This window comes from Lactococcus sp. KTH0-1S (assembly GCF_052544945.1).
Genome location: NZ_CP195165.1, coordinates 346,029 through 403,699 on the forward strand (window position 1 = coordinate 346,029; position 57,671 = coordinate 403,699).

At 35.0% G+C, this 57,671-nt stretch carries 56 protein-coding genes (2 of these 56 cut by a window edge); 39 read left to right on the forward strand and 17 right to left on the reverse strand.

The features are described from left to right. The 6 genes from ACRYLU_RS01755 to recA all read left to right on the forward strand — a co-directional run. Positions 1-730 carry the final stretch of a peptide chain release factor 3 gene (locus tag ACRYLU_RS01755; RefSeq protein ID WP_015425810.1) on the forward strand. The gene continues 842 nt to the left of window position 1, outside the view, so the window shows 730 of its 1,572 coding nt (coding positions 843-1,572); its start codon lies beyond the left edge, outside the window; its stop codon occupies positions 728-730. 264 nt (positions 731-994) lie between these two features. Further along, positions 995-2,638 carry a DEAD/DEAH box helicase gene (locus ACRYLU_RS01760; RefSeq protein WP_038599099.1) on the forward strand — a complete coding sequence of 548 codons (1,644 nt, stop codon included), beginning with the start codon at positions 995-997 and terminating at the stop codon, positions 2,636-2,638. A gap of 363 nt (positions 2,639-3,001) precedes the next feature. After that, positions 3,002-3,913, forward strand: a complete 912-nt coding sequence (gene era / locus ACRYLU_RS01765) for a GTPase Era (protein ID WP_003131632.1) — start codon at positions 3,002-3,004, stop codon at positions 3,911-3,913. A 97-nt stretch (positions 3,914-4,010) separates the two neighbouring features. Continuing rightward, positions 4,011-5,603, forward strand: coding sequence for an asparagine synthase B (gene asnB, locus ACRYLU_RS01770; protein ID WP_195362609.1), 1,593 nt, complete (start codon positions 4,011-4,013; stop codon positions 5,601-5,603). A gap of 193 nt (positions 5,604-5,796) precedes the next feature. After that, positions 5,797-6,615, forward strand: a complete 819-nt coding sequence (gene mutM, locus ACRYLU_RS01775; RefSeq protein WP_445081113.1) for a DNA-formamidopyrimidine glycosylase — start codon at positions 5,797-5,799, stop codon at positions 6,613-6,615. A gap of 152 nt (positions 6,616-6,767) precedes the next feature. Beyond that, positions 6,768-7,931 (forward strand): recombinase RecA, encoded by a 1,164-nt coding sequence (gene recA / locus ACRYLU_RS01780; RefSeq protein ID WP_023189932.1) that lies wholly within the window; start codon positions 6,768-6,770, stop codon positions 7,929-7,931. A gap of 12 nt (positions 7,932-7,943) precedes the next feature. On the opposite strand, the gene ACRYLU_RS01785 is transcribed toward recA, so the two are convergent. Both ACRYLU_RS01785 and ACRYLU_RS01790 read right to left on the reverse strand, forming a co-directional pair. After that, positions 7,944-9,317, reverse strand: a complete 1,374-nt coding sequence (locus tag ACRYLU_RS01785) for an amino acid permease (protein WP_003131627.1) — start codon at positions 9,315-9,317, stop codon at positions 7,944-7,946. Between the two features lie 68 nt (positions 9,318-9,385). Next, positions 9,386-10,765 carry an amino acid permease gene (locus tag ACRYLU_RS01790; protein WP_038599112.1) on the reverse strand — a complete coding sequence of 460 codons (1,380 nt, stop codon included), beginning with the start codon at positions 10,763-10,765 and terminating at the stop codon, positions 9,386-9,388. Positions 10,766-10,911: 146 nt separating this feature from the next. Here ACRYLU_RS01790 and ACRYLU_RS01795 point away from each other — a divergent pair, with 146 nt between their 5' ends. The 3 genes from ACRYLU_RS01795 (at position 10,912) to ACRYLU_RS01805 (ending at position 12,342) form a co-directional block, all read left to right on the forward strand. Further along, positions 10,912-11,292 (forward strand): YlbF family regulator, encoded by a 381-nt coding sequence (locus tag ACRYLU_RS01795; protein WP_038599115.1) that lies wholly within the window; start codon positions 10,912-10,914, stop codon positions 11,290-11,292. Beyond that, the gene (locus tag ACRYLU_RS01800; protein ID WP_161935052.1) at positions 11,279-11,593 is read left to right on the forward strand and encodes a YlbG family protein; all 315 of its coding nucleotides are present in this window, start codon (positions 11,279-11,281) and stop codon (positions 11,591-11,593) included. Before ACRYLU_RS01795 ends, ACRYLU_RS01800 begins: the two co-directional genes overlap by 14 nt. A gap of 230 nt (positions 11,594-11,823) precedes the next feature. Beyond that, positions 11,824-12,342 carry a hypothetical protein gene (locus tag ACRYLU_RS01805; RefSeq protein WP_003131623.1) on the forward strand — a complete coding sequence of 173 codons (519 nt, stop codon included), beginning with the start codon at positions 11,824-11,826 and terminating at the stop codon, positions 12,340-12,342. Positions 12,343-12,406: 64 nt separating this feature from the next. Here ACRYLU_RS01805 and ACRYLU_RS01810 read toward each other — a convergent pair whose 3' ends face one another. Beyond that, entirely contained in the window at positions 12,407-13,000 is a 594-nt protein-coding gene (locus ACRYLU_RS01810) for a CYTH domain-containing protein (protein ID WP_010905301.1), read from the reverse strand. Positions 13,001-13,216: 216 nt separating this feature from the next. Here ACRYLU_RS01810 and ACRYLU_RS01815 point away from each other — a divergent pair, with 216 nt between their 5' ends. The 4 genes from ACRYLU_RS01815 to ACRYLU_RS01830 all read left to right on the forward strand — a co-directional run bounded on the left by ACRYLU_RS01815 (position 13,217) and on the right by ACRYLU_RS01830 (position 16,551). Beyond that, complete coding sequence (locus ACRYLU_RS01815) at positions 13,217-14,023, forward strand: DUF817 family protein (protein ID WP_445081114.1); 807 nt, start codon at positions 13,217-13,219, stop codon at positions 14,021-14,023. Positions 14,024-14,211: 188 nt separating this feature from the next. Next, positions 14,212-14,871: a GTP pyrophosphokinase gene (locus tag ACRYLU_RS01820; protein WP_015425820.1), complete on the forward strand. Its 660-nt coding sequence runs from the start codon at positions 14,212-14,214 to the stop codon at positions 14,869-14,871. Further along, entirely contained in the window at positions 14,858-15,670 is an 813-nt protein-coding gene (locus ACRYLU_RS01825; protein WP_003131619.1) for an NAD kinase, read from the forward strand. Before ACRYLU_RS01820 ends, ACRYLU_RS01825 begins: the two co-directional genes overlap by 14 nt. After that, the gene (locus tag ACRYLU_RS01830; protein WP_445081115.1) at positions 15,670-16,551 is read left to right on the forward strand and encodes an RluA family pseudouridine synthase; all 882 of its coding nucleotides are present in this window, start codon (positions 15,670-15,672) and stop codon (positions 16,549-16,551) included. The genes ACRYLU_RS01825 and ACRYLU_RS01830 overlap by 1 nt, the downstream gene beginning before the upstream one ends. Before the next feature lie 42 nt (positions 16,552-16,593). Here the strand turns inward: ACRYLU_RS01830 and ACRYLU_RS01835 are convergent, their stop codons facing one another. Beyond that, on the reverse strand, positions 16,594-17,424 hold the full coding sequence (locus ACRYLU_RS01835) for a peptidylprolyl isomerase (RefSeq protein WP_445081116.1): 831 nt from the start codon (positions 17,422-17,424) through the stop codon (positions 16,594-16,596). A 310-nt stretch (positions 17,425-17,734) separates the two neighbouring features. Here ACRYLU_RS01835 and ACRYLU_RS01840 point away from each other — a divergent pair, with 310 nt between their 5' ends. From ACRYLU_RS01840 to ACRYLU_RS01850, 3 genes are all read left to right on the forward strand, one after another. Further along, complete coding sequence (locus tag ACRYLU_RS01840; RefSeq protein ID WP_010905304.1) at positions 17,735-19,168, forward strand: amino acid permease; 1,434 nt, start codon at positions 17,735-17,737, stop codon at positions 19,166-19,168. A 114-nt stretch (positions 19,169-19,282) separates the two neighbouring features. After that, positions 19,283-20,095 (forward strand): NADPH-dependent FMN reductase, encoded by an 813-nt coding sequence (locus ACRYLU_RS01845; RefSeq protein ID WP_445081117.1) that lies wholly within the window; start codon positions 19,283-19,285, stop codon positions 20,093-20,095. Next, on the forward strand, positions 20,095-21,072 hold the full coding sequence (locus ACRYLU_RS01850; protein WP_038599137.1) for an FAD:protein FMN transferase: 978 nt from the start codon (positions 20,095-20,097) through the stop codon (positions 21,070-21,072). Before ACRYLU_RS01845 ends, ACRYLU_RS01850 begins: the two co-directional genes overlap by 1 nt. Positions 21,073-21,167: 95 nt before the next feature. On the opposite strand, the gene lysS is transcribed toward ACRYLU_RS01850, so the two are convergent. Further along, positions 21,168-22,652, reverse strand: coding sequence for a lysine--tRNA ligase (lysS, locus tag ACRYLU_RS01855; protein ID WP_010905307.1), 1,485 nt, complete (start codon positions 22,650-22,652; stop codon positions 21,168-21,170). Between the two features lie 198 nt (positions 22,653-22,850). After that, complete coding sequence (locus tag ACRYLU_RS01860) at positions 22,851-23,669, reverse strand: LysR substrate-binding domain-containing protein (RefSeq protein ID WP_445081118.1); 819 nt, start codon at positions 23,667-23,669, stop codon at positions 22,851-22,853. Between the two features lie 162 nt (positions 23,670-23,831). Between ACRYLU_RS01860 and ACRYLU_RS01865 the strand changes: the two genes are divergently transcribed. After that, on the forward strand, positions 23,832-24,827 hold the full coding sequence (locus ACRYLU_RS01865; RefSeq protein ID WP_445081364.1) for a YeiH family protein: 996 nt from the start codon (positions 23,832-23,834) through the stop codon (positions 24,825-24,827). 212 nt (positions 24,828-25,039) lie between these two features. On the opposite strand, the gene ACRYLU_RS01870 is transcribed toward ACRYLU_RS01865, so the two are convergent. Both ACRYLU_RS01870 and ACRYLU_RS01875 read right to left on the reverse strand, forming a co-directional pair. Continuing rightward, positions 25,040-25,984: an L-lactate dehydrogenase gene (locus tag ACRYLU_RS01870; RefSeq protein ID WP_003131609.1), complete on the reverse strand. Its 945-nt coding sequence runs from the start codon at positions 25,982-25,984 to the stop codon at positions 25,040-25,042. A gap of 293 nt (positions 25,985-26,277) precedes the next feature. Then, the gene (locus ACRYLU_RS01875; RefSeq protein ID WP_098393168.1) at positions 26,278-27,099 is read right to left on the reverse strand and encodes a LysR family transcriptional regulator; all 822 of its coding nucleotides are present in this window, start codon (positions 27,097-27,099) and stop codon (positions 26,278-26,280) included. 153 nt (positions 27,100-27,252) lie between these two features. On the opposite strand from ACRYLU_RS01875, the gene ACRYLU_RS01880 reads away from it, so the two are divergent. From ACRYLU_RS01880 to ACRYLU_RS01900, 5 genes are all read left to right on the forward strand, one after another. Then, entirely contained in the window at positions 27,253-28,227 is a 975-nt protein-coding gene (locus tag ACRYLU_RS01880) for a TDT family transporter (RefSeq protein ID WP_445081119.1), read from the forward strand. Between the two features lie 277 nt (positions 28,228-28,504). Next, positions 28,505-29,725, forward strand: coding sequence for a tRNA uracil 4-sulfurtransferase ThiI (gene thiI / locus ACRYLU_RS01885; RefSeq protein ID WP_445081120.1), 1,221 nt, complete (start codon positions 28,505-28,507; stop codon positions 29,723-29,725). Between the two features lie 213 nt (positions 29,726-29,938). Continuing rightward, positions 29,939-31,342 (forward strand): MFS transporter, encoded by a 1,404-nt coding sequence (locus ACRYLU_RS01890; protein ID WP_445081121.1) that lies wholly within the window; start codon positions 29,939-29,941, stop codon positions 31,340-31,342. 160 nt (positions 31,343-31,502) lie between these two features. Continuing rightward, a complete protein-coding gene (locus tag ACRYLU_RS01895; RefSeq protein WP_038599155.1) occupies positions 31,503-32,108 on the forward strand; it encodes an FMN-dependent NADH-azoreductase in 606 nt (201 codons plus the stop codon). 96 nt (positions 32,109-32,204) lie between these two features. Continuing rightward, positions 32,205-32,639: an OsmC family protein gene (locus ACRYLU_RS01900; protein WP_445081122.1), complete on the forward strand. Its 435-nt coding sequence runs from the start codon at positions 32,205-32,207 to the stop codon at positions 32,637-32,639. A 35-nt stretch (positions 32,640-32,674) separates the two neighbouring features. Here ACRYLU_RS01900 and ACRYLU_RS01905 read toward each other — a convergent pair whose 3' ends face one another. The 3 genes from ACRYLU_RS01905 to tyrS form a co-directional block, all read right to left on the reverse strand. Next, positions 32,675-34,717 (reverse strand): cation:proton antiporter, encoded by a 2,043-nt coding sequence (locus tag ACRYLU_RS01905; RefSeq protein ID WP_445081123.1) that lies wholly within the window; start codon positions 34,715-34,717, stop codon positions 32,675-32,677. A gap of 89 nt (positions 34,718-34,806) precedes the next feature. Beyond that, positions 34,807-35,277, reverse strand: coding sequence for a hypothetical protein (locus ACRYLU_RS01910; protein WP_038599165.1), 471 nt, complete (start codon positions 35,275-35,277; stop codon positions 34,807-34,809). A 123-nt stretch (positions 35,278-35,400) separates the two neighbouring features. Next, positions 35,401-36,660 carry a tyrosine--tRNA ligase gene (gene tyrS, locus ACRYLU_RS01915; protein ID WP_038599168.1) on the reverse strand — a complete coding sequence of 420 codons (1,260 nt, stop codon included), beginning with the start codon at positions 36,658-36,660 and terminating at the stop codon, positions 35,401-35,403. Positions 36,661-36,804: 144 nt separating this feature from the next. Between tyrS and ACRYLU_RS01920 the strand changes: the two genes are divergently transcribed. After that, positions 36,805-39,210 carry a transglycosylase domain-containing protein gene (locus ACRYLU_RS01920; protein WP_038599171.1) on the forward strand — a complete coding sequence of 802 codons (2,406 nt, stop codon included), beginning with the start codon at positions 36,805-36,807 and terminating at the stop codon, positions 39,208-39,210. A 54-nt stretch (positions 39,211-39,264) separates the two neighbouring features. Here the strand turns inward: ACRYLU_RS01920 and pepA are convergent, their stop codons facing one another. Then, entirely contained in the window at positions 39,265-40,332 is a 1,068-nt protein-coding gene (pepA, locus tag ACRYLU_RS01925) for a glutamyl aminopeptidase (protein WP_058205996.1), read from the reverse strand. Between the two features lie 102 nt (positions 40,333-40,434). On the opposite strand from pepA, the gene ACRYLU_RS01930 reads away from it, so the two are divergent. The 7 genes from ACRYLU_RS01930 to groL all read left to right on the forward strand — a co-directional run bounded on the left by ACRYLU_RS01930 (position 40,435) and on the right by groL (position 45,889). Further along, a complete protein-coding gene (locus tag ACRYLU_RS01930; protein WP_195362615.1) occupies positions 40,435-40,719 on the forward strand; it encodes a hypothetical protein in 285 nt (94 codons plus the stop codon). Between the two features lie 41 nt (positions 40,720-40,760). Then, the gene (locus ACRYLU_RS01935; RefSeq protein ID WP_038599179.1) at positions 40,761-41,078 is read left to right on the forward strand and encodes a thioredoxin family protein; all 318 of its coding nucleotides are present in this window, start codon (positions 40,761-40,763) and stop codon (positions 41,076-41,078) included. A gap of 85 nt (positions 41,079-41,163) precedes the next feature. Continuing rightward, positions 41,164-41,790: a YtpR family tRNA-binding protein gene (gene ytpR, locus ACRYLU_RS01940; RefSeq protein WP_146978394.1), complete on the forward strand. Its 627-nt coding sequence runs from the start codon at positions 41,164-41,166 to the stop codon at positions 41,788-41,790. Positions 41,791-41,951: 161 nt separating this feature from the next. Beyond that, on the forward strand, positions 41,952-43,292 hold the full coding sequence (gene nox / locus ACRYLU_RS01945; protein ID WP_038599184.1) for a H2O-forming NADH oxidase: 1,341 nt from the start codon (positions 41,952-41,954) through the stop codon (positions 43,290-43,292). 88 nt (positions 43,293-43,380) lie between these two features. Beyond that, a complete protein-coding gene (locus ACRYLU_RS01950; RefSeq protein WP_038599186.1) occupies positions 43,381-43,770 on the forward strand; it encodes a single-stranded DNA-binding protein in 390 nt (129 codons plus the stop codon). Between the two features lie 119 nt (positions 43,771-43,889). Further along, entirely contained in the window at positions 43,890-44,174 is a 285-nt protein-coding gene (gene groES / locus ACRYLU_RS01955; RefSeq protein ID WP_003131589.1) for a co-chaperone GroES, read from the forward strand. 86 nt (positions 44,175-44,260) lie between these two features. Then, a complete protein-coding gene (gene groL / locus ACRYLU_RS01960; protein WP_003131585.1) occupies positions 44,261-45,889 on the forward strand; it encodes a chaperonin GroEL in 1,629 nt (542 codons plus the stop codon). 43 nt (positions 45,890-45,932) lie between these two features. Here groL and ACRYLU_RS01965 read toward each other — a convergent pair whose 3' ends face one another. The 3 genes from ACRYLU_RS01965 to yycF form a co-directional block, all read right to left on the reverse strand. After that, positions 45,933-46,745 (reverse strand): MBL fold metallo-hydrolase, encoded by an 813-nt coding sequence (locus ACRYLU_RS01965; protein ID WP_038599190.1) that lies wholly within the window; start codon positions 46,743-46,745, stop codon positions 45,933-45,935. A 170-nt stretch (positions 46,746-46,915) separates the two neighbouring features. Further along, positions 46,916-48,358 (reverse strand): ATP-binding protein, encoded by a 1,443-nt coding sequence (locus ACRYLU_RS01970; RefSeq protein ID WP_445081124.1) that lies wholly within the window; start codon positions 48,356-48,358, stop codon positions 46,916-46,918. Beyond that, positions 48,351-49,052 (reverse strand): response regulator YycF, encoded by a 702-nt coding sequence (gene yycF / locus ACRYLU_RS01975; RefSeq protein ID WP_038599193.1) that lies wholly within the window; start codon positions 49,050-49,052, stop codon positions 48,351-48,353. Before yycF ends, ACRYLU_RS01970 begins: the two co-directional genes overlap by 8 nt. A 177-nt stretch (positions 49,053-49,229) precedes the next feature. Here yycF and tmk point away from each other — a divergent pair, with 177 nt between their 5' ends. From tmk to rsmI, 5 genes are all read left to right on the forward strand, one after another. Then, the gene (gene tmk / locus ACRYLU_RS01980) at positions 49,230-49,865 is read left to right on the forward strand and encodes a dTMP kinase (protein WP_058206001.1); all 636 of its coding nucleotides are present in this window, start codon (positions 49,230-49,232) and stop codon (positions 49,863-49,865) included. Between the two features lie 132 nt (positions 49,866-49,997). Beyond that, the gene (locus ACRYLU_RS01985) at positions 49,998-50,858 is read left to right on the forward strand and encodes a DNA polymerase III subunit delta' (protein WP_038599199.1); all 861 of its coding nucleotides are present in this window, start codon (positions 49,998-50,000) and stop codon (positions 50,856-50,858) included. Positions 50,859-50,909: 51 nt separating this feature from the next. Further along, entirely contained in the window at positions 50,910-51,692 is a 783-nt protein-coding gene (gene ricT, locus ACRYLU_RS01990) for a PSP1 domain-containing protein (protein WP_038599202.1), read from the forward strand. Then, complete coding sequence (yabA, locus tag ACRYLU_RS01995) at positions 51,685-52,011, forward strand: DNA replication initiation control protein YabA (RefSeq protein WP_003131570.1); 327 nt, start codon at positions 51,685-51,687, stop codon at positions 52,009-52,011. The genes ricT and yabA overlap by 8 nt, the downstream gene beginning before the upstream one ends. Continuing rightward, the gene (rsmI, locus tag ACRYLU_RS02000; RefSeq protein WP_038599205.1) at positions 52,011-52,886 is read left to right on the forward strand and encodes a 16S rRNA (cytidine(1402)-2'-O)-methyltransferase; all 876 of its coding nucleotides are present in this window, start codon (positions 52,011-52,013) and stop codon (positions 52,884-52,886) included. Before yabA ends, rsmI begins: the two co-directional genes overlap by 1 nt. A gap of 76 nt (positions 52,887-52,962) precedes the next feature. Here the strand turns inward: rsmI and ACRYLU_RS02005 are convergent, their stop codons facing one another. Together ACRYLU_RS02005 and mvk are read right to left on the reverse strand one after the other, a co-directional pair. Further along, positions 52,963-53,154, reverse strand: coding sequence for a hypothetical protein (locus ACRYLU_RS02005; protein ID WP_003131566.1), 192 nt, complete (start codon positions 53,152-53,154; stop codon positions 52,963-52,965). 62 nt (positions 53,155-53,216) lie between these two features. Beyond that, complete coding sequence (mvk, locus tag ACRYLU_RS02010) at positions 53,217-54,149, reverse strand: mevalonate kinase (RefSeq protein WP_038599208.1); 933 nt, start codon at positions 54,147-54,149, stop codon at positions 53,217-53,219. Between the two features lie 304 nt (positions 54,150-54,453). On the opposite strand from mvk, the gene mvaD reads away from it, so the two are divergent. From mvaD to ACRYLU_RS02030, 4 genes are all read left to right on the forward strand, one after another. Further along, positions 54,454-55,410: a diphosphomevalonate decarboxylase gene (gene mvaD / locus ACRYLU_RS02015; protein ID WP_153241695.1), complete on the forward strand. Its 957-nt coding sequence runs from the start codon at positions 54,454-54,456 to the stop codon at positions 55,408-55,410. Then, on the forward strand, positions 55,397-56,386 hold the full coding sequence (locus ACRYLU_RS02020; protein ID WP_445081125.1) for a mevalonate kinase family protein: 990 nt from the start codon (positions 55,397-55,399) through the stop codon (positions 56,384-56,386). Before mvaD ends, ACRYLU_RS02020 begins: the two co-directional genes overlap by 14 nt. A gap of 52 nt (positions 56,387-56,438) precedes the next feature. Next, positions 56,439-57,482, forward strand: coding sequence for a type 2 isopentenyl-diphosphate Delta-isomerase (gene fni / locus ACRYLU_RS02025; RefSeq protein ID WP_445081126.1), 1,044 nt, complete (start codon positions 56,439-56,441; stop codon positions 57,480-57,482). Positions 57,483-57,639: 157 nt separating this feature from the next. After that, on the forward strand, positions 57,640-57,671 hold the 5' end (the start) of the coding sequence (locus ACRYLU_RS02030) for a superoxide dismutase (RefSeq protein ID WP_003131560.1). The gene runs 589 nt beyond the window's last position; 32 of the gene's 621 nt are visible here — the first part of the coding sequence; the start codon lies at positions 57,640-57,642; its stop codon lies beyond the right edge, outside the window.

A 57,671-nucleotide genomic window follows, 5' to 3' on the forward strand; every position in this document is an offset into this window, starting at 1 on the left:
TGAAGAAGAAATTGAACCTTTAAATCCTGATTTTTCTGGTTTCATTTTCAAAATCCAAGCAAATATGGACCCACGTCACCGTGACCGAATTGCTTTTGTTCGGATTGTATCTGGTGAATTTGAACGAGGAATGGATGTTAATCTTGTTCGGACGGGTAAGAAAGTGAAACTCTCAAATGTCACACAATTTATGGCTGAATCGCGAGAAAATGTTGAGAATGCTGTAGCTGGTGATATTATTGGGGTTTATGATACTGGAACTTATCAGGTTGGGGATACATTAACCACAGGTAAATTGAAAAAATCTTTTGAACCATTGCCAACATTTACCCCTGAGCTCTTTATGCGTGTCCAAGCGAAAAATGTGATGAAACAAAAATCTTTCCAAAAAGGAATTGACCAATTGGTACAAGAAGGAGCTATTCAGCTCTACAAATCTTATACAACTGGTGATATTATGCTTGGTGCGGTTGGGCAACTTCAATTTGAAGTCTTTAAAGACCGGATGGAGCGTGAATATAATTCTGAAACAATCATGACACCCATGGGGACAAAAACGGTTCGTTGGATTAAAGAAGAAGATTTAGATGAAAAAATGTCTAGTTCACGTAATATTTTGGCACGAGATCGTTTTGACCATCCTTTATTCTTGTTTGAAAATGAATTTGCCATGCGTTGGTTTAAAGATAAATATCCAGATGTTGAATTAATGGAACAATTTTCAGTATAAAATTACTGACAGATATTTTATATAGTAGAAAAGCTTATATTCTTTAAAAAAATATCATAAAAATTTACTGACAGTTTTGTCAGTATATTTTTTATGAAAATATTTTAAAAAAAGTAAAGGGCGTAAGCATTTTCAGTCAAAAAATTATGCTATAATAGATAAGTTACGTCAGGCGAGTCACATAAATTTCGCCTGTAGCAAGGGTTTCGTACCCTGTAATAAAAAGTTTGGCGTGGGAACACGCAGTAGAAATATAGGTAAAAAATGAAATTTAGTGAACTCGGCCTGTCAGAAGGAATCGTAAATACACTTACAGAGATTGGTTATGAACAACCAACACCAATCCAAGAACAAACAATTAAACTTGCACTTGAAGGGCGTGACGTTCTAGGTCAAGCGCAAACAGGAACTGGTAAAACAGCAGCATTTGGTCTTCCAACAATTGAAAAAATTGATGCTTCTAATCCAGCTATTCAAGCACTCGTTATTGCTCCAACCCGCGAACTTGCGGTTCAAGGACAAGAAGAACTTTTCCGTTTTGGTAAATCAAAAGGACTTAAAGTTCGTACTGTTTTTGGTGGTTCAAGTATTGAAAAACAAATTAAAGGTCTTAAAGCTGGTGCACATATTGTTGTGGGAACACCAGGACGTTTGGTTGACTTGATTAAACGTAAAGCAATTAAATTGGATCAACTTGAAACTTTGATTCTTGATGAAGCTGATGAAATGTTGAACATGGGATTCTTGGAAGACATTCATTTCATCATTGAAAAAACACCAGAAGCTCGTCAAACATTGCTTTTCTCAGCAACAATGCCAAATGACATCAAAAAAATTGGTGTGAAATTCATGAAGAATCCTGAACACATCAAAATTGCAGCCAAAGAAATGACTGCTGACCGTATTGATCAATATTTTGTAAAAACAAAAGAATTTGAAAAATTTGATGTTTTGACTCGTTTGCTTGATGTTGAACGTCCAGAACTTGCAATTGTTTTCGGTCGTACAAAACGTCGTGTTGACGAATTGATTCGTGGTCTTAAATTGCGCGGTTACCGTGCTGAAGGAATGCACGGAGATTTGGACCAAAATAAACGTTTGGCTGTTTTGCGTGATTTCAAAGCAGGACATATTGACGTTTTGGTTGCAACTGATGTTGCTGCTCGTGGACTCGACGTGTCAGGAGTTACTCACGTTTATAACTACGACATTACTCAAGACCAAGAAAGCTATGTTCACCGTATCGGTCGTACCGGCCGTGCGGGTAAATCAGGACGTTCAGTAACATTTGTTTCATACAATGAAATGGGTTATCTTCGTGCCATTGAAAATATGACTAAAAAGCCAATGAAAGGCTTGAAACCACCTACAAAAGAAGAAGCTTACCAAGCATCACTCTCAGTAGCTATGGATGATGTGCTTCGTGATTTATCTGACGATTCAGCTAAAGTAAAATTGGCTAAATTTGACAAACAAGCAGCGAGCCTACTTGAAAAATTTGATGCTAAAGAATTGGTTGCTTTACTTCTTCAAGGTCGCGTAAAAGACCCTGATAATCAAGAAGAAGTTAAGATTACAGCTGAACGTCCATTGCCATATAATGGTGAAGGAAAAGGCTTCAAGAAAAAAGGTAAAGGTGGCGGCGGACGCTACAAAGGTCGTGGAAATGGCGACCGTGATGGAAATCGTGGTGGCTACCGTGGAAATCGTGATGGTAAAGATGGCGAACGCGGTGGAGACCGTAAACGCAACTGGAAAGACCGTGATGATAACCGCGGAGGTTACCGTGGAAAACGTGATGACCGTCGTTTTGACGATCGTAAACAAGGAGAAAAAACTCCTCGTAAACGTACCACAGGAACTGAAAAATCAGCTGGTTTCGTAATGCGTAGCCGTGGTGACAAATAAAAATAATCAAGATATTTCGGTAAATAGAGGAATCATCAGTTAGCTGATGATTTTTTCTTTTGTCAGCTGTCAGTAATTTTATTGTTTGAAAGTTAAACAATAAATCTGTCAGTAATTTTTGAATACAAGATTATTCTGTCAGTAAATTTGCACTGAACATAATTGGATTTAACAAGCTGACGGAGATGACAAATGATTTTTAAAGACTCTGTCGCTTTCCGTCAGTTTAAAGCGATTGCTGGATGAGTTTTAAATCGGCGAATAAAGAACTTGTCAGCTTTGCTGATTATTCTGTCAGTAATTTTCACAATCATTTTTTAGAATTTTACTTAAAAAGGGCTGATTTTATGCTATAATAGCGCTATGACAAATAACAAATTTAAATCAGGATTTGTGGCGATTTTAGGTCGTCCAAATGTTGGAAAATCAACATTTATGAACCACGTGATGGGACAAAAAATTGCCATCATGTCAGATAAACCTCAAACAACAAGAAATAAAATTCAAGGAATTTATACTACAGAAAATGAACAAATTGTTTTCATTGATACGCCAGGTATTCACAAACCACACAATGCTTTAGGCGATTTCATGGTTCAATCTGCTTATTCGACTTTACGTGAATGTGATGTCGTTTTGTTCATGGTTGCGGCGGATGAACCACGTTCAACCGGTGAAAATATGATTATTGAGCGCTTGAAAAAGGCAGAAGTTCCTGTCATTTTGGTCGTCAATAAAATTGATAAAATTCATCCTGACCGTCTTTTTGAAATTGTAGCCGATTATACTTCACAAATGGAGTTTTCTGAAGTGGTTCCAATCTCAGCTAAACAAGGGAATAATACAGAAAGATTAATTGATACGCTCTCTGAAAAATTGGACGAGGGTCCTCAATACTTCCCAGAAGATCAAATCACTGACCATCCTGAGCGTTTTCTTGTTTCAGAAATGATTCGTGAAAAAATCTTATTATTAACTCGGGAAGAAGTTCCGCATTCAATCGCGGTCACTACTGACCAAATGACTCGAGATGAAGAAACTGGTAAGATTCACATCATGGCAACAATTATTGTTGAACGCAAGAGCCAAAAGGGGATTATTCTTGGTAAAGGCGGCGATATGATTCGTAAAATCGGAAAAATGGCTCGTCGAGATATTGAAATTATGCTTGGGGATAAAGTTTATCTTGAAACTTGGGTCAAAATCAAAAATGACTGGCGCGACCGAAAAATGGATTTAGCTGACTTTGGCTATAATCGTGATGATTATATGTAATGAAAATAGCGAATTATCGCTATTTTTTATTTTATTATGAAATTTCCAGACAATTATGATATAATATTGAAAATTATAATTATTATTGGGGGAAATTATGTGCGGTTTTTTATTTATGGAAACATCTGGTTTAACGATAGAAGAGTTTAAAAGTAATTTGGAATTGATTGAGCATCGAGGTCCAGATGACCAACAGCATGTTCGTGATACTTTGGGAAATGATTTTGGTTTTTGCCGACTTTCAATCATGGATTTATCAGACTTGGGACGTCAACCCTTTGGTTTGAATGGCAAAAGAGTTATGTGTAATGGTGAAATCTATAACTTTTTAAGTCTCCGTAAGTTCTTGGAAACAAAAGGTTATCAATTTACTGGCGATTCTGACTGTGAGGTTCTTTTACCACTTTTTGAAACTACTGGAATCGAAACAATGGTAAAAATGCTTGATGCTGAATTTGCTTTTGTCTTGGTTGATGAAAACACTGCTGAAATTTTTGCCGCTCGTGATCCCTTTGGGATTCGTCCACTTTTTTATGGTTATAATAAATTAACTGGCAAAATTTGTTTTTCTTCTGAAGCCAAAGCACTGATTTCAACATGTAATGATGTGACACCATTTCCTCCTGGTTACTACTATGCCAATGGTGAATTTCATGTTTTTAATGACATTGCTGAGGTTTCAACAATTGTTGAAGAACCTTTGGCTGAAATTTCAGGACATATTCGTCGCAAATTGGAACGTGCAGTCAAAAAACGTCTTCATGCAGATGCTCCAATGGGCTATCTTTTGTCAGGGGGTTTAGATTCATCATTGGTTTGTGCGATTGCAGCTAAGGAATTAGAAATTCCAATCAAAACCTTTGCTATTGGAATGGAAACCGATCCGATTGATTTGAAATATGCTCGTGAAGTGGCGGATTTCTTACGAACTGACCATACCGAAATTCTGATGACAAAAGAAGATGTGCTTTCAGCAGTCCGTGAAGTGATTTGGCACTTAGAAACATGGGATATCACAACTATCCGGGCTTCTATTGGCATGTATTTAATCTGTAAATATATTCATGAGAATACAGAGCTAAAAGTTTTGATGACTGGTGAAGTTTCTGATGAAATGTTTGGTTATAAATATACTGACTTTGCTCCATCAGCGGGTGCCTTTCAAAAAGAAGCTCAAAAACGAGTGCATGAACTTTATATGTATGACGTCCTGCGGGCTGACCGCTGTTTAGCGGCTCATTCTCTTGAAGCGCGTGTTCCTTTTGCTGACTTGGATTTTGCGGCCTATGTCATGTCCATTAATCCCAGCAGAAAATTGAATACTTATGGCAAAGGGAAATATCTCTTGCGTCATGCTTTTGAAGGGACTGAACTATTGCCAGATGAGATTTTATTCAGAGAAAAAGCTGCTTTTTCTGACGCTGTTGGTCACTCAATGGTTGACTATTTAAAAGAATTTGCTGACGAAAAATATTCTGATGAAGACTTAGCAAAGGCCAGTGAAAAGTATCCAAAACATACACCATTTACCAAAGAATCATTGATGTATCGTGAGATTTTTGAAGAATTTTATCCAGGATATGAAGATTGGATTCTTGATTTTTGGATGCCAAATCGCGATTGGGTTGGGGCAGAAGTTACTGACCCATCCGCTCGCGTCTTATCAAATTATGGTGATTCTGGAAAATAAATTTTGAAATCTTTATCATAAAAAAATGAATGAGAAATGTTAAAATAGTCACTGATGAAACTTATCTAATGATAATTGTCAGTGATTTTTTTATATTTAAATTTAATTAAGAATACAAAAGAAAGTTGTCAGTAAAAAATGAATTAAAATTTATTGACAGACTTGTTAGTAATTTTTTTGATGTGAGGGAAAAATGCCAGAGTTACCAGAAGTTGAAACAGTGAGAAGAGAGCTTGAAAAAAGAATTGTTGGACAAAAAATTGTATCTATAGAAGCCACTTATCCAAGAATGGTTTTAACTGGTTTTGAGCAATTGAAAAAAGAATTGACAGGAAAAACCATTCATGGCATTTCACGTCGCGGAAAATATTTAATTTTTGAAATTGGCGAGAAAAATCGTTTGATTTCTCATCTGCGGATGGAAGGAAAATATCGACTTGCAAGCCTCAATGTTCCAATGGAAAAACATGACCATTTAGCCCTTAAATTTACTGACGAACAATTAATTTATGCTGACGTAAGAAAATTTGGAACTTGGGAATTGATTTCTACTGACCAAGTCCTTCCATATTTCTTGAAGAAAAAAATTGGTCCAGAGCCAACTTATGAAACTTTTGATGAACAGATTTTCCGAGAAAAATTGCAGAAATCGACAAAGAAAATTAAACCCTTTCTACTTGAACAAACATTAGTGGCTGGACTAGGAAATATTTATGTTGATGAAGTGCTCTGGCTAGCAAAGATTCATCCAGAAAAAGTGGCAAATCAACTGACAGAAAGTTCTATTCATCTTTTACATGATTCTATCATTGAAATTTTGCAAAAAGCAATTAAATTAGGCGGCTCAAGCATCAGAACTTATAGTGCCTTAGGTTCAACAGGAAAAATGCAGGACGAATTACGAGTGTATGGAAAAACAGGGGAAAAATGTGTGCGTTGTGGCAATGAAATTCAAAAAATAAAAGTGGCTGGTCGGGGGACCCACTTTTGCCCATTCTGTCAGCAAAAATAATGACTTGATTTTTACTGACAGCTTTTAAAGATTAGTTTAAAAACTCAGTGACAAAGTTAATAAAAAAACGTATAGATAGAATATAGGGGCTTATAAAAAATCCTGAAAAATGCTATAATTAAACAATAAATAAAGAATAACGGAGATAAAATTTGGCAACAAAGAAAAAAACAAATTTTGATGATATTACCAAAAAATATGGCGCTGAACGTGACAAAGCTTTGGCAGATGCACTTGCTCTGATTGAAAAAGACTTTGGGAAAGGTTCACTTATGCGTCTTGGTGAAGCAGCCAACCAAAAAGTGTCAGTAGTAAGTTCAGGCTCACTTGCACTTGATATTGCGCTTGGTGCAGGTGGTTATCCTAAAGGACGTATCGTTGAAATCTACGGACCAGAATCTTCTGGTAAAACAACAGTCGCTCTTCATGCCGTTGCAGCAGTTCAAAAAGAGGGCGGAATTGCAGCCTTTATTGATGCTGAAAATGCGCTTGACCCAGAATATGCAAAAGCGCTCGGTGTCAATATCGATGAACTTTTACTTTCACAACCAGACTATGGTGAACAAGGGCTTCAAATTGCTGAAAAATTGATTACATCTGGTGCAGTTGACTTAGTTGTTATTGACTCAGTTGCAGCTTTGGTACCTAAAGCCGAAATTGACGGTGAAATTGGTGACAGTTCAGTTGGACTTCAAGCTCGTATGATGTCACAAGCCATGCGTAAACTTGCAGGACATATTAATAAAACAAAAACAACAGCTATTTTCATCAACCAATTGCGTGAAAAAGTTGGGGTTATGTTTGGTTCGCCAGAAACAACACCTGGTGGTCGTGCATTGAAATTCTACGCTTCTGTACGTCTTGATGTCCGTGGTTCAACAAAAATCGAAGAAGGTTCTGGAGATAACAAGACCCAAATCGGTAAAATCACAAAAATCAAAGTCGTTAAAAATAAAGTGGCTCCACCATTCAAGGTTGCTCTCGTTGATATCATGTTTGGTGAAGGAATTTCAAGAACCGGTGAACTTTTAAACATTGCTGTTGATGAAGGAATCATCAAAAAATCAGGCGCTTGGTTTGCTTACAATGACGAAAAAATTGGTCAAGGAGCAGAAAAAGCGAAGAACTATCTCAAAGAACACCAAGAAATTTTTGATGAAATTGACCATAAAGTTCGTGCCGCACACGGTCTTCTTGATGAAGCAGAAGTAGCAGAAACTACAGAAGATACTTCAACAAAAGCTAAGGCAACTAAAGCTAAAAAAGAAGAAAAAGTAGTCGAAACTGAAGAAATTGAACTCGAACTCGAAGATTAAAAAAACAGCTGATTATTCAGCTGTTTTTATTTTTTTAAAGAAAGTAAATAGTCCAAAGATAAGAACCCAGATCACAGAACCAATAGCCGGAACAATTGTATCTTTAAAGCAGAATAGTGAAATAAAGATTAAAACAAATCCAGCAATGGCTAATGGAATAAAGATGTGGGCTGCAGGTAAAACAAACCCTTTAGGATCAAAATCGCTTGATTTCCGATATTTAAGATAAGTAATTAAGGTCATCAGATAAACCACTAGAAAAAGATTGGTTGCGACACTGGTAATAAAGACAAAAGAATTAGAAATCGCAGGAATCATCGAGATGAATGGAGTAAATAGAATTAATAACGAGGTGAAAAGTAAAGCATTTACTGGTACACCAGCTTTTGAAAATTTAGTAAATGGTTTAAGTATTTTATCATTATTGAGTTTTGATAAAGAATAAAGATTACGAGTGATTGAAAAGAGGGCAGAGTTTAAAGCTGAAGCAGCAGAAGTTAGTACGACAAAGTTCACTAAAGCCGCTGCCCACTTGATTCCAATGAGTTGGAAAATGGTAACAAATGGTGATTTATCTGCCGGAATATCGCGCCATTGGTAGATACTCATAATTGCCAGCAGTGCCCCAACATAAAAGAGGACAATTCGAATTGGAATTTGGTTAATCGCTTTTTTCAAAGTTGGTCTAGGATTATCTGTCTCTGCTGCAGTCATTCCGATGAACTCCATCGAAACAAAAGCAAACATGACCATCTGGAAGCTTTCAAAGAAATTAGAAAGCCCATTTGGGAAGAACTCGAAGCCTTTGGTGATATTAGTTACACTTACAGTATCAGTTCCTGTATGATAATGACTAAAAATAAGGATTATTGCCGTTAAAATCAAACCAATAATCGCCACAATTTTAATCATCCCAAACCAAAATTCGGTTTCTCCAAAAAATTTTGGATTTAAAGTATTCAATAAAGTTAGAAGAACTAATACAAAGACTTCTGTCATCCAAATTGGTAAATCCGGCAACCAAAAATTAATATAAGTTCCAATAGCAATTAGCTCAGCCATAGCTACAAAAACAACAACCAGTAAATAAGACCACTGAATAAAGTAACCAGGTTTTTCACCGAGATAACGTGAAACAAAATTTAAAAAGGAATGTTGATTGGGATCTTGGTAAAGCATCTCCCCGATAGCTCTTAGGAGAATATACATAAGCGCACCGATTATTAAATAAACAAAAATAATTGATGGGCCAGTGAGGTGAATCGATTTTCCGGCACCGAGGAATAATCCCGTACCAATTGTTCCAGCGATGGCAATAAGTTGAATATGCCTATTTTTTAAACCACGTTGCGAGGGCTTATTTTCTTCATTTTGATTTGTATTCATAATATTATATTATACGCTTTTTCATTTAGTTTTTCAGAAGTCACTCTGTCTAGGAAAAGATGACTCGCTTAGATTTTTTTATAGTGCGAGTAGAGTCCAAAGAAAATTGTCCAGACAATTGCTCCCAAGGCCGGATAAAAGGTATCAGCATTGAAAAACAAAGAAGCAAAGACAATTGCAAAGATAGCTACGATAAAGGGAACGGTAATTTGAGGTTTTGGTGTCAAGAAACCTTTCGGATTGTAATCTTCAGATTTGCGATATTGCCAATAAGTGTAGAGGGTGATAAAGTAAACCACTAAAAATAAATTAGTCGTACAAGAGGCTGCAAAATCGAAGGCATTTTTTATCTGAGGAATAAGAGTCAGGACAGGAGCCAAAAGCGAGAGAGCAGTTGCCATATAAAGGGCATTGATAGGAATTCCCGCCTTAGAAAGTTTTGTAAAAGGAGTTAATCTTCCTTTGTCATGCTGTTGAGCAAGTGAGTACATATTTCGTGTTGCTGAAAATAATGAACTATTAAGCGCTGAAGCGGCAGAAGTCAGGACAACAAAGTTAATGAGCGCCGCTGCCCATTTGATTCCAATAAGTTGAAAAACCATAACAAATGGGGATTTATCAGCCGGAATATAGTGCCAGTTGAAAATAGCCATAATAGCCAAAAGTGCTCCAACATAGAAAAGTAAAATACGTACTGGAATTTGATTAATTGCTTTTGGTAAACTCTTTTTAGGATTAACTGTTTCTGCCGCAGTCATTCCAATAAATTCCATAGAAGTAAAGGCAAACATGACCATTTGTAAGGCACCCACAAAGTTCCAAGCACCGTGTGGGAAGAGTTGAAAGCCATCAAAAATGTTGCTTAGTGAAGCAGAGTCATGAACGGTTTTTCCGCTTAAAACAGTGCTATAGTGAAAATTACCAGCTACTAAAATAATCGCAGTGACAATCATTCCAAGGATTGCTGCTACTTTAATCATCGCAAACCAAAATTCAGTTTCACCAAAAAAGCGAGAATTTAAAGTATTAAGTCCAAAAAGAAGAGCTAGCATGACAATTTCAATCAACCAAAGTGGAACCTGAGGAAGCCAAAATTGAATATAAGTTCCGATAGCTGTCAATTCAGAGATACAAACAAAAACAATAACTAACCAATAAGACCACTGAGTGAAGTAACCTGTCCTGACGCCTGAATATTTTGTGACAAAATTTAAAAATGAATGTTGACTAGGGTCGTTGTAAAGCATTTCTCCGATTGTTCTTAAGAAAAAGAACATCGCAATCCCAATAAGAATATAAGCAAAGATAACGCTTGGACCAGTCATTTGAATGGTTTTCCCAGCTCCTAGAAAAAGTCCGGTACCAATCGTTCCAGCAATAGCAATAAGTTGAATATGTCGGTTCTGTAAGCCCCGTTGAGCTTCATGTTTCTCTTGAAGATTTTCCAAAAGTTTTCCTCCCTTAAATTATCAGATAATTCCAATAATGTGTTAATTATTATACCAAATTAATAAATTTGTATCAAGAGTCATATTCTTTTTTGCTAAAAATAACAGTAAAGTGTATCATTTGATATTTATGATATAATAAAAATATGTTAATAATCGACCAAAATCTATTAGAAATAGATAATTTGTTAGAAAAGATAATGGACGAGTTTTTGAAATTTCCAGAAGTTGAAGCTTATCAGAAAGCTAAAGCTGATTTTATGGCAGATGAAAATTTACAAAGTCAGCTTAAAACTTTACAGGATAATTCTGAATATATCGCTTTTCGCCCAGAGCTAAGAGCACTTCAGCATGAAATAAATTTGAATGAGAAGGTTTATGCTTTTCGTTTGGCAGAAAATGACCTTCAACAAATTTTGACAACTTTGACTAAGAAAATTACAAATAGTATTTCGGAACAGATTTATGTTGATGAAAATTTACCGTTGAAAGGAGGGCAACATGGACGACATCATGGAAAGCATTGAGAAAAAAGAAATTCGCCCGCTTTTTATAAAGGAACGAATTGCAGTTTATGTTTATTGCTATTCATATAAAGGAACAAGACAATTAAGTAAATTTGGCGATGTGGTTTATATAAGCCAAAAATCAAATTATAGTTTACTCTATGTCAATAATGAAAATCTTTCAGATTTATTGAGTAAATTAAAAGATTTGAAATTTGTTAAAAAGGTACGTGTGGGTCATATTAAAGAACTTGACCAAAACTTTTCTGAAGCTTTTGCTCAAACTAATCTCGCCGTTAAAGAGGAAATTGAGCGCTTGTAAATAAGGGAATAAAAGAGAACTCACGTGTCAATAATGTAATTGGTATTGTGTATTATTTGAGTGAGCAGACTTTTTTTGTTAATATAGTAAAAAAAGAGAGGAGACTTGGTAGAGTAATACTGCTTCATTTTATGAAAGGTCAGAACCTGTGGAACAACTGTATTCTATAGATTCTATTTATAACTTCTTCTCAATTATGAAAATATACCTAAAACCAAGGAAGAAAAACTATGTTGGAGACTCATTATTACTTCACTCCCATTTTAGACCATTTAGAACCATTTGATCATAATGATTGGCATTTATATCCGATTGTCACTTTACCTGCGGCTAAGCAACTACGGGATGCAGAAGATTTGCCTAAAAATATTGTTTCGTTAAATGCTTGTTATGACCGTTTGCGAAAAGTATCACTTGATTATCTGACCGTAAATCTTTACGGACGAAAACAAGGAAGAGCTTTTCTCTTATTGTTGCAGGATGTTTTAGAAGAAACGACGATTTTAGATTATACAGTACAAGTTCGTCAGCAGATTTTGAAAGAAATCGGCGTGTCTACTCTGAATTTTATGGAGTATCGTTCTTTTGCTAAAAGACATCTCGCTTTAATGTTAAAAGATTTTAGAAAAAATGATTTTCAAGCCTCTCCAGCAAGTCTGATTATGACTAATGAGGAATGTTTGAAAATTGAAGATTGCCCTCATGCCCTCTTACAGCAATACTTAGAACAAATTGAAAAAACTGCCTGATGCTTGTCAGACATTTTTTTTATAAAAAAATACTGACAGGATTCTGTCAGTAAAATTTTAAAAATTATTTTCGTAAATGTCTTAAACAGTCCAAAAAACGAACAACTTTGGATTTTGAAAAACGATATTCAACTCGATTTTTATCTAAAAAGTCAAAAAAGTCTTTTTTCCCTTGTTTGCTGTCATCTACCTCAAGCTCAAGTTCATAATCAGTATGCCCTAGATAATCATTCTTGTCTAATGCAGCAAGCCCAATTGGAAGATGTTGTTCATAACGAATCGTCGTCAAACTTCCAATTAAAGTGATTTCTTCAAGATTAATATCACGTGCAGTCAGTAACTCACAGATTTCACTTAAATCAGTCTCTCCACAGACAATATTTCGTTCGCCAAGGAGTTGTTGAGCTTCTTCAAGACTGAGATCAATATTATATTCAATATTTCCAACTTCTTGAGGAACTTTTAAAGTCATTTCTGCGGACTTATCAAAAGTTCTAATACGCAACGCCAATTTTTTCTTGCGTAATTTAAAATCTTTTGAATCTAAGTAGTGGTTAGTTTGCCTAACAGGGGTTACGTGAGTAAAGAGTTTTTTGAGCTGGTCATACTCAGCCAGCGACAATAGCGACTTATACTCAATCTCCAAATTCGTACTCATTAATTAATTTTTAAGATTATTTTCTAAAGAAAATATCTTTCCTTTCAGTTGGGTTAAACGATATATTAATTAAAAGTATATCAAAAGGCTGACTATAAGTAAAGTTGCGTCCTAAGCTGAAGAAGGAGAAAAAGTGGCTCAAAGCAGAGAAACAAAGGGAAGTTTTAAAAATGAAGGAGACTAGACAAGGACTGAAAATATGATAGAATTAAGGCTATGGAAAAAGTAGAAGAGAAATATCATTTAAAAGATTTTTGGAATTTTGGTTTGAAACAATTTCGGTCAGCAATTTTTGGAATTACCATTATTCTGTCATTAATTGTGACTACCTTCATCAAAATTCCACATCTTGCACGTTATGATACTTTATTGATTTGCGTCATCGTTATTCAAATGATACTTTTGGTTAGCAAATATGAGCGAGCTTATGATTTAATTCCAATCATGGTCTTCCATGTTTTGGGAATGATTTTAGAAATATTTAAAGTAAAGCATGGGAGTTGGTCCTATCCAGATGCTGGCTTATTTAAAATTATGGATGTTCCCTTATACAGTGCTTTTATGTACTCGGCAATTGGTTCTTATATTGTTCGGGCAATAAAAGAGTTTGATTTAGAAGCAACCAATTGGCCGCATTGGTTGATGTCCATTGGTATTTCTGTTCTTATTTATCTCAACTTTTTTAGTGGAACCTTTGGCTTTGATTTCAGAAATATCTTTTATCTCTTTATTTTAATGATTTTCTGGAAAACTAAATTTACTTTTGTATTGCGGGCAAAACGTTATCAAATGCCGGCAATTTTGAGTTTCTTTTTAATCGGTCTCTTTATTTATTTTGCAGAGAATATTGGTTCTTATTTTAGTGCTTGGACTTATTCTTATCAGTTAAAAGCTTGGCAATTTGTTGATTTAGGTAAAATCTCTTCATGGACTTTATTGATTATCGTTTCAATCATTATTGTTATTGAACTTCAGAGATATTTTTCAAAAAAGATAAAAGTAAAAAATATAATTAAGAACTAAAAAGGGCAAAATGATTGCTCTTTTTTTATTGAAATTTAAAGCATTTAAGTAGCAATAATGTGAATAAAGCAAACTTATGTTAAAATATTAGATGTGATTCTAATAAATATAGAAGTCAGAAATCGTTTAAGATTTAAATACTCAAAAAAGGAGTATGTGAGAGCAATTGCTTTTGCAAAGTGAAAAAAATGTTTAATTGGGAAGAATTCTTGGACCCTTATGTCCAAACAGTTGGCGAGTTAAAAATAAAATTTCGTGGTGTTCGTAAGCAATATTTGAAGAAAGGACTTTATTCTCCGATTGAATTTGTTACGGGGCGCGTGAAACGCCGAGAATCAATCAGAAATAAGGCCAAACTTCGTGGTTACACGAGAGAAAATTTAGCTGAAATGGAAGATATTGCTGGTGTTCGAGTGATGGTCCAGTTTGTTGATGATGTTTGGGATGTGTTGGAGCTTTTACGTAAACGCAAAGATTTTAAAATCATTGAAGAACGTGATTATATTAATAACCAAAAAGCTTCTGGTTACCGTTCTTATCATGTCATCATTGAGTATCCAATTGATACAATTGATGGTTTCCAAATTGTCAATGCAGAAATTCAAATTAGAACTTTGGCTATGAATTTTTGGGCAACAATTGAACACTCCCTTAATTACAAGTACGGGGGCTTAATTCCTGAGGATGTCAAGGCAAGATTGACTAATGCAGCGCGTGAAGCTGCTCAACTTGATTTGGAAATGGGCGAAATCCGTGAGGATATTCAAGAAGCACAGTTACTTTTTGATAGTCCTCAGCAAAAACAAGACTTTAAAAAAGAAAATGGTGAAGAAAATGAACTTTGGTAAAAAAGTCTGGCTTATTGGAAATTCGAGTGAAAAATCCAAAAAAACGCTCAATAAATTGAGCAAGATTTTGAAAGCTGAACACTTCGTTTTTGATGATATTAATCCTGAAATTGTGATTTCAGTTGGAGGAGATGGGACGCTTCTACGAGCAATGCACATGTACGAATATCAGCTAGATCGTGTGCGATTTTTGGGTGTTCATACGGGGCATTTGGGCTTTTATACTGATTTTACTGATGAAGATTTGTTTGAAGTCGTAGAGGCGCTTTATGATGAAAATCCAGCTCAAGCGATTCACTATCCACTCATTCGTGTTCAGGTTAGTTTTACTGACGGATATCAAATTGTACGACATGTTCTCAATGAAGCAACGATTCGACGTGCAAGTAAAACGATGGTTGGGGATGTTAGAATTTCTGATTATCTTTTTGAACGTTTTCGTGGGGACGGCTTGTCAATTTCAACTCCAACGGGTTCAACGGCTTACAATAAATCAATTGGAGGAGCCGTTGTTCATCCGCGGGTAAAAGCAATGCAAGTTGCTGAAATTGCAAGTTTGAACAATGTCGTTTATCGAACATTAGGTTCACCAATGATTGTAGCTGAGAAAGATACTATTACCGTTTGTCCTGCGCCAGAGGATGATTATAGTTTGACTTTTGATCAGTTGACTTTTGAATACAAAAATATCAAATCAATTGAATTTTCATTGGATGGAACAACGATTTCTTTTGCAAATTGCGCTCACACACCATTTTGGGAACGGGTCAGTAAGTCCTTTATTGGGGAGGTTGAGTAATGCAGTTTGCTTTTAGAAACGAGATTGAAGGAAGCATGGTTAAATCAATGCTAAGCCGTCACGGTATTTCTAGGAGATTACTGACAAAAGTGAAATTTGATGGTGGAAAAATAACAGTTAATGGTCAGGAAAAAAATGCCATTTATCGTCTGGAAAAGGATGATTTGGTGACGGTCACAGTCCCAGATGAGCCAGATAATGAAAAGTTAATTCCTGATGATTTTCCACTCAATATCCTATTTGAAGATGACCACTATTTAGTGGTTGAAAAGCCAGCAGGCAAGCCATCAATTACAGGGTCCTTGCATCCGACTGGGGCCATGTCAAATGCGGTCAAAGGATATATTAGTCAAAAAAATTATGCTAATCAAACGGTGCATATTATCACCAGGCTAGACCGTGATACCAGTGGAATCATGTTTTTAGCTAAACATCGTTATGCACATGCTTTAATGAATCAACATAAATTTCGCGACACGATGGAAAAACGCTATTTTGCCATTGTAAATGACCAAGATTTGCCAGATTCTGGTCGAATTGATTTACCAATTGGTCGTCGTGATGATTCGATTATTCAAAGGCAAGTTCGCTTTGATGAAAAAGCAAAAGATGCACTGACTTCTTACGTTGTTGCTGAGCGAAAAAATGATTTAGCCCTTCTTGATATTATTTTGCATACAGGCAGAACTCACCAAATTCGTGTTCATTTTTCTCATTTGGGTTATCCTTTAATTGGTGATGATTTATACGGTGGAAATCATGATTTGATTTCACGTCAAGCCCTTCACTGTCATCATTTACAGTTCTTAAATCCTTTTACTGACGAAATGGTTCATGTTGAATTAGACATGCCAGAAGATATGAAAAACTTATTGAAATAAAAAAAGTTACTGACAGATTTTCTGTCAGTAACTTTTTATTTATTAAAATTTCCAGTTTTTAAGAATTTTAACAGATTTAATTTTTACAGGGTCAACAGGAGATGAAGCTTCGCCAGATCCACTTGATGTAACTTCGGCTTTAGCGATTTTATCAACGACATCCATTCCTGAGATAACTTGACCAAAGACAGTATAACTTCCGTCTAAACTTGGGTATCCCCCTTTTTTATAAGCATCAATTATTTTTTGAGGATATTTAGTCTTGTCTTGAATTTGATTGGTCATATCTTGGGAATTTTGCACAATGAAAAATTGTGAACTGCTAGAACTTGCTTGACCAGTATTTGCTAAAGCAAGTGCGCCGCGGATATTGTACAGTTGATTAGAAATTTCAGTGTCAAATGATTTTCCACCAAAAATTGAAGCAGACCCAGTTCCTTGATTAGAAGGGTCACCAGATTGAATCATGAAATCTTTAATGACACGGAAGAATTCATTGTTTTTGTAGTAACCATTTTTGGCAAGAACAAGGAAATTTTGAACCGCATTAGGGGCCAGTTTAGGGAAAAGTTTAATATTGATATTTCCAGCAGTCGTTTTAATTTCGACCTCAGCTTCATCCTCAGCAACAGTTGTAGAAAGTTGTGGTAAAGTCAAATCATTAAGGGCAGTTGTAGAATTTTTTACTGCATCATGTAATTTATAATTTGTTGGATAATCAACTTTTTGGCTTGAAGAAGTTCTTGTACTACTTGCTGTATTATCAGTTGTTTTTGGACGATTTGCAAAGAAAACAAGGAGTCCAACGACAATAACTAAGACAATCCCAAAGATTGTAAAAAGAATTGTATTATTTTTTTTATTCGTATTCATAGGAATATTTTAACATAAAAATGAGTAATTATAAATTTTTATCAAATTAATTCTTGCAATTTCTAAAAAAAAGGTATAGAATATAGAAAAATCACGAAAGGAGAATCACGAAATGAATAACTTCTCATTACGCCATCATCATTTGCATAGATAAGAGTTGTGTCATACAGTAGGTATAGATACAGCTTTAGAGTACGCTCAAGTATCTATGCCGGTGATTCTCAAGAGACCGGTTGTAAAGACAACTGGTCTTTTTATTTGTTCGTGCTCTGGTTTGTAGAAAAAAACAAGAGATTAGAAAGCAAAGATTATGGAAAATCAAAATCAGGTCAAGCGCAACCTTAAACAGCGCCACATCACCATGATTGCATTGGGTGGTACAATTGGAACAGGTTTATTTTTAACCTCAGGAGCAACAATTAGTCAAGCAGGCCCCTGGGGCGCAGTTCTTGCTTACTGTTTTATTGGTATTATGGTTTACTTCGTAATGACTTCCTTAGGTGAGATGGCGACATATTTGCCTACCTCAGGTTCATTTTCCGATTATGGCGGTCGTTATGTTGACCCTGCTTTTGGCTTTGCATTAGGGTGGAACTATTGGCTCAATGGAGCGATTACCATTGCCGTGGATTTAACGACAGCAGGATTGATTACGCAGTTTTGGTTCCCGCACCTTCCGTCTTGGATTTTTTCAGGAATTGCGACGGTCTTAATTTTTATTATTAATGTTATGGCGGTTGGAGCATTCGGGGAAACAGAATATTGGTTATCAACGATTAAAGTGATTACGATTGTCCTCTTTTTAGCCATTGGTTTACTTACCATTTTTGGAGTTTTGGGACAAGGAAATGTTGATGTCGTTGCCAATTTAAGTGCCGGCAATCATGGCTTTGTTGGTGGAATTTCAGGATTTGTTGGAGTTTTACTTATTGCCGGATTCTCTTTTCAAGGAACTGAGCTTTTAGGGATTACCGCAGGTGAATCTGAAGACCCAGGTAAGTCAATTCCTAAAGCAATGAACTCTATTTTCTGGCGTATCTTACTCTTTTACATCTTTTCAATCATTGTAATTGCTGCAATTATCAATTTTAAAGACCCTCGCTTGTTAAATCCAAATTCGACAGCTGTCATGAGTCCATTTACTATTGTCTTTAAAAACATTGGCTTTGCAGTTGCAGCTTCAGTTATGAATGCGGTCATTCTTACTTCGGTAATTTCATCAGCAAATTCAGTAATGTATGCTTCAACTCGTATTCTTTATTCATTGGGACAAGAAAAAGGCGCACCAAAATTCTTTGGACGAACAGCAAAAAATGGAATTCCTTTTTATGCCCTCTTAGCCACAACAATTATTTGTTTTATTGCTTTCTTAACTGGAATATTTGGAACGCAAATTTATCTTTTCTTGGTTGATTTATCATCACTAACAGGATTCCTTGCTTGGCTTGGAATTTCTATCAGTCATATCCGTTTTAGAAGAGCCTATATTGCTCAAGGGAAAAAATTGGAAGATCTTCCTTACAAAGCTAAATGGTTCCCATTTGGTCCAATTGTTGCGCTCTTGATGACTGCGGCAATTGCCATTAATCTTGACCCAGCCATGCTCTTTAGTGAGCACTGGGGTGAAGGCTTAGCTTTATACGCTGCAATTCCTATTTTCATTATTCTTTATTTTGGTTATAAATGGAAGTATAATACAAAAATTATTCCACTTGAAGAAGTAGATTTGAGTCGAGAAAAATAATATCTGAATCACAATTCGTATAGAGTTGTGGTTTTTTATTTATAATATAAAGAGAAGTAAGGACATTTTTTAAGACTTACTTACCCAAAATTACCAAGTGAAAGAGGGAATGGGATGAAGTTTATCGCCATTGTTGGGACCAATGCTAGTTTTTCTTATAATCGAAAACTCCTTTGGTACATGAAAAAGCATTTTACAAAAGAAGCACAAATTGAAATAGTAGAAATTATAGACCTGCCACTATTTTCTGAGGATATCAGAGAAATTCCTGAAGGTGTTCAGAAAATTGCGGAGGCAATAAGAGAAGGGGATGGTTTGATTTTTTCAACGCCTGAATATGATCATGCGATTACTGCTGCTTTGAAATCATTGATAGAATGGCTGTCATGGATGAAACCTCAGCCATTGAACAGTTTGCCGGTTATGATTGTTGGGGTTTCTCTGGGAAATATGGGAACTGTTTTTGCCCAAGAAAACCTTCGACAAATTTTGAGTTCACCGGGTCTGGATGCTTTTGTTTTACCTTCCAATCAATTTCTTTTAGGACGAGCAGCTGAAGCATTTAATCAACAAGATGAATTGATAGATGAACGGACAATTAGCTGGTTGGAGCATTGTTTTAATAATTTTATGATTTATAGTAAAACATTAAAACCGATGCGATTTCCTTCACCAAAAAAAGAGAATAATAAAGAAATAATTGAGAGTGAGGAAAGTAAAAACTCTACAAAAACTGAGGAAGTTTGGTGGACTAAAGAAACGAATCAAGGATTGCCAGTTCTTTCCGATGCAGATACAGGAGCTTCTGAGTATGAAGAAGTGATTGAACCTGAAAATTCGGCTTATCTACAATTTTTGGAAGAGGGAGAAACTTGGGAGTTTGATGATATTGGAGAACTAAGAGGAAAATCGGAAGAAGAAGACTGATGAAAATTTTAGAAAAAAAGTCAACCTTGAAAATTTCCAAAACTTATCGAGCTTTAGGGACAGTCATTAGCTTAACAATTTATGGTCATCAAGACGAGGAGTTATTAGATAAAACTTATCAATTAATCAAGTATTATGAGCAGCTTTTTACAGTAAATCGTGACCAATCAGAATTGATGGCTGTCAATCATAAAGCAGGAATAGAGCCTGTTCAAGTATCAGGAGCAGTTTATGGCTTAACAAAAATAGCGCTTGAAAAAAGCAAGGAAGCATTTGGTTTTAATACAGCAATTGGTCCTCTCGTTAAACTTTGGCATATTGGCTTTTCAGACGCTAAATTGCCAACTCAAGCAGAAATAGATGAAAAGTTAAAAATAATTAATCCAGATAGGATTATTCTAAGGGATGATGAATTTTCAATTTTTTTGCCAGAAAAAGGGATGGAAATTGACTTAGGAGCGATAGCAAAAGGTTATATTGCCGACCGGATTAAAGATTTTTGGCATGCTTACGGTATCTCTTCCGGCATCATTAATCTAGGAGGAAATCTTCTATTGGTGGGAGAAGCTCCGCATCAGATAGATAAAAAATGGCGCATAGGCATTAGAAATCCATTAACTAATGATAAAAAACCTGTGCTACAGCTTTTGTCTGGTGAAGGTTCTGTTGTGACTTCGGGGATTTCTGAGCGTTACTTGAAAGTGAATGATAAGATTTATCATCATATTATTGACTCCAAAACAGGTTATCCACACCATAATCAGCTGGCCAGTGTTACTGTTTTATCGAAAAAATCAATTGATGGTGAAATTGAAACGACCCGATTATTTTTTGCTGACGGTCCAATTGAAAATTGGCTGACAGAAAATCCAGAAGTTTATGGCGCTATTTTTATTAGTAAAGATAAGAAAATAAAAGCCGTTGGAATTCCCAAAAATCAGATTTATGTTGCTGACCAAAGTTTTGAATTTGTATAAGTTAAAATTTAAGTGTAGCTAATTTCTGTCAGTACTTTTGCCAATAAAAATTTACTGACAGAAATAAAAAAACCGCGGGAAGCGGTTTTTATTTTTTATTTCATAGTTGGGAAAAGTAAAACGTCACGGATTGAAGTTGTGCCAGTAAAGAGCATCACTAAGCGGTCAATCCCGATACCGAGTCCACCTGTTGGTGGCATACCGTGTTCGAGTGCTTCAACGTAATCGTAATCGACACCAGTTGCTTCATCATCCCCAAGTTCTTTAGCTTTAGCTTGAGCTTCAAAACGTTCCAATTGGTCAATTGGGTCATTCAATTCGCTGAAAGCATTGGCGTATTCTTTACCGTTGATGAAAAGTTCAAAACGGTCAGTAAAACGTGGGTCTTTTTCATTCATTTTAGCAAGTGGTGAAATTTCTTTTGGATGACCAAAAACGAAAGTAGGTTGAATCAAAGTTTCTTCCACATATTTTTCAAAGAATTCGTTAATGATATGACCAACAGAAGTGAAATGTTTTTCAACATGAATATCATGTTCTTTAGCAAGAGCTGTTGCTTCTTCAAAAGTCATCTCAGGCCAGAAATCAACTCCAGCAACTTCCTTGATGGCATCAACCATGTGAACACGTTTGAATTTTCCGCCAACATTGATTTCTTTACCATCGTATTCAAGAACATCTTGACCAACCACTGTTTTAGCAACATGTTGGAAGATTCCTTCTGTCAAATCCATGATATCTTCAAAATCAGCATAAGCTTCATAAGATTCCATTGTTGTGAATTCTGGATTATGAGTCATATCCATTCCTTCGTTACGGAAGACACGCCCAAGTTCATAAACTTTTTCCATTCCACCAACAATCAAACGTTTCAAGTGTAATTCAGTTGCAATACGAAGCGCCATATCAATATCAAGACTGTTATGATGTGTGTAGAATGGGCGAGCAGCAGCACCACCGGCTTCGTTGTTAAGTACTGGAGTTTCAACTTCAAGATATCCACGACCATCCATATAACGACGGATTTCACTGATAATTTTAGAACGAGTGACAAAACGATTGAAGCTTTCTTTATTTGAAATCAAATCCAAATAACGTTTACGATAACGTGTTTCAGTGTCAGTCAAACCATGGAATTTTTCAGGCAAAGGACGAAGCGCTTTTGAGAGGAAAGTCAATTTTTTTGCTTTAATTGACAATTCACCCATGTCAGTTTTCATGATTTCGCCTTCAACGCCAAGGAAATCTCCGAGGTCAGCTTTTTTGAAAATTTCATAATTTTCTTCGCCGACTTCATCTTTACGAACATAAAGTTGAATTTGGCCTTCGCGGTCTTGAAGATGGGCGAAACCGACTTTACCTTTACCACGTTTAGTCATCAAACGACCAGCGACAATTCCTGAAAGTGCAAGTTCATGCAATTCTTCTTTCGTCTTTTCGTCATAAGCTTCGTGTAGTTCTTGTGAGTTGTGCGTACGTGTAAATTTATGTCCAAATGGGTCAATTCCCGCTTCGCGCAGGTTTTCCATTTTTTCACGGCGGACTTTCATTTGGTCATTAAGTTCTTCGATTTCAGCCAAAATAGTACTCCTTGTAATTTTTTATTCTCTCTATTTTAACATATTTTCAAAAAATTAACAGAAATTTTTTTGTCAGTAAACGCTTTAAGCATAGGCTTGAGAAGATTTTTTTACTGTCAGTAAAAAATGCTGATAAAATGACTGACAGAAATTTAGAAAATGATGAATGACCTTAAAGAACTTCTGTCAGTAAATTTTTTAAAACTCACTTAAATCTTTGATTTTTTTAATCACAGTTTTGAGCAATTTGTCTTGTTCAGACAAGAAGGAAAGACCATAAAAAATGCGTTGATAACGTTCGCCAAGACCTTGAAAAGCAATATTTTCATCAATAAATCGTTTTGAAATCAATGACAGGCCAATGCCAGCCTTAAGTTGACTGACAATCATATCATTGTTATTGACGCTGACCAAATTCTTTGGATTAAGATTATTTTCCTTAAGATAATTATGTGTATAATGAGCCACACCAGACCCTGCTTCGCGAATAAAAAAGATGTCACTTTCTGGATTGCCAGCAAGAACGAGTTCATCTTTAAAAAGTGGGAAAGTTTCGATGGTTTCATCCATCATCGGTTTTTCAATAATTCCAAAATGAATTTCATGATTACGAATTAAATCAAAAACCTCTTGAGAATCAAGCATCATTAATTCAATGTTAAGTTGTTCAAGTTCAGGAATTAAATTTTTAAAAATCAAAGGTAAAACAGTAGTTGCTGAACTATGGGAAGCAGCAATTTTAAAAGGTTTACGACTAGGTGTCTGATTTTTCAAGGAAAACTGTAATTCATTCCAATCATTGAGCGTTTTTAAAGCCTTAGGATAAAGAAGGTCGGCACTCTCTTTAGGAATGACTTCTTGGTGTTGCCCTCTTGAAAAAAGTTGAACTTTTAGTTCTTCCTCCAATTTTTTAATTCTAACAGTTGCGGTTGGCTGTGAAATAAAACATTGATTAGCAGCTCTGGTAAAGCTTTTGGTTTCAAACACAGCAATAAAAGTTTCGAGTAAAGCGAACATAAATCTTCCTTTAATTAATAAAAGTAATTTTAAAAATGATAATAATTTATTTTACAAAATAAAGGAGATTGTGTAAACTAATTGATGCTAGACAATTAAAAAGGAAAAAGTAGAAAAATGTTAAAATTAAAAAATGATATTAAAAATGATAGACAGGCCATAATGAGTATTTTGCCAGGATTTCTGCTCTCCTTTGCCATTGCTATAGTAAGTTATTTACTCAATCGTTTTATCTTCCATAGTTTAGGTTCAGCAACCATTGCAATATTATTAGGAATTATTTTAGGTAATTTGTACTTCAAACAAGTCACTTTATTTGCAGGAACAGCTTGGTCAGAAAAAAAACTTCTGGAATTTTCAGTGATGTTTTTAGGGGCCACAGTCACTTTCCAAACCATTGGTAAGTTAGGATTCTCCGGAGTAGGATTTATACTAATACAAATGATTTCAACAATTATTTTTGTTTTGTTTATGGGTAAAAAACTAGGATTTTCTGCTAATGTTTCTGCCCTAATGGCTTCTGGAAATGCAGTTTGTGGTTCATCAGCAATTGCCGCAGTTGAACCAGTTATTGGAGCTGAAACCAGTGAGAAAAGAACATCGATTGCGATGGTCAATCTTATGGGAACTATTTTAATGCTAAGTCTTCCATTTTTAGGAACTTGGATATTCGGTAATAATGATTTATTAAGGGGGGCACTGATTGGTGGAACAGAACAATCTGTTGGTCAAGTCGTTGCTTCAGCAACAATGTTAAATCCAAACACAACAACCTTAGCCACTCTATTTAAAATTATGCGAATTATCATGCTCGTTTTTGTTGTTTTATATTTTGGTTTCAGAAGTAAAAAACGAAAAATAAATGAACAAGGACCTACTCAAATAAAAATTAAAAGAAATTCTTTTTTACCATGGTATGTTCTTGGTTTCTTAGTGCTTTGCACTTTAGATACATTGATTCATTTTGTGCCGGAAGTTTCAGCTGTCGCAAAATTTCTATCCGGTTGGTGTGAAACCATTGCCTTAGCTGCTATTGGTTTACGACTAAATTTGATTGAATTTATAAAAGCAGGAAAAAAATTACTGATTTATGGTTTATCTACTTTAGTCTTTCAAGTAGTTCTTGCACTTATTTTAATAAGCCTTTTAATCAAATAATTAGAATTAAAACGATAATAAAGTCACTAAACCAGAGATTTAGTGACTTTTTTGTGCTAATTATTATCAGTTAAATTTTTGAACCTAGTAAAAAATTATTAATCAATCGGACTCATTCATGTTAAACCAGATTAATCCCCAAAGTGAAGCAATGACTAAAAAGAGTAGAGCAAGCATTTTATTTTCCTTTATATTTGTAAGGTCTGGATAGATTACTTAATAGATTCTATTACCTCTTTAAGTTGACTGACAGATTTTTCAAATTGTTTCTTTTCATAAGCATCAATATTTAGTTCAATGATTTCTCTAACACCATTTTGATTTACAATAGATGGAACACCGGTAAAGACACCTTCTTGACCATATTCACCACGTAAATAGGCAGAAACTGGTAGAATTGCTTGTTCATTATTTAAGATGGCTTTGACAATTCTAGCTGTACTCATTCCAATGCCGTAATAAGTAGCCTGTTTTTTATCAATAATCTCATAGGCAGCATTTTTTACCTTATTTGACAAATTTGACAAATCTTCAACCCCTATTTTTTTATTTTTAACAATAAATTCAAGAATAGGTTTTCCACCTACCGTCGTGTGTGACCAAACTGCAACTTCAGAATCGCCATGTTCGCCAATAATATATCCATGAACGCTCCGTGGATCAATTTCTAGCTTTGTGGCCAACTCTTTTCTAAAACGAGTAGTATCCAAAGTTGTACCAGTTCCGACAATTCGAGATTGATCAAGACCAGAAGTTTCCCAAGCGACATAGGTAAGAATATCCACAGGATTTGAAGCAATTACAAAAATACCATCAAAACCTGAATCCATAACCTGAGTCACGATTGAGCGCATAATTTTAGCATTTGTATTAACCAAATCTAAACGTGATTGACCTGGTTTTTGATTCACACCAGCCGTAACGACCACAATATCAGCATTTTTACAGTCCTTGTAATCTCCAGCTCTCACAATAACATTTTCTTGCCCCCAAGAAACGCCATCTAATAAATCTAAGGCTTCACCCTCAGCTTTATCCTGATTAACATCTATCAAAACCAACTCATTAACAAGTCCTTGATTAATCATTGAATAAGCAATACTTGTTCCAACAAAACCTGTTCCTATAACAACTACTTTTCTGCTTGTAATTTTCATTTTTAGCTCCTTTTCAATTTTTTTATATATTTTTATAAAGCCTATCTGTTAAAAAGCCAAAGATAACTAATCATAGTACATAAAATTAAAATAATAGAAATCACAAAACTAATGATGATAAAAGCCAATTTTATCTCCTCCTTCAACCCCTTTTTCTGATGTCTTTTATAAAATCTATAATTATTTTATCCCTATTTTTTTAATGTGTAAAATGAATTTATTTTATCGTTATTATTAATAAAAATAATAAAAAACAAAAGCAGCTTGCTCATGTTTTTCTATTTTTATTAATTCTAATGAATTTCGGTTTCTTTTTTTATTTTACTAATTAATTTTTGAATCACAGGGTCTTTTTCTTCATCAAAAGAAACTCCTAGAAACTCTCTATGATAATTACTCCCAAGTTCTTGATAAGGGATATCATCAGTTAAAAATGATTTAGAAATTAAAGAAGAACCTAAGCCTGCTTTGATATGGGAAATAATCATCTCATTGCTATTCATACGAACAATGTTTCTTTGAGCAGAAGGAGCGGATTTGAGATATCTTTTGATATAATATCCAATTCCTGAACCAGATTCTCTGGTAAAGAAAGTTTCTGAATCCATATTTCCGGCAAGTACTAATTCATCTAAAAATAAAGGAAATGTTTCGGTTTGATCGCTAATGAGTAATCGCTCAATGATTCCAAAATGTAAATCATGATTTGCAACTAATTCAAATACTTTTTCTGAGTCATACATATTAATTTCTACATCTAAATGTTCCAACTCGCCTTCAAATACTTTAAATATTCTCGGCATAATACTTAGAGCAGCACTGTGTGAAACCCCAATTTTGAAAGGATGCTTTGCAAGAGATTTTTTTTGAACCTCAGCTTGATCTTCCTCCCATTTTTTTAGATAGGCAATAGCCTTGGGATAGAATAATATGGCGGCTTCAGTCGGAATAATTTCTTGATGTTTCCCTCTCAAAAATAATGTTGATTTTAATTCTTCTTCGAGTTTCTTGATTCTCACGGTTACAGTGGGTTGGGAAATAAATAAATATTTTCCAGCTAAGGTAAAACTTTTAGTTTCATAAACGACGATAAAGGTCTCAAATAATGAAAACATGTGATTTTCTCCCTAAAATACAAAATAACAAATTATTTTTTTTAATTTATATGATTATAATAATTTATTTTACAAATTAATTCAACTATTATATATTATTAATAGAATCAATTATTTAAGACGAATTAATAAAAAATATAGAAAGAGGAGTCTATGATGTATTCAAAATTCATATCATTTTTAAAACAAATTCCCCTCCCGATATGTGGCTTAATTTTGGGTTTAATATCCTTAGGGAATCTCCTTTACAGTAAAGGTTATCCTATTTTAGGAAATTCTTACGATATGTTAGGTTTATTCCTGATGTTTTTAATTTTGCTCAAGATAGTATTGGCAATGAAACATACAATTTCGACTTTGAATGACCCAATTGTAGCCTCTGTTTCACCAACTTTTACGATGTCTTTAATGGTACTAAGCGTATTTTTAAAACGTTTGTCCGGCTTTAGTCTTCTTGCGAATGTTATTTGGTGGACTGCTTTAATCTTGCATCTTATCTTAATGATGTATTTTATTTATCTTCATGTGCTACCAAAAGAATTAAAAATACATGATGTTTATCCAAGCTGGTTTATTACTTTTGTAGGCATTGGGGTAATATCGGCAACATCACCAGATTTCGGTCTTGAAGTGGGTAAAGTTGTGGTTTGGATAACATTACTCTTTTACTTTATTCTTCTTCCTATTGTTATGCATAGAGTTTTCATTTTACGAAAAATGCACAAATCTTTACTTCCTTTGATTACAATTATCACAGCACCAGGTTCACTTGGTTTAGTAGGATACCTCACTGTTGTAGAATCAAAATCTAAAATATTCGTTATCTTTTTATTTATTTTATCGCAAGCTATCTATTTTATAACTTTAGGCTTGCTGACAAAACTTTTGAGAAGTGCCTTTTATCCTAGTTATGCTGCCTTTACATTTCCTCTCGTTATTTCTGCAACTGCGGTAAATTTAACAAGTAAACTCAGCGTTTTTCAGTTCCTGAATTTAGAATTATTAGCGAATATGGAAATCCTTATAGCAATTGCAATCGTTACTTATGTGCTCATCAGATACTGTATTTTTTTAGGATCAAAATTAATTCAGATTATGTCTGAAAAATATTCCCCTGAAAGTATTTAAAAATAAATCATCGATAAAAATTACCACCAGGTCAATGATCTAGTGGCTTTTTATTTTGCTTTTAAAATGGAGTATATTAAGCTCAATAGAGCCTTATAAAATGAGACAATAATTTTAAAAAAGCCTATAAAAAAAGGGAGACATTGTGTTATAATTAGAACGCTGCGTGCTTTTTTTCTTTAAATAAAGAAGATTTGACTGGTTTTTTAACTTAAATCGTTCATTTTTTGAAGTATTTAATGATTAAAAGTATGCAAAAGAATATAGGAGAATAAAAATGACTGTATTATATGATGAAATCATGGTTCGTTATGGTGAACTTTCGACCAAAGGAAAAAATCGTGGTTACTTTATCAATCGTTTGGCAAAAAATATCCGCGAAGTCCTTGCAGATATGCCTGAATTAAAAATTACAGCAGCAAGAGATAGAGCACATATTGAACTTAATGGAGCAGATTATGCTGAAGTTTCAAATCGTTTAACAAAAGTTTTTGGAATCCAAAATTTTTCACCTTCAATCAAAGTTGAAAAATCAATGCCCATTATCAAAGAAGAAGTTGTGGCACTTTTTAAGGAGATTTATCGCGAAGGGCAGACTTTTAAAATTGCTACCAGACGAGCTGACCATAACTTTGAATTAGATTCAACAGAATTAAATATTGCTTTAGGAGATGTTGTTTTTGATAATTTCTCTTACGCAAAAGTACAAATGAAAAAGCCTGATATCACATTGCGCGTTGAAATCAGACAAGATGCGACTTATCTTAGTTTTGAAGATATAAAAGGTGCTGGAGGTATGCCAGTCGGAACAGCAGGACGTGGACATCTAATGCTCTCAGGGGGAATTGATTCGCCTGTTGCAGGTTATTTAGCGTTGAAACGCGGAGTTGAAATTGAGGCTGTTCACTTTGCTAGCCCTCCCTACACTTCACCAGGAGCTTTGAAGAAAGCCAAAGACTTAGCAGCTAAATTAACCGTTTTTGGAGGTTCAATTACCTTTATTGAAGTACCATTTACCGAGATTCAAGAAGAAATAAAAGCCAAGTCTCCACAAGCATATTTGATGACAATTACACGTCGTTTTATGATGCGCGTGGTTGATCGGGTTCGTGAAGAACGTGGTGGAAAAGTGATTATTAATGGAGAATCTTTGGGACAAGTTGCTAGCCAAACGCTAGGCTCAATGTCTGCCATTAATGAAGTAACTAATACTCCAGTTATTCGACCAGTAGTAACAATGGATAAAAATGAAATTATTGAAATAGCTGAAAAAATCGATACTTTTAATTTATCAATTCTACCATTTGAAGATTGTTGTACTGTCTTTGCACCACCTTCTCCAAAAACAAATCCAAAACTTGAAAATTGTATTCAATATGAAAAGAGAATGGATGTTGAGGGGATGGTTGACCGTGCGGTCAAAGGAATTATGCTCACAACAATTACTGGTGAAAACTGGGACCAAACTGAAGAAGAAGAATTTGCTGATTTCTTATAATAAAAAATGCTACTTATAATATTATGAGTAGCATTTTCATTTGATTAGGAAACTACGATTGATAGTCTAAACTTGACAAAGATTGGAAACAAGGATATAATTACCAACGTTATTTATAAACTTAGAAAAAATTAATTGAGTTCATCAGTATAGCAAGACTTATTAGGAATTTTATTTAAAGAAGATGATACTCAATTTATAGGAAAGGATTTTATGTCAGACAGAATAAAGGTTTTAATTGCCTTAGGGATATTTACATTTATGTCAACATTGGATGGTTCAATTGTTAATATTGCTCTACCAACAATGTCAAAGGAGCTTCATGTCTCTACTTCTCAAATCACTTGGGTGGTGACAATCTATTTAATTGTAATTTCAGCGATTGTACTGATTTTTGGTCGTTTAGGCGATTTAATAGGTAAATCACGGATTGCCCGCATTGGTTGGGGAATTTTTATTTTAGGCTCAGCACTTGCTGGTGTAAACTTTGGTTGGGGCTTAGGTTTCCTTCTTTTTGCACGGGTGATTCAGGCTATTGGGGCATCAATGTTTATGGCAACCGGTTTTGGGATTATTTCAGAAATTTTCCCACCTGAAAGTCGAGCAAGAGCACTTTCCATTTCAGCGATGTTTGTATCGGTTGGCTCAATCGCTGGACCTGCCCTTGGAGGACTTATTTTACAGATCGCTTCATGGAATTATATCTTTTGGATAAATGTTCCTATCGGAATTTTAGCATGGATTTTTGGAAATCATGCTTTGCCAAAAGAAAAAACCAGTGGAAAATGGTCGGATATTGATTTTAAAGGTGGAACATTAATGACTTCTGTTATTGTTTTACTTTTCTTAGCTCTTAATTTTGGTCAAGCTTTGGGTTGGACCAATCCATTAATTATTATTGGTGCATTGCTTGGCTTTATTCTCTTTGGAATATTTATTTTAACAGAGAAAAAGGTCGCTCAGCCTTTGCTTGATTTAGGAATTTTTAAATCAAAATTATTTTCAATGAGTATTATTATGGCTCTCTTTAATTTTACAGTAGCGATGTTCTCAAGTATTTTGTTACCATTCTACTTACAAGACTTTAGAAATTATGGGCCAGGCTTGGCAGGGATGATTATGATGGCTTATCCTGTTGCTATGCTGATTGCTAGCCCTTTAGCGGGTTCAGCAGCAGATAAAATGGATAAAGAAATTGTTACTTTTGTAGGGATTTCAGGGATTGTTTTGTCACAGCTTGGCTATTTACTGATAAATCCGCATTCTGCTCCGTGGCTAGTTGTTGTTATTCTTTTGATTCAAGGAATGTCTATGGGAATTTTCCAAAGTCCAAACAATGCTTTGATTATGGAAACTGTTGACCGTAAGTATTTAGGAATTGCTGGGTCAGTTAATTCTCTTGCCCGTAATATGGCCTTTGTTTTAGGGACGTCTTTAGCAACATTGATTTTATTCACAGCGATGTCTAATCAGTTGGGCTATAAGGTAACAACTTATTTGCACAATCAACCAGATGTCTTTTTACACGGTTTCCACGTGGCCTTCTATTTTTCAACATTTCTTGTTTTAGTAACTTGGGTTCTTGGCTTATTCCGTTTGTTGGGACGTAAAAAGTAAAATAAAAACAATCTAAATGATTGTTTTTTTACTGACAGAATTTCTGTCAGTAAAATGTTTACATGTGTAAATTTTCACGTACTAAATATATTGATAATTTAGAAAAGTTTGCTATAATAATTTTTATAACACAAAAATAATTTCTATAAAGGAACAAAATATGTCTAAACTTCTTGTTGTAAAAGGTCACCCACTTACTGCTGATTATTCACTTTCACTCAAAGGTCTTGATGCTTTCGTCAAATCCTATAAAGCTGCTCATCCAGAAGATGAAATTGAAGAACTAGATGTTTTCAGTGCTGATATTCCAACTTTGAATACTGAATTGGTCAGTGCAATGTTCGCAGGTGAAAATGCTGAACTTACAGCTTCACAAAAAGATAAATTGGCTCGTTTTGCTGGTTTTACAGAACAATTTTTGTCAGCTGATAAAGTAGTCATTGCTAATCCAATGTATAACTTGATGATTCCTGCTGAACTTAAATCTTGGGTTGATACAGTCAATGTTGCCGGTAAAACATTCAAATATACAGCCGAAGGTCCTGTTGGTTTAGCAAATGGCAAAAAAGTCTTGCACTTACAAGCTAATGGTGGAGTTTATGGAGCACAAGATCCAGCAACAATTTACATGTCAGCAATCTTCAATTTTATCGGTAGCGATTTTAGACAAATTGCCGTTGAAGGACATGCTTATGATCCAGAAAAAACAGAAGAACTTCTTGCTGAATTCATTAATAAGGTAGAGTTAGAAGCTCAAACATTCTAAAGAAAAGTCTGTCATTGAACAGACTTTTTATTGAATTTACTGACAGAAAATAGGAGAGTCATATTTTTTTCTGTCAGTAAATTGAAAGGATAAAAAATGGTAAAACATCTTTTTAATTCACATATTGATTGGGTAGGAGGAAGAAATTCCATCGGTGACTTACAGGCTGGGGCACTAAATGAAAAAATTTCGATTCCTAAAACTATGGATGGTCCAGGAGTCGGAACGAATCCTGATGAAATGCTACTCGGGGCAGCCAGTACTTGTTATTCGATTACACTAGCTGCCATGCTTGAGCGAAATGATATTCCTCTAGAACATCTGAAAGTAGATGCTAAAGGAGTGGTCGATGTAACAAAAGGAATATTTACTTATGAAAAAATAACTTATCATGTCGCTATGAAATTGACAAAAGCGTCCGATGAAGTGAAAGCAATTAAACTTGCCAAACGGGCAGAAAGTTCTTGCATGATTTCAAGAGCGATTCAAGGAAATATTGCATTAGAAACGATTATTAGAATTGATAAATAAAAAGTTACTGACAGGTCTGTCAGTAACTTTTTATTTTAATTTTTATTTTTCCGACGTTCTAAGAAGTCAAAAAGTAATGTATGATGATTACTTGCAAGTGAATAATCTTCAAGAATATTAACATTAAGACGCATATCTTTAGCTTCTCGTGCAGTAATTGCTCCAGAAAGTTCATGTTCAAAAATAACTTTACGTTCCAAATAATAAGCCCGCATCATTTCGGTTATGTTGTTAGGCTGAGCCTTATTCATCATCCGTGAAATATGACCACCCGTTGCAACGATTTCAGATGTTCTTAAACGTTCTGATTGTAAGAAATTCAATAGTTGCTCATCAAAGACACCATTTAAATTATCAAGAGCTTGCAAGATAAGTTCGGTATTATTGAAATAAAGTTCAGTAATTTCATCTCGCGTTGTTTCCATTGCCGCCTTTGTTTTCTTGAAATAAAAGTCAACATGTAAGACACGAGAGGTAAGTAAATGAAAAGCACGCAAGGCAATAACATAAACAAATTGGATACTAGAAACCAGTGAATGGACAATACTTGTTTCTAATGAGCGAATATATCGTTGATAAGTTCGGTAAGTATACATTGAAATTTTATTTTCACGCAAAGCAACTTCAAGACCTTCAGATTCAATTCGGATAATCAAAAGTTGCAAATCATTGTAATCAATCGCCATATCTGTTGACTCTTGTTCAATGATTAATTGTTGAATTCGTTCCTGATAAGCATCAATAGCAATATCATAACCCTGAGGGTTTTTAGCCGATTTCATATCCTGATGTAATTCATCAACTACCTCAGATAAAATCGCAATTTTAGAGATATTATTAACTTTAGAAACTTTTTTAACCGCAAAGAAAGGAAGAATGAACATTCCAACTAAGAAACTTAAGCCAGTTACCGCAGCGGCTAGAAAGACGAGAACGGGTTGAACATCTACAGTTCGTGGAACCAAAAGAATCGTTGCGATACTTACTGTTCCTTTAGAACCAGCAAAAGTGAGGAGAAATACATCGTTCCAATAAGCAGAAAACGGTTGTTTTTGTTTAAGAGAACGAAGCCAATAATAAAAGGCAATAACGATAAACCTAAGAGCAAATAATCCAGCTGTCAAAGCAAAAGCAAGAACAATTAAAAGTGCTGATGAATAAACAGGATCAACTAAAAGTGGAACTACAAGTTGATAAAGTTCAATTCCTAAGAAAAGAAAGACGAAGGAATTTAAAATAAATGTTAAAGTATCCCAAATTGTACTCTTGAGTTTTTCAACTTGAGCATCAAATAAAGTAGTTCTCTTAAGACCATTTGCTGACATGACTCCAGCAACAACTGCAGCAATAATTCCTGAAACATGGAGCTCTTCAGAAATGAGAAAGGCAGCAAGAGGGACAACCAGCTCTAAAAGAAGATAACCAGAAACATCCCGTGCGTCAACATCTTCCAGAAGTCTTAAGACAAGTCCTTTGATGTAAATTAAAGTAAAACCAATAGCAGCTCCACCAAGTGCTGAAATAACTAATTTCATTGTTGCATCTGGGAAAGAGAAATAACCGGTAACTAAAGCAACTAAAGCAATCTGAAAAGAAATAATTCCGGAAGCATCATTGAGCAAACCTTCACCTTGCAAAACACTCATAACCCGACGAGGGAAAGAGAAATTCTTTGATAAAGCTCCAACAGCTACAGCATCAGTAGGAGCGAGACTTGCCCCCAAAGCAAAACAAGCGGCTAAAGGTAATCCCATGTAAATCCAATTAGAAATCAAACCCAATCCAAGGGTTGTAATGAAGACAAGAGGGAAAATTAAAACTAAAATAATTTTACTATGTTTTAAAATATGTTTGACATCAGCCTCCTCACTCTCTCTAAAAAGAAGAGGAGCGATAATAAATCCTAGAAAAAATTCAGGTGCGACATGTAAAACCTCGTCAGCACCAAAAAAGCCCAAAATAAGTCCTAAAACCACTTGAATAAGAGGGAGGGCAAGTTTTGGGAAAACTTTGTTAAGGACATTTGAAAAAACTAATACCAAAAGGAAAATAATGACATAAAAAATAATATGGAGCATAGAGTCCTTTCTGTGTAATTGATTAATGAGCGCCAAAAAGTACAAAGTAGAGCTATCAAAGCTAGCTCTACTTTACCTAATCTACTAATTTATCTCAAACGATTAATTGCTTTTTTCTTTAAAGCAATTTTTTCATTGATTTTTGAGCAGTCTTTTTTACCTAAAAGCGCTTTACAACGTTTGAGTTCCAAATCAGTAAGCTGACGTTTTACACGTTCTTTACGAGCAGCATCAAACTCACCATTTTTAATTAATTCAAGTTTTTGTTCAAGAATTAATTTTTTATTTTTAACTGCATCAATATAATATTTAAGCTCAGAAATATCGTCGGCACTTGCATCGTTGGCTAACAAATCTTCTAATTTTTCATCAAGGGTAACGAGCTTATCAGTAAGTAGTTCAAGTTTAGCGTTGAGCTTTTCTTCTTTTTCTTCATCCGAAAGGGCCATGAAAGCTTCAAATTTCTTACTATCATCAAGATTTTCAGATTCTTCAGGACGTTTATTGATGTACATCTCACGCAATTTATTTAACTTATCTTCAAATTTTTTATCTATCATTTTGATCACCTAAAAACATATTCAGTACAGTTATTATAACATATTGTGGCCTAAAAGAAAGTGCAATGCTCAAATTTTTTTAATAAAAAATTCTGTCCCATTTAGAACAGAATTTTTGTTTTATTAATAAGTCAAAACGAAGTTTTTCTTTTTCCCACGACGAATGACAGTTAAACGCTTTTCAATTTTATCTGAATCTGTAAGAACATAATCAAGTGCTTGTACACGTTCACCATTGATATAAATCGCACCATTTGTAATATCTTCACGAGCTTGTCTTTTTGAAGGAGCTATTCCAGCAGAGATTAAAAGTTCAACTAAAGTTAAATCTTCATCATCAGTAACTTGATGTTGTGGTGCTGCTTTAAGACCAGTTAAGATTGATTTAGCATCTAATTGACGCAAATCTCCACCGCCAAATAAGATCTCTGATGTTTTAACTGCTTGTTCATAAGCTGCTTTTCCGTGAACTAAGCTGACAACTTCACGAGCCAAAACTTTTTGGGCCAAACGCTCATGGCGAGCAGCTTCAAATTGTTCTTCAATTTCAGCAATCTCTTCTAATGAAAGGAAGGTGAAAATTTTCAACATTTTTACAGCATCTGCATCATCAACATTAAGCCAAAATTGGTACATTTCATAAGGAGATGTTTTATCAGCATCAAGCCAAATTGCATTTCCCTCTGATTTACCGAATTTTTTACCAGTTGAATCTGTAATTAATGGAATAGTAATAACATGACCTTGCTTGTTCGCTTTACGACGTAAAAGCTCTGTTCCAGCAGTCATATTTCCCCATTGATCGGAACCACCAAGTTGTAAAGTAACATTGTGCAATTGGTTCAATTCGTAGAAATCATAACCTTGCATAATTTGGTAAGCAAATTCTGTATAAGAAATTCCACTTTCCATCCGTGATTTTACAGAGTCTTTAGAAATCATGTAGTTAACGGTGAAATGTTTACCCACATCTCTGAGGAAATCAATAAAAGTCAGGTTTTCAAACCAGTTGTAGTTATTGGTCATTTCTGCCTTATTTTCACCATTTTCAAAATCTAGGAAACGCTCAAGCTGACTACGGATTTTTCCAGACCATTTTGTTACAGTGTCTTTTGTTTGAAGCGAACGTTCTGAATCTTTGAAAGAAGGATCACCAATCAAACCAGTTGCACCACCAACAAGCGCATAAGGTTTATGTCCAGCCATTTGTAGACGTTTCATTGTCAAAATTAGCACAAGATTACCTAAATGAAGGGAATCAGCGGTAGGGTCGTATCCTACATAATAGGAAACCATGTCCTCCGTCAGCGCTTTAGAAAGCGCAGCTTCGTCCGTTGTTTGGAAAACCAAACCACGTGCTTTAAGTTCGTCAAAAATGTTCATAAAAAAATCCTTTCTATAATGATTGAACTGTCCACTTTGGATAAAAAGTAAAAAAATTAACAGCACTGTTTTACATTATAACAAATTAATAAAAAAAATTCTGAAAGTGGCGAAAAATTATTTTAAATTTGATATAATAAAGGCATGAAAAAAGACTCAATTGACTCGCAAGAAGAAACACGTGCGCGTTTAAAAGAAAAAATGGAAAATAAGCGGCGTAAAAAAAGTAATTATCTGTCCAAAGAGCCTAAAGATAATGATGAAAAATCGGGTTGGTCAATCACTTTTAAGGTGGTCCGTGGACTAATTATCATTTTTGGAATAATTTTTGCTTTAGTGGGTGTTTTTGGTGCGGCGACAGGTGTAGGCTATTTTGCTCGATTGGTTGAGCAAACGAAGACGCCAGATAAAACTGAAATGCTTGCAAAAATTAATGATATTCATGGCGTTTCTGTCATTAATTATAGTAATGGTCAGGCAATTTCGGATATCTCTAGTGATTTGGTGCGTGTTACTGTCAAAAGTGACGAGATTTCTCCTAATGTTAAAAATGCTTTAATTGCAACAGAAGATGATAGTTTTAAAACGAATAAGGGAGTCGTTCCTAAGGCTGTTGTTCGTGGAATTCTTGGTTCAGTAGGTGGTGGCACAAGTTCTGGTGGTTCAACCCTTACTCAACAGCTAATTAAACAACAAGTTTTAGGAGATAGTGTTACCTTCCAACGTAAAGCTAGTGAAATTGTCTATGCTCTTAAACTTAATAATTACTTGACTAAAGACCAAATTTTGACTGATTATTTAAATGTCTCACCTTTTGGGCGAAATAATAAAGGACAAAATATTGCAGGGATTCAAGAAGCCGCTCTTGGTATATTTGGAAAATCTGCTAAGGATTTAACAATACCTGAGGCTGCTTTTATTGCTGGGTTGCCACAAAGCCCTATCGTGTATTCTCCTTATGCGGCTGATGGTTCTCTAAAGTCAAAAGAAAACATGAGTTACGGTCTCGAGCGTCAAAAAGAAGTTTTGTTTTATCTTTATCGAGGGGGCTATATTTCAGAAGCTGATTACAAGAAATATAAAGCTTATGATATTTCAACAGAATTTTTACAACCAGGAGTAGCTCAATCACAAGAACATGGTTATTTATATAATGTTGTCTATAATGAAGCAATCACTGATATCTATAATTATTTGATTAAGCGAGATAAAGTTTCGGCAACTGATTTAGGAAATGATAGTACTAAACAACGTTATCGAGAATTAGCTGAACAATCATTGCAAAACGGTGGTTATACAGTAACTACAACTATTAATCAACAAGTATATGATGCAATGCAAAATGCTGTAACTAATTACAGTGGTTTGATGCAAGACGGTACGGGCCTTATTCAAACTGGTAATGTATTAATGGATAATAAAACAGGAGCTGTTTATGGCTTTATTGGCGGTTTGGACTTTTCACAAAGCCAAGTAAACCATGCCTTTGATACTAAACGTTCACCTGGTTCTTCAATCAAACCAATACTAGCTTATGGACCGGCAATTGACATGGGCTTGATGGGTTCAGCAAGTGTTCTATCTAACTATCCCGCAAAATATTCGAGTGGGCAAGACATTGAACACGTCGGTAATAAGGGAACGGAGATGATGCCATTTTCAGAAGCCTTGAATGTTTCTTATAATATTCCTGCTTATTGGACCTACCAAACGATTTTGAATAAAGGAAAATCTGTTGAACCTTACATGACGAAGATGGGGTATGAAGTTGCAGATTATTCTGTAGAGTCACTTCCTCTTGGAGGAGGAATTGATCCAACGGTGGTTCAGCATACGAATGGTTATCAAACTTTAGCCAATGGTGGAAAATATGAACCATGGTATATTGTTGATAGTATCAAAGATGATACAGGAAATATAATTTATCAACATCAAACTACTGGCGGAACTCAAGTATATTCTGAAGCAACATCTACCATTATGGAATATATGCTTCAAGATGCTATCAAATCTCAAAAAACAAGTAAGTTTTATGGTGAGTTGCAAGGCCTTAATTCCTCTCTTGCAACTAATGTTCAATGGGCTGGTAAAACAGGTACAACTGATAATTATACAGATGTTTGGATGATGCTTTCGACACCTTCAGTGACACTTGGTAGTTGGGCTGGTCACGATGACAATTCCGCAATGTCTCAGAATTCAGGTTTTATTAATAACGCAAAATTTACAGCTAATTTGGTGAATGCAATTAATGCTGCCGATCCAAATATTTTCGGACCTGGTCAAAAATTTACTGACCCTAATAGTGATCCAAATGTGACTAAGAGTAAAGTATTAGTTTCTACGGGTGAAAAACCAGGAAAAGTTAATGTTAAATTATCAAATGGTAAGACACAAGAGGTTAATCTCGGTGGAGACACTACGACAAGCTTCTGGGCTACAAAGTCTGGTGCTCCTACAACCACATATGATTTTTCTATTGGTGGTTCGGCAAGTGATATAGCTGCTGGTTGGAAAAAGATATTGCCTAATTATAACTTTGGTCAATAAAATACAAAAAATCACTAGGATTTGGTTTCCTAGTGATTTTTTGTATTTTAAAATTTAATAGTTTTTAATTTCAGCTACTTTTTCAGTACTAAGTGATGTTACGATATTTCTCAAGAAAGTTTGAGCTTGATTGAAATCATCAATATTGAAAATTGTTTGATGACTGTGAATATAACGAGCAACAACACCAATCGTTGTTGAAGGGACTCCATTACTAGCTAAATGGGCAGCACCTGCATCAGTTCCACCTTTAGCCATATAAACTTGGGTTTTAACTTTAGCATTGTCAGCAGTTTCAAGCAAGAATTTTTTCATCCCAGGGAGCATGATATGACCTGGGTCAAAGAAACGAAGCGTTGTTCCTTCCCCAAGACGACCGTTGTCATCACCAAATGTATCGCTAGCAGGTGAACAATCAACAGCAAAGAACAAATCGGGCTTGAACATAGTTGTAGAAACTTTGGCTCCACGAAGGCCAACTTCTTCTTGGACATTAGCTCCGATAATCAATGTAGCTGGTAATTCTTTGTCAGCTAAAAATTCGAGAAGTTCAAGAATCATTAAACAACCATAACGATTGTCCCAAGCTTTAGAAATAATATTTTTACCATTAGCAGAGAGAATTGTTTCAGTTTCTGGAATGATTACATCACCTTGAGCGATTCCAAATTCTGCAGCTTCTGTAGCATTCTCAAAAGCTCCATCAAAGACAATATCAGAAATGGCTGGAATTTGAGGAGTAACACCAGTTCCACGAAGAAGATGTGGAGGAAGTCCACCAGTTACGACAGGAATTTTTTTACCTGTACGTGTGAATAATGTAAACCGTTGTCCAGAGACAACTAAAGGATTCCAACCACCCAGAGGAACGACCCGGAATGTTCCATCAGCTTTGATTGAGCTGACCATAAAGCCAACTTCATCCATGTGGGCTGCAATCATAATACGTGGGGCATTTGCTACTTTTGAAGTTTTAGTGACAAATATACCACCAAGACCATCAAATTCTGGTTGATAACCAAGAGCAATCATGCGTGTTTTTAAATAGTCACGAACAGGTCCCTCAAAACCAGAAGTCGCTTGAATTTCTGTCAGTGCTTTTACTTTGTCGAATAGTTCCATTTTTCTCCTCCGGAATACTGAAAAATTTACTGACAGATTTGTCAGCAAAGATTTTGATGATTTACACTATAATTATATCAAGAAATATGTTAAAATTTCCATATGAAAAAAATACTAAAGTTTGGTTTGGGAATTATTGCGGGTGGAACAGTTGCTCACGTTGCTTATCATGGCTATAAAACTATGGAAGAAGAAGTGATTCATGAACTTACTGACAGTGCTCGGCAACATTTTTCAACAAGAAAAATAGATGCTTTTTGGATTTTTGAAGAGCCATCTACGGGTGCTCTTTTTGAGGGAGGACTTGTCAGTGAAAATAAGGCAATCACTTTTGAAATCAATGCTAAAACTTTAGAAGTCTTTGAAAAAAATGAAGTAATTCTGTAAGAAAACTTAGTATTCATTTAGAAATAAAAGGAGAATGTAGAATGATTATTCCAGAAAATATTGAAAATTTAGCCGAACTTGTAAAAGGACCGGAAAAGACAGTCTTCTTTTTCACGGCTGGTTGGTGTGGGGATTGTAATTTTATTAAGCCAAAAATGCCAGAAATTGAAGTAGAAAATCCAGAATTTAAATTTGTTGAAGTAGATCGTGATGAATATATGGATCTTGCGATTGAATGGGGAATTATGGGAATTCCAAGTTTTGTCGTGATTGAGGATGGTAAAGAAAAAGCTCGACTAGTAAATAAATTACGTAAAACAAAAGAAGAAGTCAATACTTTCTTAGCGAGTGCGAAATAATATCAGCGCAGGATAAGCGTTGATATATTAAGAATTATATTCTATAATAATCAATGTTAAGAAATTAAAAGGGAAAAATAAGAAAATGATTGCAACATACAACACAAATGTCGGTGACGTTTTAATGCTTATCACTGCAAATGATAAGGGAGAAAAAGTAAACTTCGAACGTAAGGGAAAAGTAGCTCGTGTTTTTATTGAAGAAACTGGAGCGACGGTTGCTTGGAATATTTTTGAAGCGAAATCTCTGTTGGCTAATTTGTCAGGAAATGGTCAAGTCGACTTATCATCTGATGATATTGAAACGTTGAACAAAGAGCTTGGGAAATCAGGATTTAGCGATGTTCTTGTTCACGATGCACAACCCAAATTTGTTGTCGCTGAAATTGTTGAAATGGAAGATCATCCAGATTCAGACCATTTACATATCTGTAAAGTTAATGTTGGTTTTGCCGATCCAGTACAAATTGTTTGTGGTGCTCCAAACGCAGCTCTTGGCTTAAAAACAGTTGCTGCTTTACCTGGTGCTATGATGCCTGATGGCTCATTGATTTTCCCAGGAGCCCTTCGTGGTGTTCAATCTTACGGAATGCTTTGTTCAGCTCGTGAACTTGAATTACCAAATGCACCTGAGGTTCGTGGAATCATTGAATTATCATCAGATTTATCCGCTGGTAAAGCTTTTGATTCAGAAACAATGTGGCAAGCATAATAATAAAACTGTCAAAATAGTTTATTTTGGCATTTTTTTATCTAAAAAAAATAAAATAAATTTTTCACAAAGTTCACAAGCGCTTACAAAAGAAAATAGAAGGACTTATGCTAAACTGAATAATGTAAAACGAATTTTACATTTAAAGGAGAATTATTAGCATGAAAATCGTAGTTATCGGTACGAACCACGCAGGCATTGCTACAGCAAATACATTGATTGATCAATATCCAGGCCATGAGATTGTTATGATTGACCGTAACAGTAATATGAGTTACTTAGGGTGTGGAACAGCTATTTGGGTCGGAAGACAAATTGAAAAACCAGATGAGCTGTTTTATGCCAAAGCAGAAGATTTTGAAAAAAAGGGAGTAAAGATATTAACAGAAACAGAAGTTTCAGAAATTGACTTTAGTAATAAAATGATTTATGCCAAGTCGAAAACTGGAGAAAAGATTACAGAAAATTATGATAAACTCGTTCTGGCAACAGGTTCACGTCCAATTATTCCTAACTTGCCAGGAAAAGATCTTAAAGGCATTCATTTTTTAAAACTTTTTCAAGAAGGGCAAGCCATTGACGAAGAGTTTGCTAAGAATGATGTGAAACGGATTGCTGTGATTGGTGCTGGTTATATTGGGACAGAAATTGCTGAAGCTGCCAAACGTCGTGGAAAAGAAGTTCTACTTTTTGATGCAGAAAGTACTTCACTTGCTTCATATTATGATGAAGAGTTTGCTAAAGGGATGGATGAAAATCTTGCCCAACATGGAATTGAACTCCATTTTGGGGAATTAGCTCAAGAGTTTAAGGCAAATGAAAAAGGTCATGTATCACAGATTGTAACTAATAAATCAACTTATGATGTTGACCTCGTTATTAATTGTATTGGCTTTACAGCCAATAGTGCACTGGCTGGTGAACATTTAGAAACCTTTAAAAATGGAGCAATCAAAGTGGATAAACATCAACAAAGTAGTGATCCAGATGTTTATGCTGTAGGAGATGTTGCCACAATCTATTCTAATGCTTTACAAGACTTCACCTACATTGCCCTTGCCTCAAACGCTGTTCGCTCAGGGATTGTTGCTGGTCATAATATAGGAGGAAAATCAATAGAATCTGTTGGTGTACAAGGTTCTAATGGAATCTCTATTTTTGGTTACAATATGACTTCTACAGGCTTGTCGGTTAAAGCTGCGAAAAAAATCGGCCTAGAAGTTTCATTTAGTGATTTTGAAGACAAGCAAAAAGCATGGTTCCTTCATGAAAATAATGATAGTGTGAAAATTCGTATCGTTTATGAAACAAAAAGTCGCAGAATTATTGGCGCTCAACTTGCTAGCAAGAGTGAAATAATTGCAGGAAATATTAATATGTTTAGTTTAGCTATTCAAGAAAAGAAAACGATTGATGAATTAGCCTTACTTGATTTGTTCTTCTTACCACACTTCAATAGTCCATATAATTACATGACTGTTGCAGCTTTAAATGCTAAATAAACCATAAAAATCTATCAATTGATAGATTTTTATTTTTTTTGTGACAAATGCTCTAACTTTTCGTATAAAAAGTTAGGAGGATTTTATTATGAATAAAACCATGTTAATTGGACGCTTAACCAGTGCGCCAGAAATTTCAAAAACAACAAATGATAAATCTTATGTCCGTGTGACCTTGGCAGTCAATCGCCGTTTCAAAAATGAAAAAGGAGAGCGCGAGGCAGATTTTATTTCAATTATTATTTGGGGAAAATCTGCAGAAACTTTAGTTTCTTACGCAAAAAAAGGAAGTCTTATTTCAATTGAAGGAGAAATTAGAACTAGAAATTACATGGATAAGCAAAATCAAAAACATTATGTCACAGAAATCTTAGGACTGAGTTATGATTTACTTGAAAGTAGGGCAACAATCGCTTTACGAGAAAGCGCTATAAAGACTGAAGAAACCTTACTTGATGCGGAAGAACTCCCTTTCTAATTTATTTCATAAAATCTAAATGTTTTCTCTTGACTAAATCTGACCATTGAGATAAAATAAGAATATGTTAGCACTCGTTTAATAAGAGTGCTAAAAAATAAAAAATGGAGGAAAATATAATGTTGAAACCTTTAGAGAATCGCGTAGTTTTACGTGTAAAAGAAGAAGAGGAAAAATCAATGGGTGGAATTGTATTAACAAGCGCTTCCCAAGAAAAACCTCAAACAGCTGAAGTTGTTGCCGTCGGTGAAGGGAAAACAAATCATCATGGAACACTGATTTCTCCACTCGTAAAAGTAGGGGACACAGTAATTTTTGAAAAATTTGCTGGAACGACCGTAAAAATGGATGGTGAAGAATTCTTGATTCTCAAAGATTCAGACCTTCTTGCAATTGTAGAGTAAAATTATAAAAGCAATCATTTTTTGGTTGTCTTTTGTCTATCTTAAAATCTATAAAATTAAAAATATATTCTTAAAAAGGAGCTAAAATGTCAAAAGATATTAAATTTTCAAGTGATGCTAGAACAGCGATGATGCGCGGGATTGATATTCTTGCTGATACAGTAAAAACAACCCTTGGACCAAAAGGTCGCAATGTTGTGCTTGAAAAATCATATGGGTCACCTTTAATTACAAACGATGGTGTAACGATTGCTAAAGAGATTGAACTTGAAGATCATTTTGAAAACATGGGAGCTAAACTTGTTTCAGAAGTTGCTTCAAAAACAAATGATATCGCAGGTGATGGAACAACAACAGCGACAGTTTTGACACAAGCTATTGTTCGTGAAGGTTTAAAAAATGTTACCGCAGGTGCAAATCCAGTTGGTATTCGTCGAGGAATTGAGCTTGCTGCTGAAACAGCTGTTGCTTCAATTAAAGAAATGGCAATTCCTGTCCACGATAAATCAGCAATTGCGCAAGTAGCTACTGTTTCATCACGTAGTGAAAAAGTTGGTGAGTATATTTCTGATGCAATGGAACGTGTAGGTTCTGACGGAGTTATCACCATTGAAGAATCAAAGGGAATGCAAACTGAACTTGATGTTGTTGAAGGAATGCAGTTTGACCGTGGATATTTGAGTCAATATATGGTTTCTAATACAGAAAAAATGGTTGCTGAGTTAGATAATCCTTATATTCTTATTACCGACAAAAAAATCTCAAATATTCAAGAAATTTTACCTCTCCTTGAACAAATCTTGAAAACAAATCGTCCACTTCTTATTGTTGCTGATGATGTTGATGGAGAAGCATTGCCAACGCTTGTTCTTAATAAGATTAAAGGAGTCTTCAATGTCGTAGCTGTAAAAGCGCCAGGATTTGGTGATCGTCGTAAAGCTCAATTGGAAGATTTGGCTATCTTAACAGGTGGTACAGTAATTACTGAGGAACTTGGTCTCGATCTTAAAGATGCTACTCTTGAAGCTTTAGGACAAGCAGCTAAAGCAACAGTGGATAAAGACCACACAACAATTGTTGAAGGAGCTGGTTCTGCTGATGCTATTTCTGATCGTGTAGCTATTATCAAAGCGCAAATTGAAAAAACAACTTCTGATTTTGACCGTGAAAAATTACAAGAGCGTCTTGCAAAATTAGCTGGTGGTGTTGCAGTGGTTAAAGTTGGTGCTGCAACTGAAACAGAACTCAAAGCAATGAAACTCTTGATTGAAGATGCACTTAATGCAACACGTGCAGCCGTTGAGGAAGGTATTGTTTCTGGTGGTGGTACAGCACTTGTTAATGCTATTGCGGCTTTGGATAAACTTTCAGAAGAAGGAGATATCCAAACAGGAATTAACATTGTTCGCCGTGCTCTTGAAGAACCAGTTCGTCAAATTGCTGCCAATGCAGGATACGAAGGTTCAGTTATCATTGATAAACTTCGTTCAGAAGAAGTAGGTACAGGTTTCAATGCTGCAACTGGTCAATGGGTTAATATGATTGAAGAAGGAATTGTTGACCCTGCAAAAGTAACTCGTTCAGCTTTGCAAAACGCGGCTTCTGTTGCTGGGTTGATTTTGACTACTGAAGCAGTAGTTGCTAATAAACCAGAACCAGCTGCTCCGGCTATGCCTCCAATGGACCCTAGCATGGGAATGGGTGGTATGATGTAAAAAAAAGAACCCTAAGGGTTCTTTTTTATTTGCTGATGAGTAACTAAATATCGTAAAGTTGACTAGCATGTTCGTGACTAGTATCAAGGATCTTCAAGTCCTTTTTAGTATCGACATCATGTTGTTGTAAGTAACCATCCATAGTAAGATGAGCAAGCTCTTTGATATTATTATTTAAACTCAAGTGCCCTAGAAAAATTCGTTTTGTCTTATTGCCATGAATACTAAAAGCCGCCTCAGCGCCGTCCTCATTAGATAAGTGGCCTTGGTCACTTAGGATACGTTGCTTTGTCCGCCAAGGATAGGCTCCCATGCGGAGTATCTCAATGTCATGGTTTGATTCCATAAGATAAGCATCCGCATTTTCAATGGTTCCACGCATTCTATCGGATACATAACCTGTATCAGTTAGCATAACAAAACTCTTGTTATCTTTCATGAAACGATAAAATTGTGGTGCGATGGCATCGTGACTCACGCCAAAAGATTCAACATCAATATCACCAAAAGTCATTGTTTTTCCCATTTCAAACAGATGTTTTTGTTCAACAGGGATTTTTCCTAAAGCATTTTTACTATCTAGTTCAGACCAAGTATCTTCATTTGCGTAAAGGTCAATACCATATTTCCTTGCCAAAACACCAATCCCTTTGATATGGTCACTATGTTCATGGGTAATTAATAAAGCATCAATATCATGAATATCACGGTCAATTTCTGATAGTAAACTTTCTATTTTTTTTCCAGATAGTCCGGCATCAACAAGAATTTTTTTCTTTGGAGTTTCTAAGTAAAAAGAATTTCCTGTTGAACCAGAGGCTAAAATGGAATATTTAAAGCCATTTTGTTCAGTCATACAGTCTATTGTAGCAGAAAAATAGTGGGATTGCCATGAGCTTTTATATTTTATTTGAAAATAAATTTATCAGGAAATTCATTAGCTTAAGAGAGTTTTTTGTGTTAAAAGTCTAGGTTTATTCATAAAAAAAGAGTCCACAAATATGTGTGGACTCTTTTTAGGGAAAATTATTCATTACCCTCAAATTCAAACTCATCAGTGCCATCATCCCAGTCATCTGCGGCTTCTAAAGAATATGGAAGAGTGAAACTAAAGGTTGTTCCTTTTCCTTCTCCATCAGAGCTTGCAAAAATTGTTCCGCCATGTATTTTAACAATATCATGGACAATAGAGAGGCCTAAACCTGTTCCCCCAACTTTTGAATTTCTTGAAGCGTTATCAACTCGGTAGAAACGGTCAAAAATCTTAAGTAAATCAGATTTTGGAATTCCCATTCCTTGGTCACTGATGGAGATTAGAACGTCACTTTCACGTTTTTCAACGGAAATTGTAATCGTTCCACCTTTAGGGGAATACTTAATTGCGTTTCCGATGATATTGTCAATGACTTGAGCAATTTTATCGGTATCAATTTCGACCCAGATGGGCTGTTCAGAGTATTTTCTGACGAGAGTGAAATTAGAAGAGATTAAATCGTTTGATTCGGTTTCTAAAATTTGGTCTAAACGGTTAATTTGATAGTCTAAGAAGGCAATTAAATTAATCATTTCTTTATTAAGAACGATTCGGTCTTGATCCATTCTTGATAAAGTCAAAAGGTCGGAAATCATTCGAATCATCCGATTAGTTTCAGTAAGTGAAACATTAATAAAGGATGAAGCTGTTTCTTTATCCTCAATGGCTCCGTCTTCTAGTGCTTCCAAGTAGGCTTTTACTGAGGTGAGCGGAGTTCGGAGTTCGTGTGAAACATTAGAAACAAATAGGCGTCGTTCACGTTCTGCTTTATCTTGTTCAGTCATATCATGTAAAACAGCAATAATTCCTGAAATAAAACCAGACTCACGACGAAAAAGAGCAAATTTTATGTGAAGTGAAATGGCTTCATTTCCAGTATCATGTGTTTCAATAGTTACCTCTGGCTCTTTTTCCAATAAATCATAGAAATTATACTGGTCTTCAATTTTTAAGACCTCAACAATATTTTTTTCCATCAAGAGATCATTATCTGTATTCAAATAATGCAAAGCTGATTTATTGGCCATAATAATATTCCCGCGACGGTCGGTGGCAATGACGCCATCAACCATATAGGCGAGGATGCTGTCTAATTGATTTCTCTGATTTTCAAGATTGTTCTGAGTGCGAACAATATCTTCACCAAGTTTTAAAATTTCGTCGTATAATTCATTGATTTCACTTGTCCCTTTTGGGATTTTATCACGATTTAAATAGCCATTTTTTATGTCATTCATCTGTTTAGAAACATTCACAATCATGCGATGCTGCTGATTAAGAAAGACTAAAACAAAGACGAGTGAAAATAGGTAGTAACCGATAAAAGTACTTAAATGAGCAAAATTGTAATCAAAACTGCCCATAAAAAGGATGACAAAAAGAAGTAGGTGGGCAACTACTCCTTTAAAAATCATTGAATTAAAAAAATTAATCATGCGGGTTGCTCATATAGTAGCCAACCCCACGGCGTGTTGAAACGTATTGTGGACGGCTTGGTGTATCTTCAACTTTTTCACGTAAACGACGAACAGTAACGTCAACTGTACGTACATCGCCGAAATAGTCATAACCCCAAACGGTTTCCAAAAGGTTTTCACGAGTGATCACTTCGCCAAGGTGTTGTGCAAGGTAGTAAAGCAATTCAAACTCACGGTGTGTAAGATCGAGTTGTTTATCGTTTTTATATGCAGCATAATGTGCTGGATTGATACGGAGGTTTCCGATAACCAATTCTTTTTTGACATTGTCAGTAGATTCAGCAGGTGCGACATTGATACGACGCAAATTGGCTTTGATACGAGCTAATAGTTCACGGTTTGAGAATGGTTTTGTGACATAATCATCAGCACCAAGTTCAAGACCAATTACTTTGTCAAATTCACTATCTTTAGCTGACACCATAATAATTGGAGTGTCAGAAGTTTTACGGATTTCACGTGCAACATCAAGACCATCAAGTTTAGGTAACATCAAATCAAGCAGGATAAGGTCAGGTTGTACTTCTTTAAATGCTTCAAGAGCTTCTTCACCATCAAAAGCTGTAAAGACTTCAAAACCTTCTTTGGTTAAATTAAATTTTACGATATCTGAGATTGGTTTTTCATCATCAACAACAAGAATTTTTTTCATAGTTGTCCTTTCAAGTGGAAAATTTTTTATTGAATGTTACTCGTATTTATTTGAATTAACAAATCAAGTAAGCTGTTTCAGTTATATTATACAATTTTTAGTAAAATTACGCAAAAAGAGACCCTATTATTTTTAGAAAAAAGATAAAATGTTTGTTTTTTTGGTATAATAGAGGCTATGAACGGAATTTTAATTTCCCTTGAGGGACCCGATGGAGCAGGAAAAACAACGGTTTTAAAAGAAATTTTACCTGAAATCCAAAAAATGAAGCGTGAAATTGTCGCCACTCGTGAACCAGGCGGTGTTCGAGTGGCGGAAGAAATTCGCCAAATTATTCTTGATCCAAAAAATACAGAAATTGATTCTAAAACTGAGTTAATGCTTTTTGCGGCGGCGCGTCGTTTACATATGCAAGAAAAAATGTTGCCAGCTTTACAAGCGGGTAAAATTGTCATTGTTGACCGATTTATTGATTCATCTGTCGCCTATCAGGGATATGGCCGTGATTTGGGTGTCGAAGTTGTTGATTGGCTTAACTATTTTGCAACAGATGGGTTGAAGCCTGATTTGACGCTTTATTTTGATGTTGATACGGATGTTGCCCTTGAGCGAATTATGAAAAATCGAGCTGATGAGGTAAATCGTTTAGATTTGGAAAGAGCTGAGATGCATCGTAAAGTTCGGGAAGGTTATTTGGAGATTGTTGCAAAAGAACCTGAGCGTTTTGTAAAAATAGATGCAAGTCAACCTTTAGAAAAAGTCGTAGCTGATACACTTTCCGTCCTCAAAAAAAGATTTGTCAGTGAATTTTAAAGACAATTTAATCTGTCAGCAAAATTAAGAATGCTAAAAAATACTTACATTTTTCAAAAAAGGAGGATGTTAAATAGTTTTTTTTATTTTGTTATTTAGACTAGATTTGGTAAATATTTAGAAAGGTTTCTTGTGGAAATAAGAGATATTCAGCCTCAACTTTATAAGCAGTTCTCAACGATTTTGCAACATGGAAAATTAAGTCATGCTTATTTATTTTCAGGTGGATTTGGTTCTTTTGAATTAGCAATCTGGCTGAGTCAAGCCTTATTTTGTGAGAATCCTGAAAATGCTTTGCCTTGTGGTCATTGTCGTTCTTGTCGTCTTGTTGCACAACAAGAATTTACTGACTTACATATCGTTGAACCTGATGGACAAACGATTAAAACGGCACAAATTCGGGAGCTGACACAGGTTTTCAATGAATCTGGTTATGAGGGAAATCAACAGGTGCTTTTAATTAAGGAAGCTGAAAAAATGCATCCTAATGCAGCAAATGCTCTATTGAAATCAATTGAAGAACCAGAAACAGAAATTGTTGTTTTTTTACTGACAGACAATGAAAATATGATTTTACAAACAATAAAATCACGGACACAAATTATTAATTTTCAAAAAAATGTTCAATACTTACAAGATTTTTTGGAAAAGAATGGTATTTTAAAAACACAAGCAGAACTTCTTGCGGAAATCTGTAATTCGACTGACAAAGCATTAGAATTAGCTCAGCAGAGCTGGTTTATCGAAGGACTTCAAAGACTTCAACAATTTGTAAAACTTTTAAAAAAATCTGCTGACGAGGCGTTCTTGTATTTGAAAGAATTAGTCGAAATTTTTGATGACAAAGAAAAACAAAATCAAGCGTTTGAACTTTTATTACAACTTTTTAATCAAGAAAGAATGAGTCAGGAACTTTTAAAAACATTTCAGGCAATAAAAATGTGGAAAAGCAATGTCCGATTTGAGTCAAGTTTAACTTTTATTGTTTTATGAAACTTGTCAAACTTATCCTTTGATTGAAAAATCTTATATCAGGAGAATATTATGATTTATGAAATAAAATTTGCACATGGCGAATCAAATGTATTTGCAATAAGTGATATAGAACTTGCTCCACAAACAGAAGTTATCCTTCGTTCAGATAAGGGAAACTTTTACGGAAAAATTGTACGTGAAATTTCTGAAGAAGCGAATCTTGAAATTCACCACACGATTGTGCGTAAAGTAAATGAGGATGATCTCCAAGTTATTGCAAAACTTGAGGAACGTTCTAAACAAGCCAAAGATAAAGTTCGCCAACTTGTCATCGAACAAGGTTTGGAAATGAAAATTATTGATGTTGCTTATAATTTTGACCAAATGCAACTTTTTATTTCGTTTACGGCAGAGAATCGTGTTGATTTTCGATTGCTTTTGCGTGAGTTGGCAACAACTTTCAGAATCAGGATTGAACTTCGCCAAATTGGGCCAAGAGATGCGGCGAAAATTCATGGTGGACTTGGACCTTGTGGGCGTCCTTTGTGCTGTTCTGAGTTTGTTTATGAATTTCCAAATGTTTCAATCAAAATGGCCAAAAATCAAAATCTATCTTTGAAACAAAATAAATTAAACGGTCTTTGTGGTCGTTTGATGTGCTGTTTAACTTATGAAGATAGTTTTTATAAAGAAGCCCAACAACTTTTCCCAGATTTTGGTGAGTTTGTAACTACTTCAGAGGGAAAAGGAAAAGTTGTTGGCTTAAATGTTTTAAAAAATAGAGTAAAAATCCGCTTTGGAGAATATAGCAAGGATTTTGAACTTGCAGAAATTGAGGTGAATCATGGCTGATAAATATGATGTTTTCGACCAACTGGGCGAACTTGAAAATACATTAAATACCACATTAACGCAAATTTCAGGAATTCGCCAAGTGCTTGAATCATCAATGACTGAAAATGCAACCTTACGCATGGAATTAGAAAAATTGCGTGACCGTTTGGCAGAATTTGAGAAAAAAGAAGTTAAAAAAGAAACGCCTAAAGACCAGCCAAATCCTAACTTGATTCAAATTTTTAATGAAGGTTTCCATGTTTGTCATCTGCATTATGCAGAACGATTGGCTGAAGGGGAATCTTGTTTAGATTGTTTGGAGCTTTTGTATCGCTGATGGAAAATAAATTTAGTATTCAACGGTCATTTAAAGGCCTAAAAACTGCTGGAAGTCTTTATTTGGTTCCAACACCAATTGGCAATATGCAAGATATGACTCTACGTTCTCTTGAAACTTTGAAAACTGTAGATTTGATTTGTTCAGAAGATACGCGAAATACTTTGCGCCTTTTAAACCATTTTGAAATTAAAGTTCCGCAAGAGTCGTTTCATGAACATAATTCCCAAGAAAAAATTCCTAAATTAATTGATTTTTTGAAAAAAGGACAATCTATTGCACAGGTTTCTGATGCTGGAATGCCTTCAATTTCTGACCCAGGCCATGATTTAGTTTTAGCTGCAATTGATGAAGGAATTGATGTTATCGCTCTTCCTGGTGCCTCAGCAGGAATTACTGCCTTGATTGCCTCAGGATTAGTTCCTCAACCTCATATTTTTTATGGCTTTCTTCCTAGAAAAAAAGGGGAGCAACAAAAGTTCTTGAAAAGTAAGCTTTCTTATCCAGAAACACAAATTTTCTATGAAAGTCCTTTTAGAGTTGGGGATACTTTGGCTAACATGCAGGAAATTTATGGGGATAGAGAAGTTGTTTTAGTTCGCGAATTAACGAAAATTTATGAAGAATATCGTCGTGGTAAGATTTCAGAGGTTTTGAAATCTTTAACGGACCAACCAATAAAAGGGGAATGTCTAATTATTGTTTCAGGAGCGGATGAAGTGGCTCAAGAAGTTCAAGAGCCAGAATTGACAGCGCTCGAAGCAGTTAAAGTTTTAGTTGAACAAAATGTAAAACCCAATGTTGCCATTAAACAAATTGCTAAAGAACGAGGTCTAAATCGTCAAGAATTATATGCAGAATTTCATGACTTATAAGTAAAAAGTTACTAACAGGCAGTCTGTCAGTAACTTTTTTATATTTTTGATTGATTAACATTTCTGTCAGTAAAATTTAACAGTGTCCGTCAACATTTTCGTTAATCCATTTTTGATTTTCTTCATCAAAAATTCTTAAAGAATGTTGTGAACGTACAAAATCAATGATTTCTTTACGATTTAGCTTTGTTTTACTGACAGCCGAGCCAACAGTAACAATTTCCATTTTTTCGATGAGTGATTGAAGAATTTCGTATTGATTTTCCATAAGTTATCCTTAGTGCAAATTGATAGATTCATTATAACAAAAAAAGATGGTCATCAACCATCTTAAAAAGAGTAAATCCAAGTATTTTTAGCGCCATTTTTTAGAAGACGTTGACTGATACGAATAGCATCTTTTTCATTTTCAGCAAGAGCAACCATGACACCACCTAGCCCTGAACCAGTTAATTTAGCACCAAGTGCACCATTTTTACGAGCAGTTTCGACTAAATTATCTAGACGTGGATGAGAAACTCCCAAATCAGATAATCTTTCGTGAGCTTTATTCATGACATGACCAAATTCTTTGAGTTTGTCTGTCATCAAAAAATCTTTTGAATCGGTCGCTAATTGACCTAAATGATTAATTGAATCTTGTGTTTTTTCTTTTTCTTCAACAAGTTTTTCGCGAACAATATTGATGGCTTGACTCGTAAAGCCGTGAACACCAGTATCGCCAATCACGATAAAACCATGAAGATTGAGTTCAAAGGGTTCAATTGTGCTGTCTTTAATAAACCACAAAGGGTGTTCAGAATTTACAGTTGCCACATCAATTCCAGAGGATTTTCCGTGAGTAATATTTTCTGAAAAGTTGGCATAAAAGAGTAAATCTTTTTGCGGAAGTTCAGCATCAAAGAAATCATAAAAAGCTCTGGTAATGGCAGTTGCCAATGAAGCAGAAGCTCCCAAGCCACGTCCTTGAGGAATATTTGAATCAATTTCTAAAGAGAATGGCATTTTTGATGAATGAAATTTAGAGAGTAAGCGCATAATGAGTTGACGAATTCCTTCAAATTCATCTCCCATTAAATCAAGTCTTCTACGAAATTCGTTATTTTCAATGTATTGGCCATATTTTGATGAGGTAATTGTCACTGTAGTTTTAAGAATTGTTACAGGTAAGGCAATTGCTGGCTGACCATATACAACGGAATGTTCTCCAATTAAGATTAGTTTGGAATGGGCAATTCCCGTCCCAATTTTATTGATAGTCATTATTAACAATTCTCCTGCTAGATTAGTTTATCATTTTGAAAATGTGAACTGTAAATTAGCATATTTTGGTTAAATTAAAGTTTTATCGAAGGAAAATTTGATAAACTTTTTCCAATATCATAATTATGAATACAAAAACGTACCTGACAATTTTATAAAATTTCCTCTTGAAAATCAAGTTTTTGTTTCTCTTTTGGCAGTAAATTCATCATTTAGTCTGAAAAAATGTATTTTTTAGTGTAAAAAATAACTTATTGAAATGATAGGAGAGAAGAAAGAATCAAATTTTTGATATAATAGTCTCATGAAAAATATTGTTACTGCAAGGGCGCATACAAATATCGCCTTGATTAAATATTGGGGAAAAGCGGATATCGCTCTAAATATTCCAACAACCTCTTCTTTGTCAATGACTCTGGAGCCATTTTATACAACAACCTCTGTTGAATTTACTGACAATGAGTCTGATTCCTTGATTTTGAATTCTGAAGTGGCAGATAGCAGCCGTGTCAGTCAATTTTTGGAAATGATGCGTGGACAATATGGAAATTTCCCTAAAGTAATGATTCAATCAGAAAATCATGTGCCAACAGCTGCTGGTTTGGCTTCAAGTGCTTCAAGTTTTGCTGCTCTGACGGCTGCTATGTTTGGACTTTTAGATTTAGAAAAAGATGATTCAGAAATGTCACGAATAGCTAGACGCGGTTCAGGGTCAGCTTCTCGGTCAATTTTTGGAAATTTTTCAGTTTGGAATAAAGGAGAAAATCATCAATCTTCCTTTGCGGAATCTTTTTACAACGAAGATATTGGTCTTTCAATGATTGTTGCTGAAATCTCTGCTGAAAAGAAAAAAATGTCGTCAACTAAGGGCATGCAATTGGCACAAACTGCACCAACTTACAGTGCTTGGGTTGAAAAATCAGCCATTCAACTGGAAGAAATGAAGCAGGCCATTTTAAATGCTGATATTGAAAAAGTTGGTCTAATTGCTCAGGATAATGCATTAGGCATGCATGAACAAAATCGTCTCTCTAACCAACCTTTTGATTACTTCACGCAAGAAACAAGACGCGTGATTGACTTTGTGAATCAGGCTTATCAATCAGGATTGCTTGCTTTTGTGACTATCGATGCCGGCCCAAACGTCAAAATTATTACTGACCACGCGACTGAAAAAATTCTCTTAGCTAAATTACAAGCGGAATTTCCAGAATTAACATTTGATATCGCACGTGCTGGGGGCGCTTATGAATATCTCTGAGAAGAAAATGACAAACAAAGTGCCAGGAAAACTTTTTTTTGCGGGAGAATATTCGGTCACAAAAGAAGGAAATCTCGCGCTTATCACAACAATTGAAACAAATTTTGAAGTAAGAATTTCAGCTACTACAGGGAAATCAATTTTCAAAACAAATGTTGGACTGTCTGATTTTGAATTTTCTTTGTCTAAAATTGAATTTACTAAAGAAAATCCGTGGAATTTTGCACTGACAGCTTTAAAAAATACTTTGTCAGCTGCTGACAGCATTGAAAAAAATTCTGTCAGTAAAATTTTATCTTCATCTCCAGAAATATCTCTTGAGATTGTCAGTGATTTAGGCTTTGGTGAAAATAAAAAAGGCTACGGCTCAAGTGCTTCAGTCGTTTGTGGTCTAGTTAATGCAGTCAATCAGTTTTTTGATTTGCAGTTGTCACTTGAAAAACGTTTTGAAATTGCCGCAAAAACGCATTTTGAAGTTCAAGGCTCAGGTTCAATGGGCGATATTGCTGCTATTATGTATGGTGGTTCTGTTTTTTATCAAAATCATAAGCGAGTCATACCTCTCGAAATTCCTTGGGCAACTTATGTGGTTCAAACAGGAAAAGCGGCAAAAACGAGTGAAAAAATAAAAATAAAGCTTTCTGATGAATTTTATCAAGCTTCAAATGAGCTGGTCATTGAATTGGCAACGGCGATTGACATTCAAGATTTTGCTTTATTCAAAGAAAAGTTATCAGAAAATCAACTTTTGCTTTTGGAGAATATTCCAGAAGGCTATATGACTAAAGAATTAGCTATTGCTTTAAACTTACTCAATAGCTATCCTGAATTTGCTGCTAAAATCTCTGGGGCTGGTTTTGGGGAGAATATTATTTTATTTGCTCAAAATACCCAAGCTATTGCTGAAGTCCAAAATAAATTATCGGAATATGGAATCAATCTTGAAAAATTTAAGGTTGCTCAAAAAAATAACTGAGATAAGTCTGCTAAAAAAGCAGGTTAGATTTTAATGAATTGAGAAATAACTGATGAAAACTGAAAAAGAAATCCATCAACATCGCAAAGATGAACACATATCGTTAGCTTATAAATATTGGCGTGAAGAAAAAAATCAGACCTCGGGCCTGACTTTTTCTGATAGTCGAATCATTCCTAATAGTTTGCCAGAATTATCTACTGAAAAAATCAACTTTTCATCAGAAGTATTTGGACAGAATTTTGAATTTCCTTTTTATATTGAAGCGATGACTGGTGGAACAGAGCGAGCAGATAAAATCAACCGTCAATTAGCAGAAATTGCGAAAAATCAACATTTAGCCATGGCGGTCGGCTCTCAATCGATTGCTTTGAAATTTCCAGAATTAGCTGCTGGTTTCAGTGAAGTTCGTAAAATTCACTCTTCTGGTTTTCTTTTTGCCAATATCGGCGCAGGTCATTCTCTAGAAAATGCCAGGCGAGCAGTGGATATGATTGAGGCAAATGCTTTAGAAATCCATGTCAATACAGCGCAAGAATTGCCAATGGATGAAGGAGACCGTGAATTTTATTGGTTAGAAAATATTAATGAAATTGCAAGTCAATTAGAAGTTCCAGTCATTGTCAAAGAGGTCGGTTTTGGAATTTCACAAAAAACCTTTAAAGCACTCGCAAAAACAGCTGTCTCAGGAATAAATATTGGGGGAGCTGGCGGAACTAATTTTGCTTGGATTGAACGTAAACGGAGTAAAAATGGTTTTAACTTGGATGAATTTGGTTTGTCAACGCTTGAGAGTCTTTTAGAAGCTAAAATGGCTGATAATAGAAAAAGTTTGATTGCAACAGGTGGAATTACTTCGGCTCAAGAGATTTTTAAATCTTTAATTTTAGGGGCTGATTTGTCAAGTTCTGCTGGTTTTATCTTGAAAAATCTTATGCAAACAGGGCCTGAAAAAGTAGAAGAAGTTATTGAACAATGGAAACAAGATTTAAATAAATTATTTGTTTTAACTGGTTCAAAAAATATTGAAGAATGTCGAAAGGTTGAGCTCCTTTACTCGACTAATATGCTTAATTTTATCCAACAAAGAAAATAATAAATTACAAATCAAATCATTTGGCAATGGTTTCAAAAACGACTATAATGAGAATAGAATTAAAAAAATAAACTAACTGAATTCATTCTCAATCTAGTCAAAATATCAAAGTATTAAGACTTCAAAATGGGTTCACATCTTAAAAGGAGAAATTACTATGGCATTTACATTACCTGAACTTCCATACGC

What these genes read in the sequence shown, in the direction of transcription:
- ACRYLU_RS01760 (WP_038599099.1), top strand. Translation starts at nt 995, where the DNA reads ATGAAATTTAGTGAACTCGGCCTGTCAGAAGGAATCGTAAATACACTT.
- era (WP_003131632.1), top strand. Translation starts at nt 3,002, where the DNA reads ATGACAAATAACAAATTTAAATCAGGATTTGTGGCGATTTTAGGTCGT.
- asnB (WP_195362609.1), top strand. Translation starts at nt 4,011, where the DNA reads ATGTGCGGTTTTTTATTTATGGAAACATCTGGTTTAACGATAGAAGAG.
- mutM (WP_445081113.1), top strand. Translation starts at nt 5,797, where the DNA reads ATGCCAGAGTTACCAGAAGTTGAAACAGTGAGAAGAGAGCTTGAAAAA.
- ACRYLU_RS01785 (WP_003131627.1), bottom strand. Translation starts at nt 9,317, where the DNA reads ATGAATACAAATCAAAATGAAGAAAATAAGCCCTCGCAACGTGGTTTA.
- ACRYLU_RS01795 (WP_038599115.1), top strand. Translation starts at nt 10,912, where the DNA reads ATGTTAATAATCGACCAAAATCTATTAGAAATAGATAATTTGTTAGAA.
- ACRYLU_RS01800 (WP_161935052.1), top strand. Translation starts at nt 11,279, where the DNA reads ATGGAAAGCATTGAGAAAAAAGAAATTCGCCCGCTTTTTATAAAGGAA.
- ACRYLU_RS01805 (WP_003131623.1), top strand. Translation starts at nt 11,824, where the DNA reads ATGTTGGAGACTCATTATTACTTCACTCCCATTTTAGACCATTTAGAA.
- ACRYLU_RS01810 (WP_010905301.1), bottom strand. Translation starts at nt 13,000, where the DNA reads ATGAGTACGAATTTGGAGATTGAGTATAAGTCGCTATTGTCGCTGGCT.
- ACRYLU_RS01815 (WP_445081114.1), top strand. Translation starts at nt 13,217, where the DNA reads ATGGAAAAAGTAGAAGAGAAATATCATTTAAAAGATTTTTGGAATTTT.
- ACRYLU_RS01820 (WP_015425820.1), top strand. Translation starts at nt 14,212, where the DNA reads ATGTTTAATTGGGAAGAATTCTTGGACCCTTATGTCCAAACAGTTGGC.
- ACRYLU_RS01825 (WP_003131619.1), top strand. Translation starts at nt 14,858, where the DNA reads ATGAACTTTGGTAAAAAAGTCTGGCTTATTGGAAATTCGAGTGAAAAA.
- ACRYLU_RS01830 (WP_445081115.1), top strand. Translation starts at nt 15,670, where the DNA reads ATGCAGTTTGCTTTTAGAAACGAGATTGAAGGAAGCATGGTTAAATCA.
- ACRYLU_RS01835 (WP_445081116.1), bottom strand. Translation starts at nt 17,424, where the DNA reads ATGAATACGAATAAAAAAAATAATACAATTCTTTTTACAATCTTTGGG.
- ACRYLU_RS01840 (WP_010905304.1), top strand. Translation starts at nt 17,735, where the DNA reads ATGGAAAATCAAAATCAGGTCAAGCGCAACCTTAAACAGCGCCACATC.
- ACRYLU_RS01845 (WP_445081117.1), top strand. Translation starts at nt 19,283, where the DNA reads ATGAAGTTTATCGCCATTGTTGGGACCAATGCTAGTTTTTCTTATAAT.
- ACRYLU_RS01850 (WP_038599137.1), top strand. Translation starts at nt 20,095, where the DNA reads ATGAAAATTTTAGAAAAAAAGTCAACCTTGAAAATTTCCAAAACTTAT.
- ACRYLU_RS01860 (WP_445081118.1), bottom strand. Translation starts at nt 23,669, where the DNA reads ATGTTCGCTTTACTCGAAACTTTTATTGCTGTGTTTGAAACCAAAAGC.
- ACRYLU_RS01865 (WP_445081364.1), top strand. Translation starts at nt 23,832, where the DNA reads ATGAGTATTTTGCCAGGATTTCTGCTCTCCTTTGCCATTGCTATAGTA.
- ACRYLU_RS01870 (WP_003131609.1), bottom strand. Translation starts at nt 25,984, where the DNA reads ATGAAAATTACAAGCAGAAAAGTAGTTGTTATAGGAACAGGTTTTGTT.
- ACRYLU_RS01875 (WP_098393168.1), bottom strand. Translation starts at nt 27,099, where the DNA reads ATGTTTTCATTATTTGAGACCTTTATCGTCGTTTATGAAACTAAAAGT.
- ACRYLU_RS01880 (WP_445081119.1), top strand. Translation starts at nt 27,253, where the DNA reads ATGATGTATTCAAAATTCATATCATTTTTAAAACAAATTCCCCTCCCG.
- thiI (WP_445081120.1), top strand. Translation starts at nt 28,505, where the DNA reads ATGACTGTATTATATGATGAAATCATGGTTCGTTATGGTGAACTTTCG.
- ACRYLU_RS01890 (WP_445081121.1), top strand. Translation starts at nt 29,939, where the DNA reads ATGTCAGACAGAATAAAGGTTTTAATTGCCTTAGGGATATTTACATTT.
- ACRYLU_RS01895 (WP_038599155.1), top strand. Translation starts at nt 31,503, where the DNA reads ATGTCTAAACTTCTTGTTGTAAAAGGTCACCCACTTACTGCTGATTAT.
- ACRYLU_RS01900 (WP_445081122.1), top strand. Translation starts at nt 32,205, where the DNA reads ATGGTAAAACATCTTTTTAATTCACATATTGATTGGGTAGGAGGAAGA.
- ACRYLU_RS01905 (WP_445081123.1), bottom strand. Translation starts at nt 34,717, where the DNA reads ATGCTCCATATTATTTTTTATGTCATTATTTTCCTTTTGGTATTAGTT.
- ACRYLU_RS01910 (WP_038599165.1), bottom strand. Translation starts at nt 35,277, where the DNA reads ATGATAGATAAAAAATTTGAAGATAAGTTAAATAAATTGCGTGAGATG.
- tyrS (WP_038599168.1), bottom strand. Translation starts at nt 36,660, where the DNA reads ATGAACATTTTTGACGAACTTAAAGCACGTGGTTTGGTTTTCCAAACA.
- ACRYLU_RS01920 (WP_038599171.1), top strand. Translation starts at nt 36,805, where the DNA reads ATGAAAAAAGACTCAATTGACTCGCAAGAAGAAACACGTGCGCGTTTA.
- pepA (WP_058205996.1), bottom strand. Translation starts at nt 40,332, where the DNA reads ATGGAACTATTCGACAAAGTAAAAGCACTGACAGAAATTCAAGCGACT.
- ACRYLU_RS01930 (WP_195362615.1), top strand. Translation starts at nt 40,435, where the DNA reads ATGAAAAAAATACTAAAGTTTGGTTTGGGAATTATTGCGGGTGGAACA.
- ACRYLU_RS01935 (WP_038599179.1), top strand. Translation starts at nt 40,761, where the DNA reads ATGATTATTCCAGAAAATATTGAAAATTTAGCCGAACTTGTAAAAGGA.
- ytpR (WP_146978394.1), top strand. Translation starts at nt 41,164, where the DNA reads ATGATTGCAACATACAACACAAATGTCGGTGACGTTTTAATGCTTATC.
- nox (WP_038599184.1), top strand. Translation starts at nt 41,952, where the DNA reads ATGAAAATCGTAGTTATCGGTACGAACCACGCAGGCATTGCTACAGCA.
- ACRYLU_RS01950 (WP_038599186.1), top strand. Translation starts at nt 43,381, where the DNA reads ATGAATAAAACCATGTTAATTGGACGCTTAACCAGTGCGCCAGAAATT.
- groES (WP_003131589.1), top strand. Translation starts at nt 43,890, where the DNA reads ATGTTGAAACCTTTAGAGAATCGCGTAGTTTTACGTGTAAAAGAAGAA.
- groL (WP_003131585.1), top strand. Translation starts at nt 44,261, where the DNA reads ATGTCAAAAGATATTAAATTTTCAAGTGATGCTAGAACAGCGATGATG.
- ACRYLU_RS01965 (WP_038599190.1), bottom strand. Translation starts at nt 46,745, where the DNA reads ATGACTGAACAAAATGGCTTTAAATATTCCATTTTAGCCTCTGGTTCA.
- ACRYLU_RS01970 (WP_445081124.1), bottom strand. Translation starts at nt 48,358, where the DNA reads ATGATTAATTTTTTTAATTCAATGATTTTTAAAGGAGTAGTTGCCCAC.
- yycF (WP_038599193.1), bottom strand. Translation starts at nt 49,052, where the DNA reads ATGAAAAAAATTCTTGTTGTTGATGATGAAAAACCAATCTCAGATATC.
- tmk (WP_058206001.1), top strand. Translation starts at nt 49,230, where the DNA reads ATGAACGGAATTTTAATTTCCCTTGAGGGACCCGATGGAGCAGGAAAA.
- ricT (WP_038599202.1), top strand. Translation starts at nt 50,910, where the DNA reads ATGATTTATGAAATAAAATTTGCACATGGCGAATCAAATGTATTTGCA.
- yabA (WP_003131570.1), top strand. Translation starts at nt 51,685, where the DNA reads ATGGCTGATAAATATGATGTTTTCGACCAACTGGGCGAACTTGAAAAT.
- rsmI (WP_038599205.1), top strand. Translation starts at nt 52,011, where the DNA reads ATGGAAAATAAATTTAGTATTCAACGGTCATTTAAAGGCCTAAAAACT.
- ACRYLU_RS02005 (WP_003131566.1), bottom strand. Translation starts at nt 53,154, where the DNA reads ATGGAAAATCAATACGAAATTCTTCAATCACTCATCGAAAAAATGGAA.
- mvk (WP_038599208.1), bottom strand. Translation starts at nt 54,149, where the DNA reads ATGACTATCAATAAAATTGGGACGGGAATTGCCCATTCCAAACTAATC.
- mvaD (WP_153241695.1), top strand. Translation starts at nt 54,454, where the DNA reads ATGAAAAATATTGTTACTGCAAGGGCGCATACAAATATCGCCTTGATT.
- ACRYLU_RS02020 (WP_445081125.1), top strand. Translation starts at nt 55,397, where the DNA reads ATGAATATCTCTGAGAAGAAAATGACAAACAAAGTGCCAGGAAAACTT.
- fni (WP_445081126.1), top strand. Translation starts at nt 56,439, where the DNA reads ATGAAAACTGAAAAAGAAATCCATCAACATCGCAAAGATGAACACATA.